Below are 57,671 nucleotides of genomic sequence, written 5' to 3'. Positions count from 1 at the left end.
AATCGATGAGGCCACTAGATCTATGTCGGAAGGCGGCTGTGCCGACGCTGGTTGCGCTCGGCCTCGGTTTGGCGGTTGTTCCGGTGGCGTACGCGGAGCCCGACCAGCCCGACCCCACGGAGCAGCCGGCTGTCGCACCCGGTCCGGCTGTGGTGTCCGCGCCCGCCGCGATCTCGGATAGTGCCACGCCGGCGGCCGTCGAGGCCTGCGCGAAGTTCGCGACCGCGCTCGACTATGCGTCCACGAACTACTCCGACTTCGCCAACAACCTGGCGGGCATGGAGGGCAACTACGGCGACGTCTACGTGGCGTCGAGTAATGGCACCGGCCGGACCGCATTGCGTGAGGCGGCCTCTTTTGCAAATGAGGCCGCCAGTACCCCAGATCTGGACCCGTCGATCGCCGATCCGATGCGCTCGTGGGCGATGAACGCGAACAAGTTGATGATTCTCATGGGGGTCCGGGCCCCGGTCGATGGTGTGAACGGAAAGGCCAACGACCTCAATACCGATGCCGAGAACGCCCAGATGGCCTGCGCACGGGCGGGTACGCACGCCTAGGTGCAGACTGGATGGCTCTAGTCTTGTCCCATGTTCACCGGAATTGTTGAGGAGCTCGGCGAGATTCTGGGCAGGGAAGATCTGGGTGACGCTGCCCGTCTCACCGTGCTCGGCCCGTTGGTTGTCGAGGATGCGAAACATGGCGATTCGATCGCCGTCAACGGCGTCTGCCTGACGGTGGTCGAGGTGCGCCCGGGCGGAGTGTTCACCACCGACGTGATGGGCGAGACACTGTCGCGGTCGAGCCTGGACAAGATCGTGACCGGTACCAAGGTCAATCTGGAGCGGGCCGCCGCGATCAACAGCCGGCTCGGCGGGCACATCGTGCAGGGACATGTCGACGGCACCGGGAATGTGTTGTCGCGCACACCGTCCGAGAACTGGGAGGTTGTGCGCGTCGCGCTACCCGAGTCGGTGGCCAAATATGTCGTCGAAAAGGGCTCGATCACGGTCGACGGGGTCTCCTTGACGGTATCGGGGCTGGGCCGAGACTGGTTCGAGGTGTCGCTGATCCCCACGACGCTGGGACTAACGACGCTTGGATCCGCGCCGGTAGGTGCGACGGTCAATCTCGAGGTGGATGTCATCGCCAAGTACGTCGAACGCCTGCTTCAGCACCGATGAGTCCCGTCCCTAGGTCCGCTGAGTGAACAGCGCCGGAATCAATTGATTCGCGGTGGTTCATACTTGAAGTGCCCACACGCCCCTAACGAGAGTGGTCCCCAATGACCAGGTTGGACAGCATCGAACGCGCTGTCGCCGATATCGCCGCCGGTAAGGCCATCGTCGTCGTCGACGATGAGGATCGGGAAAACGAAGGCGATCTGATTTTCGCCGCGGAAATGGCCACCCCAGAGCTGGTGGCGTTCATGGTGAGGTACACGTCGGGATACCTCTGTGTGCCGCTGGCCGGGGAGGACTGCGATCGCCTTGGGCTGCTGCCCCAGTACGCCGTCAACCAGGACAAACACGGCACTGCATATACGGTCACCGTAGACGCGAAAAACGGTATCGGAACCGGGATCTCAGCGTCGGATCGTGCGGCGACCATGCGGCTGCTGGCCGATGGGACAAGTGCTCCGGATGACTTCACCAAGCCCGGCCACGTGGTGCCGTTGCGCGCCAAGGAAGGTGGGGTGCTGCGACGCCCCGGCCACACCGAGGCCTCGGTCGACCTGGCCACACTGGCGGGCCTGAGGCCCGCCGCGGTGATCTGCGAGATCGTCAGCCAAAAGGACGAAGGCGCCATGGCGCAGACCGAGGAGTTGCGGGTCTTCGCCGACGAACACAACCTCGCCTTGGTATCGATCGCGGATCTGATCGAGTGGCGGCGCAAGCATGAGAAGCATGTGGAGCGGATTGCCGAGGCGCGCATCCCCACTCAGCACGGTGAGTTCCGTGCAGTGGGTTACACCAGCATCTATGACGAGGTGGAGCACGTCGCGCTGGTGCTGGGGGATATCTCCGGCCCCGACGACGACGGCAACGATGTGTTGGTGCGGGTGCACTCCGAGTGTCTGACCGGCGACGTATTCGGTTCGCGCCGTTGTGATTGCGGTCCGCAGCTCGATGCGGCGATGGAGCTGGTGGCCAAGGAGGGGCGCGGCATCGTGCTGTACATGCGCGGTCACGAGGGACGCGGCATCGGACTCATGCACAAGCTGCAGGCCTATCAGCTGCAGGATGCGGGCGAGGACACCGTGGACGCCAACCTGAAACTCGGGCTGCCCGCCGATGCACGCGACTACGGTTTGGGTGCACAGATTTTGGTCGACCTGGGTGTGAAGTCCATGCGATTGTTGACTAACAATCCCGCCAAGCGCGTGGGGCTGGACGGCTACGGGCTGCACATCATCGAGCGGGTGCCCCTCCCGGTGCGCGCCAACTCTGAGAACATCCGCTACCTGCGCACCAAGCGGGATCGGATGGGGCACGACTTGTCGCATTTGGATGTCGATCTCGACGATCACCCCGAGGCTGACGGCGCGTGAGCGGCGGTGGAATCCCGTCACTGAAGGTTGGTGACGCGTCGGGTATCAGTCTGGCGATCGTGGCCAGCACCTGGCATGACCAGATCTGCACTGCACTGCTTGAGGGCGCCACCCGCGTCGCCACCGATGCGGGCATAGATCGCCCGACGGTGGTTCGGGTGCTGGGCGCCATCGAGATTCCCGTGGTGGCGCAGGCCTTGGCGCGCACCCACGACGCCGTCGTGGCGCTCGGAGTGGTAATCCAAGGGGAGACACCGCATTTCACCTACGTCTGCGATGCGGTGACCACCGGTCTGACGCGCGTCTCGCTCGATACCAGCACCCCGGTGGCCAACGGTGTGCTCACCGTGAACAACGAGCAGCAGGCTCTCGACCGTGCAGGACTGCCCGAGTCATCCGAGGACAAGGGGGCGCAGGCCGCTGCCGCCGCCCTGGACACCGCGCTGACGCTGCGTCGACTCCGTCAACCCTGGACCTGACGCGTGGCCGAATCGCCGCAGGACCGCGAATGGGAACTCGTTCTCAAGCCGCATCTGTCCCCGTACTTTGTGTACGCGGCCGCCTTCGTCATCGCCGCCGCGCATGTGGCGGTGGGCGTGCTGCTGAAGATTTCGCCTAACAGTGGAGTGATCTTCAAGACCTCGGATCAGGTCGGCATTGCACTGGTGGGCTTCGTCATCGCGGGTGTGGTCCTGATGTTCGCCCGCCCGCGGGTACGTGCCGGTGCGGCGGGCATAGAGGTGCGCAATGTACTGGGCCCCAAGCTCATTGCCTGGCCCGAGGTGGTCGGGGTCTCCTTTCCGGCCGGTGCGCAATGGGCGCGCCTCGACCTCGATGACTACGAGTACGAGCCGTTGATGGCGATCCAGGCGATCGATAAGCAGCGGGCCGTCGACGCGATGGATGCGCTGCGGGCAGTGCTGGCCAAGTACAAGGATCAGTCACCGGCATAGTCAGCGCTTCGCGCTACTGGTCAGACCTTCACGTCCGCGATGTGCAGCCTTGATGCAACCTTTCCGGCGATAACGTGCCGCCACCAACGACGTAACCCGCGGGCCGCCGGCACGGCGGTTCCTCCGGGGTGCCGTCAACGAGGCGAAACTCAAGGAGAACCGGTGCCCGCGCAAACCTCTATTCATCATGCCGACACGACCTCTCATGGCCCTGCGCACTATCTGCCGGCACCACAGTTCGCCGCTCAGGCCAATGCGACCGAGGAGCTTTATCGCCAAGCGGCCACCGACAGGATGGCATTCTGGGCCGGACAAGCCGAAAGGCTGTCCTGGCACACGACATTCACCGAGGTGCTCGACTGGTCCGATGCGCCGTTCGCGCGCTGGTTCGGCGGTGGCACCCTGAACGTGGCCTACAACTGTGTCGATCGGCACGTCGAGGCCGGCCACGGCGGCCGGGTGGCCATTCACTGGGTGGGTGAGCCCGACGGGGACACGCGTGCCATCACATATGCCGAGCTGAAGGACGAGGTATCTCGGGCGGCCAATGCCCTCACCGAACTGGGAGCCGTTGCGGGCGACCGTGTGGTGATCTACATGCCGATGATCCCGGAAGCGATCATTGCGATGCTGGCGTGCGCGCGGCTCGGTGTGATGCACTCCGTCGTCTTCGCGGGGTTTAGCGCGTCTGCGCTCCGCGCCCGGATCGCCGATGCGGGGGCCAGGATCGTCATCACGGCAGATGGTCAGTACCGGCGGGGGAAGGCCGCGCCGCTCAAGGATGCCGTCGATGAAGCGATCGCCGAGCGGCCGGGCATCGAGCATGTTCTGGTTGTTCGACGCACAGGAATCGATGTGACCTGGGACGGCGCGCGCGACGTGTGGTGGCACGAGACCGTCGATAAGGCTTCCGTCGAACACCGCCCGGAAGCCTTCGACGCCGAGCAGCCGCTGTTCCTGCTGTACACCTCGGGCACGACGGGAACCCCGAAAGGCATCGTGCACAGCGGCGGCGGATATCTGACGCAGGCGTCCTTCACATACCGGGCCATCTTCGATATCAAGCCGGATACCGATATCTATTGGTGCACAGCAGATATCGGATGGATCACGGGTCACACCTATATCGTCTACGGCCCGCTGGCCAACGGCGCAACCCAGGTGGTGTACGAGGGGACCCCCGCCTGGCCCGACGAGCGTCGGCACTTTCAGATCATCGAGAAATACGGTGTGACAATCTATTACACCGCCCCGACGCTGATTCGCACCTTCATGAAGTGGGGACGCGAGGTCCCGGATGCGCACGATCTTTCGAGCCTGCGACTACTCGGTTCGGTGGGGGAACCTATCAATCCGGAGGCGTGGCGTTGGTATCGGACGGTGCTGGGTAGCGACGTCACACCGGTGGTGGACACCTGGTGGCAGACCGAGACCGGCGCGGCGATGATCTCGCCGCTTCCCGGTGTCACCTCGTGCAAACCCGGCTCGGCGATGCGGCCGCTGCCGGGCATCTCGGCGATCATCGTCGATGACGACGGGAACAGGCTGCCCACTGATTCCGGGGAGGCCGAACAGAGCACCGGATATCTGGTTCTTGACCAGCCGTGGCCGGCGATGGCACGGGGCATCTGGGGCGACCAGGACCGGTTCGTACAGACCTATTGGTCACGGTTCCAGGAGCAGGGCTGGTACTTCGCCGGCGATGGCGCCCGATATGGCAGTGATGGTGAGATCTGGGTACTGGGTCGCATCGACGATGTCATGAACGTGTCCGGTCATAGGATTTCGACGGCGGAGGTCGAGTCCGCATTGGTGGGCCATGCCGGGGTCGCCGAGGCGGCCGTCGTGGGGATCCACGACGATCAGGCAGGTCAGGCCATCTGTGCGTTCGTCATCCTGAATTCCCGGCACGAGGGGATACCGCGGGATGAGGTAATCGGTGAACTGCGCGCCGAGGTGGCACGTGAGATATCGCCGATCGCCCGGCCACGGGACCTGTACGTGGTCTCCGAACTACCGAAGACCCGCAGCGGCAAGATCATGCGCAGATTGCTGCGGGACATCGCCGAGGGCCGCGATCCCGGTGATACAACGGCGTTGGTCGACCCGGCGGTATTCGATACGATCCGAGCGCAGGCGTGCCCGCCGTGACCCGTCTATCTCACGCACTTTCCATTCCTGGCGCCGATGTCCACGTATCGTGTCGATATCGACCGTGCCTGCGAAGATGGCCAGGGCAGAGAGCTTGGAGACCGTGGCGAATACGAGAACTGCAGCGCGCCGCGGCGCTGTTCGCGCATCGTTGGCGTCTGTACGTGACGCGCACGACCTCTTCGTGGCGGGCCGGGTAGACGGTTCGTATCTCGAGTCGGTACCTCTGCCGCGTCTTGTCACCGAAAGCTGGCAGCGGAGCCTGGACACCGGGGTCGACCCCGACCGCGGCCCTGCTGAGGCGGCCGTTGCGATGCGCCTGACCGAACTGCGCAGTAGCCATCCGCTCGCCGGCGCACTGCCCGTCATCCGCCGCCTGCTCGTGGACCACGCCACCGACTCGGGTGCGCTGGTCGGCGTCACCGCCGCCGACGGTGCACTGCTCTGGGTGGAGGGTGATTCCGGGGCAGGGCGCAAGGCGGCCACGATGAACTTCGTGCCCGGTGCCGACTGGAGCGAGCGGGCAGTGGGCACCAACGCCCCGGGTACGGCGCTCGCGCTGGATCGTGAGGTACAGATCCGTGGTAGCGAGCACTTCTGCAGGCTGGTCCGGCCGTGGTCGTGCACCGCGGTTCCGATCCATGACCCGCTGACCGGCGCACCCCTGGGAAGTATCGACCTCACGGGAGGTGCTGCAGTTGCGTCGGCCCAGACCCTGGCATTGGTGCGCGCAACTGCGGTTGCCGTCGAGCATTTCATCGCCCTGCACTACCCGCGGCCGGGCCACGCCGACAGTGATACCGCCCCCCGGCTGACCTTGCTCGGTGCCGACCGTCCGGTTCTGCACACCGCCGACGGCCAGCACGCGCACCGGCTCTCCGGTCGCCACGCCGAGATACTGGCTCTGCTGCTACGCCACCCCGAGGGGCTGAGTGCCGACCACCTGGCGATGCTGCTCGACGAGAACGATCTGGACGTCGTCACCATCCGCGCGGAGATGTCGCGATTGCGCCGCATCGTGGGGGACGAGTTGATCGTGTCCCGCCCCTACCGGCTACTCGAACATGTCGGAAGCGATATGGATGATGTCTTCGCCGCCCTGCGCGCCGGCGATATCGCCGCGGCGATGGGCTGCTATTCGGGCCAGTTGTTACCGCGTTCCGCTGCGCCCGCCATTGGGCGACTGCGCCTGGAGTTGAGTACGAGCCTTCGGGGTGCCGTGCTCGCCGACGGCGACCTGCATTTATTGCGTCGGTGGCTCGACCTGCCGGAGGCGCGCGATGATCGCGCGGGGTGGCAGGCGCTGCACGATCACCACGGTGCGAGCGCCCTGATCCGGTCAGAAGCGCGCGGCCACCTCATCGCGCTGGATTCCGATCTCGCCTAGGCGACGCGGGTACCGCACCAAAAGTTGCAACCGTGCTGCAACGGGCCAAAACCTACCTTCAGTGATTACCGACACATTTGTTGTCTTGAAGGTAGGAGACCGCCGTGACCGTTTATGCCCGCCCGGGTGCGCAGGGATCGCTGATGACGTTCGCGTCCCGCTACGAGAATTTCATTGGCGGGCAATGGGTTCCCCCGGCCGAGGGGCGATACTTCGAGAACCGCACCCCGGTGACAGGGGAGGTGTTCTGCGAGATACCGCGCTCCGGTGAAGCCGATGTCGAGAAGGCACTCGATGCCGCGCACGCCGCGGCGGCGGGCTGGGCCAAGACCTCTCCGGCCGATCGGGCGCTCATCCTGAACCGGATCGCCGACCGGATGCAGTCGAATCTGGAGTCCATCGCCGTGGCCGAGTCGTGGGACAACGGCAAGCCCATTCGCGAAACCCTCAACGCTGACATCCCGCTGGCCGTCGATCATTTCCGGTACTTCGCCGGTGTTCTTCGGGCGCAAGAGGGTTCACTGTCACAAATCGACGAGGATACCGTCGCCTACCATTTCCACGAGCCCCTCGGTGTGGTTGGGCAGATCATCCCGTGGAACTTCCCGCTGTTGATGGCGAGCTGGAAACTCGCCCCGGCCATCGCCGCCGGCAACACGGTGGTGCTCAAGCCCGCCGAACAAACCCCGGCGTCGATCCTCTACCTGTTCTCGCTCATTGGCGATCTGTTGCCGCCGGGGGTGGTGAACATCGTCAACGGGTTCGGGGTGGAAGCCGGTAAGCCGTTGGCCTCCAGCAGCCGGATCGCCAAAATCGCATTCACCGGCGAAACCTCCACGGGCCGGTTGATTATGCAGTACGCCAGCCAGAACCTGATTCCGGTCACCCTGGAGCTCGGTGGCAAGAGCCCCAACCTCTTCTTCTCCGATGTGATGGCCGCCGGTGACGATTTCCAGGACAAGGCCCTGGAAGGGTTCACGATGTTCGCGTTCAATCAGGGCGAAGTCTGTACCTGCCCGTCGCGCAGCGTGATTCAGGCCGATATCTTCGACGAGTTCCTGGAGTTGGCCGCCATCCGCACCAAGGCCATCCGTCAGGGTGATCCGCTGGACACCGAGACCATGATGGGAGCGCAGGCCTCCCATGAGCAGCTCGAGAAGATTCTTTCCTATATCGAGATCGGCAAATCCGAAGGGGCGCGGCTGGTTACAGGTGGCGAGCGCGCCGAACTCGGCGGCGACCTGTCGGGCGGCTACTACGTCTCACCGACGGTCTTCGCCGGGACCAACTCGATGCGGATTTTCCAGGAGGAGATCTTCGGGCCGGTGCTCGCAGTCACCTCGTTCGCCGACTACGACGAGGCCATCGCCATCGCCAACGACACCCCATACGGGCTGGGTGCGGGAGTGTGGAGCCGCAACGGCAATATCGCCTACCGCGCCGGGCGCGACATCAAGGCGGGTCGTGTATGGACCAACTGCTACCACCAATACCCCGCGCACGCAGCGTTCGGCGGCTACAAGCGCTCCGGCATCGGTCGCGAGAACCACAAGATGATGCTGGACCACTACCAGCAGACCAAGAACCTGTTGGTGTCCTACAGCTCCAAGGCTCAGGGATTCTTCTGATCATCGCCATCGGCGGTATCGCCGGAAAGTGACGTCACCCCACTGAATTGAACTGCAGAGAAGCAAGGAATCGATATGGCGACCGCTAAGCACGGACCCGTTGAGGAGCACCTCGAGAGCGCTGACTATCTGCGCAAGCGTCAACTCAGATCGGGGAGCGCGGGCTGGCTGCTGCTTGCCGGCCTCGGGGTGAGTTATGTGGTGTCCGGCGACTATTCGGGCTGGAACTTCGGTCTCGGTCAGGGCGGTTTCGGCGGGCTGGCGATTGCCACCGTGGTAATCGCCGGCATGTACCTGGCCTTGGTGCTGGGTATGGCGGAGCTGTCTTCGGCACTGCCGACCGCGGGCGGCGGGTACACCTTCGCGCGCCGCGCGCTTGGCCCTTGGGGTGGATTCGCGACGGGCACGGCAATTCTCATCGAGTACTCGATCGCCCCTGCGGCCATCGCCACCTTCATCGGCGCGTACGTTCAGTCGCTGGGGCTCTTCGGTATCACCAACGGGTGGTGGGTCTATCTGGTCGCCTATGCCCTGTTCATCGGGATCCATCTGTCCGGTGTGGGTGAGGCGCTGAAGGTGATGTTCGCCATCACCGCGATTGCCTTGGTGGGCCTGCTGATCTTCGCGGTCGCCGCCGCCGGGCATTTCGACATTCACAACCTGACCAATATCGCGGTAGACGAAGGTGCCGCCGGGGCCTCTAGCATCCTGCCGCACGGATACCTGGGCATCTGGGCCGCAATCCCATTCGCCATCTGGTTCTTCCTCGCTGTCGAGGGCGTTCCGTTGGCGGCCGAGGAGACGGCGAACCCGGAACGCAATGTGCCGCGCGGGATCATCGCGGCGATCGGCGTGTTGCTGGTGACCTGTGCGTTGGCACTGATTCTGACCACCGGGGCCGGTGGTGCGGAACAGATGTCGGATTCGGGTAATCCGCTTGTCGAGGCGCTCGGTCACGGCACCGCGGCGAAGTTGGTCAACTACATCGGATTGGCCGGGCTCATCGCGAGCTTCTTCTCGATCATCTACGCGTACTCACGGCAGCTGTTCGCGCTCTCGCGCGCGGGCTATCTGCCGACGATTCTGTCGGTGACCAACTCCCGGAAGGCGCCGACGCTGGCCTTGATCGTCCCCGGCCTCATCGGGTTCGCGCTGTCACTGACCGGACACGGTGACCTGTTGTTGAACATGGCGGTATTCGGTGCTGCGGTGAGTTACGTGCTGATGATGGTCAGCCACATCGCGCTACGTGTGCGCGAACCGAACATGCCGAGGCCCTACCGCACCCCGGGCGGCATCGTGACCACGGGCTTCGCTCTGGTCGTGGCGGTGCTGGCCGTTGTCGCGACATTCCTGGTCAACCCGGTGGCCGCGGGTCTGTGCTTAGCCGTGTTCGCGGCATTCATGGTGTACTTCGCGCTCTACAGCCGGCATCGCCTGGTCGCGAACTCGCCCGACGAGGAGTTCGCGATGCTCGCGGAGGCGGAAAGCGAGCTCACGTGAAGTACCGGCAACAGGTAGCGGGGGAGAACTACGCGTTCGACGGACTGGTCGAGGTGATGGCCAAGGCGACGCCGTTGCGCTCGGGTGATCAACTTGCCGGTTGCGCGGCGGGATCCGATGCCGAACGAGCCGCTGCGGCTTGGGTTCTCGCGGACCTACCGCTCGATACCTTCCTCAACGAGACGGTGGTGCCCTACGAAACCGATGAGGTCACCAGACTAATCATCGACAGCCATGACCGCCTGGCCTACGGCGCCATCTCCCATCTGACCGTCGGCGGATTTCGGGACTGGTTGCTGGAGAACGCATCCCGGGATGACTGTGCCCAGCGGATCGCTGCCGTCTCCGCGGGAATCACCCCGGAGATGGCGGCGGCGGTCAGCAAGATCATGCGCAATCAAGACCTAGTCGCGGTCGGCGCCGCCATGGAGGTGAGCGCCGCCTTCCGCACCACTGTCGGAGGACGGGGCACGTTGGCTACCCGGCTGCAGCCGAATCACCCCACCGATGACCCGCGTGGTGTCGCGGCGGCCGTGCTCGACGGGCTGCTGCTGGGATGCGGCGACGCGGTGATCGGCATCAATCCGGCGACCGATTCACCGCACGCCACCTCGGATCTACTGCATCTGCTGGACTCCATCAGATCGCGCTACGACATCCCGACCCAGTCGTGCGTGCTGTCGCACATCACGACGACGATCGAGTTGATCGAACGGGGAGCGCCGGTGGATCTGACGTTTCAATCGATCGCCGGCACCGAGGGCGCCAATTCTGCTTTCGGAGTGAATATCGCGCTGCTGCGTGAGGGCCGCGATGCCACCCGGGCCCTGCGCCGGGGGACCGTCGGCGACAACGTGATGTATCTGGAAACCGGTCAGGGGTCGGCGTTGAGTTCCCGAGCGCATGTGGGCACCGGCGGTAAGCCGGTCGATCAGCAGACTCTGGAGGCGCGCGCCTACGCGGTGGCCCGCGACCTGGAGCCGTTTCTGGTGAACACCGTCGTCGGATTCATCGGACCGGAGTACCTCTACGACGGTAAGCAGATCATTCGCGCCGGACTGGAGGATCACTTCTGCGGCAAGCTGCTTGGCCTGCCGATGGGCGTTGACGTCTGCTACACCAACCACGCCGAGGCCGACCAGAACGATATGGACACACTGCTGATCCTGCTCGCGGCCGCCGGCGTCGCGTTCGTGATCACCGTTCCCGGCGCCGACGATGTCATGCTCGGGTATCAGAGCCTGTCGTTTCACGATGTTCTGCAGGCGCGCCGCACGCTGGGCCTGCGCCCAGCGCCCGAGTTCGAGCAGTGGCTGCAGGCCATCGGAATGATCGATGATGGCGGTCGTCTCACACCATTCGATGTGGCGAGCTCACCGTTGCGCGCATTGACCACCTCGGGTGCCCCGTGACGACAGGTGATGTTGCCCGCCAAAAGTTTTGGAGTGAACTGCGCCTGAACACCCAGGCCCGCATCGGTTTGGACCGGGCGGGCAATGCGCTGCATACCAGGGACGTGCTGGACTTGGCTGCGGCTCATGCGGCCGCCCGTGATGCCGTGCACGTGCCCTTGGACGCGGACCGTCTCGCCGTCGAGGTCGCCGGTATCGGGCTGGGAAGACCCGCGGTGGTCACTAGTCAGGCGGGTTCTCGTGAAGAGTATTTACGCAGGCCGGATCTCGGGAGGTTGCCCTCCGACTTGTCCGCGGTGCCGCGCGATGGATCGGATATCGGATTCGTGCTCGCGGACGGCCTGTCTCCCACAGCCCTTATGCGCCATGGTGTCTCACTGGTCCGTGAGCTTGTCCGGCAGTTCGCCGACTCCTACACCCTGGCGGCGCCGGTGATCGCCACGCAGGCCCGGGTGGCGCTGGGCGACCATATCGCAGCGCAAGGGCGGTACCGCACACTGATCGTCATCATCGGTGAGCGGCCCGGGCTCAGTGTCGTCGACAGTCTCGGCATCTATCTCACGCATCTGCCCCGACCGGGTTGTACCGACGCCGACCGCAATTGCATCTCCAACATCCACCCGCCCGACGGGCTGAGTTACCGGGAGGCCGCACACATCGCGGTGGGACTGGTTAGTGGCGCACGGCGCCTGGGCCGCTCCGGTGTGTCCCTCAAGGACACCTCGCGTGCCGGCGCGATAGACGGTTCCGGCCCGAGCGAGCTGGGCTGACTTCCGCGCTAGCCCGTATCGCCCATGACAAGGCCTTCACGGCGCGGATCAGCGCCGCCGATCCATCCCTGCCCCCGCCGTACCAGCGCGGACAGACCGCTGGACTGATCGGCCAGGTCGACGGTGTGGCCGCGTTTACGCAACCCTTGAACCAGTGGATCATTGGCTCCGTTGTCGCGGGCATCGACGTCGGGATGCTCACCACCGACGTTGGTCTTGGGGGAGTTGTTGGCCCCGAAGTCCACCGTCGACACCGCCTGCTGCGGGTCCAGCCCCCAATCCAGGATGCCAACAAGGGTTTTCACCACAAACTGGATGATTACCGCGCCACCCGGTGACCCGACCGCGAGCAGCAGTGCGCCGCGCTTACCGGACTCCGCGCGTTCGAAGACCAGGGTGGGGGCCATGGAGCTACGTGGCCGTTTGCCCGGTTGCAGCCGATTGGCAACCGGAAGTCCGTCCTTACCCACCGGCTCGGCGGAGAAGTCGGTGAGCTGGTTGTTGAGGATGAAGCCGTCCACCATGTGGAAGGAGCCGAACGCGGATTCGACGGTGGTGGTGAGCGATGCCGCGTTGCCGCGTGCGTCCACGACAGTGACCTGGCTGGTGCCGTGCTCGGGGGTGGAGACCGCATCCGATCTGGGGATGTTGAATTCGCCGGGCTTGGCGGTGCCCATCGTCTTCTCACCGGAGATCAACTTGGCCCGTCCGGCGAGGTACGTCGGATTGAGCAGTGCTTCCGGTGAATTGCCAGGTAGTGCAACAAAATCGGTGTCGGCGACGTACTTGTCGCGGTCCGCGTAGGCCAGCCGTTCGGCCTCGGCTATGTAGTGCACACCGTTTACCGTCGGCCTGCCGCCGTCGAGGTCGATATCGGCGGGCCGGTAGGAGGTCATCGGAAAGTTCTGCAGGATGCCCAGGGTGGCGGCGACGGCGATCCCGCCCGACGATGGTGCTGGCATCCCACAGATCTCGTGGTCGCGATAGGTGGTGCACAACGGGTCGCGCTTCGTGGCGGTATACGCGGACAGGTCGGCGGCCGTCATCAGGCTCGGGGTGCGTCCAGCCGACGTGTCTCCCGCAGCAGCGACGATGTCCTCGGCGATCGCCCCCTTGTAGAAGCCGTCGGGTCCGTCGCTGGCAATGGCGCCCAGGGTCTTCGCGTACGCGGGGTTGGTGAGCTTGGTCCCGGCTGGTTTGGCGGATCCATCAGAATTGAGGAAGTACGTGCCAGCTTCCTGGTCAGCGGAAAGGCTGGCGGCTGAATCCGCAATCGCGGCGGCAAGCCGCGGACTGATTTCGAAGCCTTCATCGGCCAACTGGACTGCCGGAGTGAACAAGTCACGCCATCGCGCGGTGCCGTGCTCGGCATGCGCGTCGTGGAGCATGCGAAGGATTCCGGGCACGCCGATCGAACGGCCCGATGACCGCGCGTCGGGCAGGGGGTGTGTTCTGTTGGCATCGTCGATCCAGCGCAAGTAATTCTCGGTGGCCGCGGCGGGGGCAATCTCGCGACCGTCGTAGGCCTCGACCGTGCCTGTGCCGGCGTCGTAATACACGAGGAAGCCGCCGCCGCCGATCCCGGAGGATTGCGGTTCGACCAGTCCGAGGACGGCCTGCGCGGCGACGAGGGCATCCGCGGCCGAGCCGCCGTTGCGCAGCACCCGGCAGGCGGCCTGAGTGGCCAGCGGGTTGGCGGTTGCGACGCCATAACTTGCGGTGCGCACGGCCGCCATTCCTGTGCGATAGCCGGTGGCCACCTCGGGATTAGTGGAGATATTGCGCTCAGTGGTGGTGCCGGCGACAGCGCTTTTCGTCACCGGAGTGCCGTTGGAGACGATGCTGCACGGTTCTGACCCGGCGCCGTGGCGTGCCGCGTGATCGGTTGAGCAGCCTGCGGCGGCAAGAAGAACGATCGAGGCTAGGGCTAGCGGCAAGGCCAATGGTCTCGTCGGAGTCCTCACAGTTCCATGACGTTAGCGCCTACCGCGTTGTGTCCACCGGATGGTAGGAGAATCCGATCTCCACGGGCGTGTTGGCGAGTTCCGGACTGCGGCCGGAGAGCTCCACCTCGCCACTGGGGTCGATCTGGACGGTCAAGGGAATCGTGGTGCCGTTGGCGTTGGTCACGGTGGGCGATGCGAACATTCCGACCAGCAGCGACGGCTGATTGGGTCCGGCGCCATCGGATTCGATGAGCAGGGTGGTGTCGTGGCGCACCCAATGCGTGCCCGCGGGCAGTCCGAGGTGCAAGTCGTACACGAACGATTCGGACGGGTTCTTCTTTACGATCGTGAAGTATTCGCCGCCGTCCACCAGTGGCGTGACGGTGACGTCGGTGTCCGCTGATCCGTAGGTGGCCTCGCCGTCAGGCCCCCACGCCGCGGGCATCAGAGCAGTGTCATTGGGTAGCTGGATCGTGAGCAGCTCCCCGGGTTTCCCGGTCCGGACGCGAACGCCCTCGTGCGGGAAGACCGGAAGTATCGCTGTGCGAGTGGCGGTTTCAGAGTCTGGTGACGGCGTTGGGGCGTCGGGGTCGGCAGCGGCGATTGCGGGGGACACCACGATCGTGCTCATCGAAACCAGGGCGGCTGCTAAGGAGTTAACGCTGAATCTCATCAATTCGTCCTATCTGTCAGCACGCGAGCGTGACGTGAGCGACCTTGGTGGAGACGGGAACCGAGGTTGGCCTGTTGCGCATATCGCGCGCACTGGCCACGTTGGAGACTGGCGACTGCTGATTAACCGACTGCACGGTGCAGTTGTCCGGATGTCCAGACCCGACCCTCGTCACGGTCACGCGGTAACCGCTGGCCCGCAAGCTGTTGATCACGGCGTCGGCATCATTCGACGGCCTGGCCAAGGCGTGTATCGCGGTGGTGAGGGAGAGACATGCCGCCGCGGCGAGCAGTGCCGGAACCAACCATGCAGGTAATCTACGCACCGTTATCGCTCCTTCGCCTCGTCGTTGAGGTACCCCCTGAGGGTAGCGGATCATGGTCTTAGGGGCGATCCCAGCTATGCCACGTCGTCCAGTCCGACAACGGTACGGACGCCTCGGCACCCCGATCATTCGGAAGCTTTTTGCCGCCAATTCCAATCACATTGTCGCCGGCAATGATTCGCACGTGATCCACATGTTGTGCCGTGCTCGATGATTCGGGCGTGGCGCGGTTGATGCGGATGGAGTTCCCGTCGGGATTGTGCGGGTCCACCCAACGGACGCCCACGCCGCTGTCGACAACGCTCGGTGCGCCCCAGTCCTGCGGAACTTTCTGTCGCGCTTGTGCGAGGGTGCCGACGAGGAAGACCTTGCTGATCTGCAGCCGCGTTCGTTCCGTTTCCAGTCGCTCGCGCTCCTGTTTCAGTTGTGCGAGTTGATCGACGATCCCCTGCCCTTGGCCTCGCGCCCGATCGTTTTCGGTGGCGATCTGTTGCCCTTCGGCGCGGAGCTGATCGCGCTCGTCGTTGAGGGCTTGGGCTTCGGCCAGCCATTCGGCACACGGTGAATCGGACGTGCTTCGGCATGCCGGCTGATTCGCGTTGTGTTCCCTTACGCGACGGCTGTGGTCGGCAACCCGTTTGTTGTGTTCGACCATCTGGTTCTCCAGGTCCGCCAGCTGGGAGTTTATCTGGCGAAGCTCCCTGGCCAGCTGGCCCTGCTGGTCGTCGTTCGAAACGATCTGGGAGACCAGCGCATCGAGGTCACCGTCCAGATCCGCGTGCGCGGATCCGGCCGATACGAACAGCGCGAAAAGTGGAAATGTCAGCGCCAGGATCGTCCGAAGCCATCGTGTAGCCACCCCATACCTCCCCGGTTGTTTCAAGGCGGACAGCGTATCGAGTTTTACAGTCAGACCACCCGACTAGCCTGGATGCGTGCCCGACCCCTCGACTTATCGACCGGCTCCCGGCTCGATACCCGTCGAGCCCGGTGTCTATCGATTCCGCGATCCGCACGGACGGGTCATCTACGTCGGCAAAGCCAAGAGCCTTCGTAGCCGGCTCACCTCATACTTCGCTGATGTCGCGAGCCTGCACCCGCGCACGCGCCAGATGGTCACCACCGCGGGCAGTGTCGAGTGGACTGTGGTGGGCACCGAGGTCGAAGCCCTGCAACTGGAATACAACTGGATCAAGGAGTTCGATCCGCGTTTCAATGTCCGCTACCGCGACGACAAGTCGTATCCGGTGCTGGCCGTCACTCTCAACGAGGAGTACCCGCGCCTGTTCGTGTACCGCGGCCCCCGCCGCAAGGGAGTGCGCTACTTCGGACCGTATTCCCATGCATGGGCCATCCGGGAAACCCTGGATCTGCTCACCCGGGTATTCCCGGCGCGCACCTGTTCCAACGGGGTGTTTAAGCGGCACAAGCAAATTGACCGGCCATGTCTGCTGGGTTACATCGAGAAGTGTTCGGCGCCTTGTATTGGGCGGGTGAGCGCCGAAGAGCACCGCGAGATCGTGCTTGATTTCTGCGACTTCCTGGCGGGCAAGACCGACAAGCTGGCGCGCGACATGGAACGTGAAATGAACCACGCTGCCAAGAAACTCGATTTCGAGCGGGCCGCACGACTGCGGGACAACATCTCGGCACTGCAGCGTGCGCTGGAACGCCAGACCGTGGTGTTCGGCGATGGCACCGACGCTGACGTGGTGGCCTTCGCCGATGAAGAGCTGGAAGCGGCCGTGCAGGTGTTCCATGTGCGTGGCGGTCGGGTGCGCGGTCAACGTGGCTGGATCGTTGAAAAGACAGGTGACCCAGGCGATTCAGATCTTGAGGGGCTGGTGGAGCAGTTCCTCACTCAGTTCTACGGCGACCAGGCCGACCTTGTCCATGTTGCCGATACCGAGATGGACACGGATCTTGCTCCTGTCCCGCGTGAGGTTCTGGTGCCGGCGCTGCCGCGTGACGCGGAGGGAATGAGCTCGTGGCTGACCGGTCTGCGGGGTTCACGGGTTAGCTTGCGCGTCCCGCAGCGCGGCGACAAGAAGGCGCTCGCGGAAACGGTTGAGCGCAACGCCAAGGAAGCCCTGACTCAGCACAAGCTGAAACGGGCCGGCGATCTCACCACGAGATCTGCTGCGCTACAGGAACTTCAGGATGCACTCGGTCTGGAGCAGGCACCGCTGCGCATCGAGTGCATTGATATCAGCCATGTGCAGGGCACGGATGTGGTGGCCTCGCTGGTCGTCTTCGAGGACGGCCTGTCCCGCCGGTCCGACTACCGCCACTACAGCATTAAAGAAGCAGCGGGCGGTGGTCGCTCCGATGACGTCGCCTCCATCGCGGAGGTCACCCGACGCCGATTCGCCCGGCATGTGCAGGATCAGCAGGGCCTGAAGGACGCCGCTACTGAATCAGATATCGCCGGCGTTGCGGCTCCTGCGTTTAATGTCGCCGGCGTGGCGGCTCCGGAAGGGCGCTCGCGTAAGTTCGCCTATCCGCCAAACCTTTTCGTGGTCGATGGTGGCGCCCCGCAGGCTAACGCCGCCGCCGCGGAGCTGAGCGAGCTGGGGGTCACCGATGTCGCCGTGATTGGCCTGGCGAAGCGGCTCGAAGAGGTGTGGGTGCCGGGCGAGCCTGATCCGGTGATCCTGCCCCGAACCAGTGAGGCGCTGTACCTGCTACAGCGGGTCCGCGACGAGGCACACAGGTTCGCGATCACCTTCCACCGCAGCAAGCGGTCCCGGCGGATGACGGCCTCGGTGCTCGACGGCATACCGGGGTTGGGGGAGACCCGGCGGGCGGCCCTCGTTTCTCATTTCGGTTCGGTGGCACAGCTCAAGAAGGCCAGCGTCGAGGAGATCACGGCGGTGCCGGGGATTGGCTCGGCCACCGCGCTTGCGGTCCGTGAGGCACTCGTCGGCCCCGGCAAGTCGGACGCGGTTTCTGGTGCTACTTCTCATGCAACCGACGCACCACAGCCCGTCATGGTCGAAAATGGAGTCGATGACACTCCATCCGCCTAGTGAGACCGCGAACGCCGAAATCGACGTCGTCCTGGTCACGGGCCTATCGGGCGCGGGACGCGGCACCACAGCCAAGGTGCTCGAGGACCTCGGTTGGTACGTCGCGGACAACCTGCCGCCCGAACTGATCACCCGCATGGTTGATCTGGGTCTGGCGGCCGGTTCACGGATCACCCAATTGGCGGTGGTGATGGATGTGCGGTCCCGAGGCTTCACCGGTGACCTGGAGTCGGTGCGTGCCGACTTGGCTACCCGGGGGATCAGTCCGCGCGTGCTGTTCCTGGAGGCATCAGACGAAAGTCTGGTGCGCCGCTATGAGCAGAACCGGCGCAGCCACCCCCTGCAGGGTGGGCAGACACTCGCCGAGGGCATCGCCGCTGAACGCGCCCTGCTCTCACCCATCCGGGCCTCGGCCGATCTGGTTATCGACACCTCGTCGCTACCGGTGCCCGCGTTGCGCGCCGCCATCGAGCGTGCCTTCAGTACCGAGACGGTGGCGCTGCTCAGCGTCACCGTCGAATCCTTCGGATTCAAGTATGGGCTGCCGATGGACGCCGACATGGTCGTCGACGTCCGATTCTTGCCCAACCCGCATTGGGTGGACGAGCTGCGACCGCATACCGGGCAGCATCCGGCGGTCAGTCAGTACGTATTGGGCCAACCCGGCGCGGACGAGTTCTTGGGCACCTACCATCGGCTGCTGAACCTCGTGATCGACGGCTACCGACGAGAGGGAAAGCGCTACATGACAATTGCGGTGGGTTGCACGGGCGGTAAGCACCGCAGCGTCGCCGTCTCAGAGGCGCTGACGAGGCTCCTCATTTCCGATGAAGATCTGGCGGTGCGCGTACTGCACCGGGATCTGGGGCGCGAGTGAATTCCGGCATCGATCAGGTCTTCACGCGACGGGAACCCAGCATCGTTGCCCTCGGTGGCGGGCATGGGCTGTACGCGACGCTCTCGGCGGCGCGACGGCTCACCCACGACATCACCGCCGTGGTGACAGTCTCCGACGACGGCGGGTCATCCGGACGGATCCGCTCGGAGCTCGGCATCGTGCCACCCGGCGATCTGCGCATGGCATTGGCCGCACTCACCTCCGACAGTCCGCGTGGACGCATGTGGGCGACCGCCATTCAGCACCGGCTCGGTGGCAGTGGCGGGTTGGCGGGGCACCCGATTGGCAACTTGATCTTGGCCGGGCTTACCGACATGCTCGCCGATCCGGTCACCGCACTCGACGAGATGGGACGCATGCTCGGCATCACCGGGCGCGTGCTGCCCATGTGCCCGATCCCGTTGCAGATCGAGGCCGATGTCTCCGGTCTGGAGTCCGACCCGCGCATGAGCCGGGTGATCCGCGGCCAGGTGGCATTGGCGACCACGCCCGGCAAGGTTCGGCGAGTGCGGCTGCACCCGGGTGATCCGCCCGCCACCCGGCAGGCCGTGGAGGCCATCATGGCTGCTGACCTGGTAGTTCTCGGACCTGGATCGTGGTTCACCAGCGTCATCCCGCACGTGTTGGTGCCCGACCTTTTTGCGGCGTTGCAGCAGACCCGGGCCCGCAAGGCCCTCATCCTGAATCTTGTCTCGGAGCCGGGGGAGACAGCGGGCTTTTCCGCCGAGCGTCATTTGCACGTACTCTCGCAGCACGCTCCCGAATTCGCCGTGCACGACATCGTCGTCGAATCCGCGACGGCGGATGACACCGAGCGTGACCACTTGACCAGGGCGGCCGCCTTGTTCAATGCGCAAGTTCAGTTCGCTGACGTTGCGCGTCCTGGTACACATTTACATGACCCTGCGAAATTGGCGGCGGTCTTGGATCGAGTACTAGTAGGTGGCGCGGCCTTGGAGACAGGAACGCCCGCGAGCACAGACGCCGAATCCACGGTGCGCCTGGCAACGGGGGGCGGGCACACACAGCAGGAAACCCAGAGAGGGGACGCCACGTGGCGATGACCGCCGAGGTCAAGGACGAACTGAGCCGCCTGGTGGTGACTCAGGTCAGCAGCCGTCGCGCTGAAGTCGCGGCTCTGCTGCGGTTCGCCGGCGGACTACACATCGTCAGCGGCCGGGTTGTCGTCGAGGCGGAGGTCGACCAGGGCAGCATCGCGCGGCGCCTGCGCAAGGACATCTTCGATCTGTACGGCTATAGCGCCGTGGTGCACGTGCTGTCGGCGGGCGGTATCCGCAAGACAACCCGGTATGTGGTGCGCGTGGCGAAAGACGGTGAGGCGCTCGCCCGACAGACCGGCCTGCTCGACTTGCGGGGTCGGCCGGTGCGTGGGCTGCCCGCACAGGTGGTCGGTGGAAACATCGCCGATGCCGAGGCCGCGTGGCGGGGTGCCTTCCTGGCGCACGGTTCGTTGACCGAGCCCGGACGTTCCTCGGCCCTCGAAGTCAGCTGCCCGGGTCCGGAAGCCGCGCTGGCACTGGTGGGTGCGGCCCGACGTCTCGGTGTGAGCGCCAAGGCGCGGGAGGTGCGCGGGAGCGACCGGGTCGTGGTGCGCGACGGCGAGGCCATCGGTGCGCTGCTCACCCGGATGGGCGCCCAGGACACCAGGCTGACCTGGGAAGAGCGCCGGATGCGCCGTGAGGTGAGGGCGACCGCCAACCGGCTCGCCAACTTCGACGACGCGAACCTGCGTAGGTCTGCCCGCGCCGCGGTCGCGGCCGCCGCCAGGGTGGAGCGGGCGTTGGAAATCCTCGGCGACACGGTGCCCGACCATCTCTCGGCGGCCGGAAGGCTGCGCGTGGAACACCGTCAAGCATCCCTAGAGGAGCTGGGCCGTCTCGCCGATCCGGTCATGACCAAAGACGCTGTCGCGGGCCGGATCCGGCGACTGTTGTCGATGGCCGACCGCAAGGCCAAGACCGAGGGCATCCCCGACACCGAATCCGCCGTCACTCCGGAACTACTCGAAGAGGCTTGAGTGCCCTGAGCGGCTAAAACCGTTGGCGAATTGTCGGAGTGCTTTCGTACTCTGAGGAAGTGGACAGCGCCAAGCAATTGAAAAGCGAAGGCGTCCTTGGGGAAAACTCCGAGGAATCTTCGGGCGAGGACCTACACCATCAGGACTCCCGCCTGCCGCGGGCGCTGCGTCCGCTCCGGCACCGCGACTACCGGCTGCTGACCCTGGGCTTGGCCGTCACCTTGCTGGGCAACGGTATGTGGACCGTCGCGCTGGTCTGGCAGGTCATTCGGATGGGCCTCGGTCCGGCGCAGGTGGCCGTCGTCGGCACCACGTTCAGCGTGGGTCTGCTGGCCAGCGTGTTGCCTGCCGGTGTCGCCGCAGACCGACTGCCCAAGCTGTGGGTAATGCGCAGCTCGCTCGTACTGCAGACCGCGTTGATGCTCACCACCGCCACGCTTGCCTTGACCGGTGTGGCCCAGATCTGGCATCTGGCGCTCACCTCGCTGCTGTTCGGCATCGCCGAGGGTTTCTACATCCCGGCCTATACCGCGCTGCTGCCCAGCCTGCTGCCCGCCGATGAATTGTTGGCTGCCAATGGAATTGAAGGTGTACTGCGGCCCGTGATGCAGCTCGCGGCCGGGCCCGCGGTCAGTGCGGCGATCGTCAGTGTGTGGTCGCCGGGCGGAGCGTTCCTGTTGGAGGGCACTCTCGTCGCTGCCGGTCTGTGCTGCCTGCTGTGCATCCGGCACACTCACGAGCCCGCCGTCGCAGAGGATGTCCAGCCGCATCCGCTGCGACGGGCCCTGGTCGATCTGGGGGACGGATTCCGGTACATGGTGCGCACCACCTGGTTCTTCGCCACCTTGCTCTTCGCGATCGGCTACGTGCTGGTGGTCGTCGGCCCCATCGAAATCCTGCTGCCATTCGTCATCCGCGACCACGGCGGTGACCCGGGCACACATGCCACGGTGCTGGCGCTGTTCGGAATCGCCGGTGCAGTCGGCTCGTTCATCGTGTCTTCCCTGCCACTGGCCCGCCGGTACCTGACGGTGATGATCCTGATGTGGGGCGCCGGGTCACTACCTCTGGTGCTCATCGGGTTCACCGGACACGTCTGGATGATTGCCCTCGCGATGATCATCGTGGGCGGCACCATGCAGGCGGCCAACGTCATCTGGGGCACCCTGATGCAACGCCGAGTGCCCGCGGAGATGCTTGGGCGCGCGGCCAGCATGGACTTCTTTGTGTCTCTTGTCGGTCTGCCCGCTTCCTTCGCGCTGGTAGTCCCGGTGGCGCACGTCATCGGCAATACCACCGTGTTCGTCATTGCCGGAGTAGCGCCTCTGGTACTGGCGGTCATCGCCCATCTGGTCGCCCGACTGGGCCGGGACGAAATGGCTCACCCCCTGGGCTAATGTGAGTGCCGATAGCGGGAACTCATACACACATCTTTCGAGGCGAGGGAGCACTACGTGACTGTCCGGGTAGGCGTAAACGGGTTTGGCCGGATCGGCCGGAACTTCTTTCGGGCACTGGACGCGCAGAAGGCTCAAGGGATCAACACCGACATCGAAATTGTCGCGGTCAACGACCTGACCGATAACGCCACCCTGGCTCACCTGCTGAAGTTCGACTCGATCCTGGGCCGGCTGCCCTATGACGTCAGCCTGGAGGGCGATGACACCATCGTCGTCGGCGACCACAAGATCAAGGCCCTCGAGGTCCGCGAAGGTCCGGCGGCGCTGCCGTGGGGTGACCTGGGTGTCGACGTTGTCGTCGAATCGACTGGCATCTTCACCAAGCGTGACAAGGCGCAGGGCCACCTGGACGCCGGCGCCAAGAAGGTCATCATCTCCGCGCCCGCCAGCGACGAGGACATCACCATCGTGCTGGGCGTCAACGACGACAAGTACGACGGCAGTCAGAACATCATCTCCAACGCCTCGTGCACCACGAACTGCCTCGGACCGCTGGCCAAGGTACTCAACGACGAGTTCGGCATCGTCAAGGGCCTGATGACCACCATCCACGCCTACACCCAGGACCAGAACCTGCAGGACGGCCCGCACAGCGACCTGCGTCGTGCCCGCGCCGCCGCCCTGAACATCGTTCCCACCTCGACCGGTGCCGCCAAGGCGATCGGCCTGGTGCTGCCCGAGCTCAAGGGCAAGCTCGACGGCTACGCCCTGCGCGTGCCGATCCCAACCGGCTCGGCCACGGATCTGACTGTGGAACTCGCCAAGGCTGCCAGTGCCGACGAGATCAACGCCGCCATGAAGGCCGCGGCGGAGGGGAAGCTCAAGGGCATCCTGAAGTACTACGACGCCCCGATCGTCTCCTCGGACATCGTGACCGACCCGCACAGCTCGATCTTCGACGCCGGGCTTACCAAGGTGATCGACAACCAGGCCAAGGTGGTCTCCTGGTACGACAACGAGTGGGGTTACTCGAACCGCCTCGTCGACCTGGTCGGCCTGGTCGGCAAGTCGCTCTAGCCGGATGGCCATCAAATCGCTGAATGACCTGCTGGCCGAGGGAGTTTCGGGCAAGGGCGTGCTGGTCCGTTCGGACCTGAACGTCCCGCTCGAATATCAGGACGACAACATCGCCCGAATTTCTGACCCGGGTCGCATTGTGGCCTCGGTCCCGACCATCCGCGCGCTCGCGGGTGCTGGGGCCAGGGTTATCGTCACCGCGCACCTGGGCCGCCCGGACGGCAAGCCGGATCCCAAGCTGTCGCTGGCCCCGGTCGGTGTGGTCCTCGGCGAGCTGCTGGGTCGGCACGTGCAGGTGGCCGGTGATGTCGTCGGGACCGATGCGCTAGCACGTGCCGAGGGTCTGACCGACGGTGACGTCCTGCTGTTGGAGAACATCCGGTTCGACCCGCGTGAAACCAGCAAGGACGACGCGCAGCGGCTGGCGCTTGCCCAGGAGCTGGCTGAATTAGTTTCTGGCCCAACGGGTACCGGCGGTGCATTCGTCTCCGATGGATTCGGGGTGGTGCACCGCAAGCAGGCCTCCGTCTATGACGTGGCGACCCTGCTGCCGCATTACGCCGGCGGACTGGTCGCGGCCGAGGTTGAAGTGCTCAAGCGACTGTCCGAATCCACCGAGCGTCCGTATGCGGTGGTCCTCGGTGGGTCGAAGGTGTCCGACAAGCTGGCGGTCATCGAATCGCTGGCCACCAAGGCCGACAGCCTGGTGATCGGCGGCGGCATGTGCTTCACCTTCCTGGCCGCGCAGGGCCTGCCGGTGGGCAAGTCTCTCGTGCAGCCGGAGCAGATCGAGACGTGCCGCGAACTCCTGGATAAGTACGCCGACGTGATCCATCTCCCGATGGACATCGTGGCGGCCGACGAATTCTCGGCCGATTCGCCGTCGGAAATCGTTGCCGCGGATGCCATTCCGGATGGCAAGATGGGCCTGGACATCGGACCGGAATCGGTCAAGCGGTTCACTGCGGTGTTGTCGAATGCCAAGACCATTTTTTGGAACGGCCCGATGGGTGTGTTCGAATTCCCGGCCTTCGCGGCGGGCACGCGAGGTGTGGCCGAGGCCATCATCGCGGCTACCGGGAAGGGCGCGTTCAGCGTCGTGGGCGGTGGCGATTCGGCCGCCGCGGTGCGTGCACTCGACCTGCCGGACGACGGCTTCTCGCACATCTCCACCGGTGGTGGCGCATCCCTGGAATACCTTGAGGGTAAGGCGCTTCCGGGTATCGACGTTCTCGACAGCTAGAGGAGCTCACCCATGGCGCGCAAGCCACTCATCGCCGGCAACTGGAAGATGAACCTCAATCATTTCGAGGCCATCGCCTTGGTGCAGAAGATTGCATTCTCGTTGCCGGACAAATACTTCGACAAGGTCGACGTGACGGTCATCCCGCCGTTCACCGACATCCGGAGCGTCCAGACCCTGGTCGACGGCGACAAACTGCGTCTCACCTATGGCGCGCAAGATATCTCGGTATACGACTCCGGCGCCTACACCGGCGAGATCAGTGGTGCGTTCCTAGCCAAGCTGGGCGTCACGTACGCCGTCGTCGGACACTCCGAGCGTCGTCAGTACCACAATGAGGACGATGCGTTAGTGGCCGCCAAGGCGGTCGCTGCGCTCAAGCACGGTCTGACGCCGATTGTCTGCATCGGTGAGGCTCTCGACATCCGCGAAGCGGGGGACCACGTCCAGTACAACGTGAACTCTTTGCGTGGGTCGCTGGCCGGGCTCAGTGCGGAACAGGTTGCGAAGGTTGTGATTGCCTACGAGCCGGTGTGGGCCATCGGCACCGGGAGGGTGGCAAGTGCCGCCGATGCGCAGGAAGTGTGTGCGGCGATCCGTGCCGAGCTGGCACAGATCGCGAGCGCCGACGTGGCCGCGTCGCTGCGCATCCTCTACGGCGGTTCTGCGAACGCCAAGAACGTCGGCGAGATCGTGGCGCAGGAGGATGTCGACGGAGCCCTGGTGGGCGGCGCATCTCTGGACGGCGAGCAGTTCGCCCAGATGTCTGCGATCGCCGCGGGCGGACCGCTGCTCTAGCTCAGTCCTGCGGAAGGTTCCGCAGGTGTGCGCCGCGCGCCATCACCCCGTCGAGGGTGGTGAGAAGCGCCGGTAGGTGCGCGGTGAAGTCCTTTCCTTCGGAATCTGTTTCGTACCAATCGATTCCGGGTGAGCCGTCGGCGGCGGTGTCGACGGTCTGCATGGCCTTGAGCCATTCCGCGACCTCTCCCAGCACCACGGCGTAGGGCGCTGCTCGGGTCAGCACGATCTCGCGCTCCTCGTCGGCGAGAGCATCGAGATTCAGCTCGCGCAGATAGCGCCGCAGTGCTGACACATGGGCCACCAGCAGCTGGCCGCGTGCGGTTCGTACCGGAAGCAGCATGCCCGCCAGGGCGCAGACGGCGCCCACGCCGGCCACCGAGACCCCGATCATGGCGCTGCCGATGCCTAGCGCCAGTACGGCGGTCATTACGAGACCGGCAAGCAGCACGCCGATCCCGTAGTAGGTCAGCGTCCCGAGGTGTTCGGGTGAGCGTCGGAACCACCTGTTGAGTAGGGCGTCGGCGTACATCGCCTCGGGGATGCTGCTCAGGTCCAGGCGTGAGCCGGGAGTTTGGAGTGCGGACAGGAACACCGATTCGGAGTCATCGGCGAGCAAGATGCCGAGAAATTGGGTCTCGTAGGCGGTCAAGAGGCCGTCGGCGGGAGCCCTGCGAGAGATCTGCCAATCGAGTTGCCCATCGGGGCCGGTGGTTTCGGCGATCCATAGGTATCCGCGGACCGCCAGATCGACGATCGTGGCGGTCATATCCACCGCGTCGACGCGCAGATCGATGACGGTGCCGACCTGTCCGGGGAGCACCCCGTCCGGTGCCGCGAATCGCGTTCCCGTCTCATCCCGTAAGAGCGGATCTGCGACCGTGACGGCGATGCCGGCGGCGCGAGCGTCCCGGCGGCGCGCGACGATAACCCAGCCCGCCAACGCGACAGCGATAACCCCGAAGCCTGCCAGCGCCGCGATCGACGGCCAGGTCAGGGCGAAGGGACCTTGCGGACCAGGGATGGCCGTGAACGTGGCGTTCGCTGGGACGGTGCCGGCCGGCAGCATGATGGTGAAGGTCGCGACCGTGTCCGGCGCCAGTTGATCCTGCTGAACGCGGACAACCCCGGTGTGGTCGATTTGCGCAGCAGTGCAACGTGTTTGAGCGCCTGGTGCGCCCAATGTGCATGCGGGCGAGTCGGGTTTTGTGGTTGGAGAGACGAAGGATGCCGTCACGTTCCGCAGTCCGGAACCCCAACCGGACGCGAAGGGCCACGTCACCTGCTGTCGATCACCGATGTCGACGACCGCGCCGCGCACGGCGTAGGCGACGGTGGCCGGACCGCGGGCGGTGACCGTCAATGACTTGCCGTCGGCGACCGCTTCCGTGTCGCCGGTACCGGCGACCTTGTCCACCTCGAAATGCTGAATCCGATTGCCCTCGACGGCGACGTCGAGTGCGAGATGCCGTTGCAGCACTTGGTCTTTGGCGGGGGTAATGGTCTCGGTGACATTCAGTGTGCCGTCATCGGCCAGGTTCATGGCAACGGCTACGGTGCCGACGGGATCATCCGCGTGCACCGGCGCCGCGGCCATCAACCATCCGGCACCAACCGTCAGGCACACCAACAGACGTAACGTCACCCCGCGAGTCATCTCTCCCACAGCGGTAACCCTAGGTCAGAGCAGATATGCTGGCCGACATTCGCACGACGTGCCGGGGGGTTCGACGCAATGCAGCCACAGCAGCCGTACGGTCAGCCCAGGCCCGTGCCGGGATGGAACGCCCCGTTGCCAGGCCCCGCGCCGATGCCGATGGCTCCTCCACGTGGATGGCGACCGCCCCCTGGACCCCCGCGCCCTGGGTATCCGGCGGCCCCGCTTCCGCCCGGATATCCGGTGCCCTCGGCACGCCCGGTGTATCCACCGCCGGCGGCTTACGGTTATCGACGTCCGCCACCTCTGTGGCCGAATGTCGCCCAGAGCGGTGGGGGCAACGGGACTGGAGCGATCATCGGTGCCGTGGCTTTCGGGCTCGTGGTGGTATCGATTGTCGGGGTATTGATCACCTGGGCCGTCACCGGCAGGGACTCGGCGCGGACCACCACGACGCGCGCGCAGACGACGTCCTACCGGTATCCACTAACGTCATCGAGCCGTACGGCCACGTCCAGTCCCACAACTTCCCGGACGACGTACACCACCACGACGGTGTGGACCCCACCTCCGCCGCCCAGATCAGAGCCCGTCCTCGAACTTGGCCAGCATCCGCTGTTCTGGGATAAGGACTCCGGATTTACCAACGCTCCGTGTAGCACCAGCTCGTGGCCGTACAACGTCGAGCAGGCAGACGTGTTCTATCGGGACCTGCGTACCTGCATGGATCCGGAGTGGCGCCGACTGCTGGAGGCCAAGAATCTGCCGTGGTCCTCACCGAACATTGTCGTAATCGGTGGAAACTGGACGGATTCCCCATGCGGGGGGTGGGACTTCTGGCCGAACGGTTCGGCCGGCTTCTACTGCCCGGGAAACCAAACGATCTACATGTCGATCGTGGCCCTGTCGCCCGGCAAGTACGGCAATCACGATGGCCCGTACGCGGCGGCCTTCGCCCACGAATACGCGCACCACGGACAAGAGCTCAGTGGAATCTGGTCCGCATACTGGAATGAGCGTCGGCGTGCGGGCGCGGACTCGCCGCAGGGGCTCGAATTCTCACGGCGTGCTGAGCTACAAGCGCAATGCTTCTCTGGAATGTTCCTCGGATCTCGGCGCGGGGGCACGATCACCGAGGACGAATACCAGCGCGCCGGGGCCGACCAATACCGCGGCGACGGCGGGGGTGGGAAGCGCGACCACGGCACTTACCAGCACGGTTACAACTGGTGGTGGCACGGCGCGGTGAAGAACCGCAACTGGGAATGCAACACCTGGCTGGCGGACAGCTCGGAAGTGAGTTGACATGGGGTTTCCCCATGGCCCGGTTCCGATGCGACCAGTGGCGCCGTTGCCTCCGCCGGCATCGCTTCCGACCGCCGCACCGAGTCGGCTGCGGGCGTCGCAACGGAAAGTGGCGATTGTCGGTGGATTTGCGCTGGTGATCGCGATATTGCTGGTTGCGATCTTCTTGATGCTGGACGCCTTGGACTATCGGTCCGTCGATTCGGGGGTGGCGAGTCCGTCGCGGATGACGGCGACTTCGACGCGCACGTCGTCCGTGACGACGACCACGCCGACCTGGCAGCTGACCTTTCCCGAGGTGACGATTTGGCCGTCGACGACTTCGGAATCACCGTCGTCCACGCCGCCCACGTCCACGATCCCGTCGGCGCCCGTTCCCGTCTACAGACTGGGCGATCACCCGATTTTCGGGATCTACGGTGCGCTCTTCGATGGCAACGAGGCGTGTCAGCTGGATTCATGGCCTTCCGATGCCGATCGGGGCAGGCGCTTCTACGAGAGCGCGCGGGTATGCCTCGATCGCGGGTGGGGTGGCTTCCTACGGTTCGCCAAGTCCCCGTGGTCGTCCCCGGGGATCTTTGTGATTGGGGGTCGGAGTGTGGATACCCCGTGCGGCTACAAAGACATGGACGCTCCGGATTCCAATTGGGCGGCGTTCTACTGCGCCGCCAACAGCACCATCTACATGTCGATTCCCGGTGTACCGCCTGGGCAGTACGGCAACCATCCCGGTATCTACCTCGCAGTATTCGCTCATGAGTATGCCCATCATGTGCAATCGAGCATCGGAATCATGCGTGCGGCGTGGAACGCCCGGCGTGAGGCAGGTACCGACTCGCCGCAGGGACTTGAATTCTCCCGGCGGCTGGAGCTGCAGGCGCAGTGCCTGTCGGGAGCCTTCGTGGGTTCGCAATTCGATCACCTCGGGGAAGACGAATATGCATTGGCGCAGGAGGATCAGTATCGCGGCGACGGGCAACAGTCACGGCGCGACCACGGCACCAATCAGCACGCCTACCGATGGTGGGCCGATGGCGCGTTCGCCAATTCCAACCGCCTGTGCAACACGTGGCTGGCGCCCGCCGAGCGGGTGAGCTAACGGGACCGTCGCGCGGGCGGTGAGAGTCGTGCCGGTAGGCTAGACCTCATGGAATTGGCGTTGCAGATCGTCCTGATCGTCACGAGCCTGTTGATGATCCTGCTGGTGCTGCTGCACCGTGCGAAGGGCGGCGGGCTGTCTACCCTGTTCGGTGGCGGCGTGCAGTCCAGCCTCTCCGGTTCTACCGTGGTGGAGAAGAACCTCGACCGGCTCACGTATTTCGTCACCGCCATTTGGGTGATCTCGATCGTCGGCGTTGGCCTGGAGATCAAGCTCGGCGGATAGCGCCCTCGCTTTGCGGCAGCGGACTACCACACAGGTAGTCCGCTGTTTTTGTTTCTGCATGACGTATTCTCGCAGGTAGTTGCCACTTATTCGATTTGCGAAGAAATTTCTTCAAAATTCATGGAACCGATTGGCGTCCTCAACCCATCCATCTCTATGTATGGCACGAAAGTCGACTAATGCCAGCAGCGGTCGGTGGACCGGGGACGCGGAGGGGACGTTCCCGTTTCACCGGCCGTGAACCTCGGAAAGGAGCCCCTCGTCATGTCGGAGTGCCGTGGTGACCCCCGCCAATGGATTCGTGAATACCAGGACCGCCTGGAAGTTCTTGGGCAGCGTGCCCAGTATGTGCAGCAGACCGTGGGGCTGGTTCGTGGCCACGCGAAGGACGATGTGGGTGTGGCGGTGACCGTCGGGTCGGGCGGTCGCATCGAGGCACTAGACCTGGATGAGACGACGTTGTCGATGGATGCGCGGGATCTTTCCGCGATTATCACCCGGACCATCGCCGCCGCACAGGTCAATGCGGCCAGCCAGGTCCACAGCACGCTGCATGACCTCACCGGCGATGGGCCGGCCATGGACTACGTCAAGGGCTACCTGGACGGAGGGCACCTTGGGGATGGTGAGCATCTGGGACCGACGTCATGAGTCCGGACACCACTGGGGGCTTCCGGTTTGACCGCGATGTGGTGCTCCATGAGGCGGCGAATCTGGAGAACCTGGGGGGATCGGTACGAGTCCTGCTCGACCACCACGGCGAGGGGCTCGGCGAACAGGATCTGGGCGCGGTGTCTTCGGACTTCGTGAGGTCGGTGCGGGGGAGTCTCGACCTGCTCACGGACGCGGTCCGGTCCCTTGGCGATGTCATGGTGGAGACGGGCCAGCGCCTACACGACCAGGCCCGGCACATTGCCGAAGCCGAGGACCAGACGGTGGTCGCCATGACGAAGATTGGTGAAGGGCTCGGTGGACACCCTTGATGCCGAGCTGAGACCGCTCACTCGCCTCCACGACGCCGGATTGGGCTTCGTAGTCGAGCACGTGCAGTTCCTCGAAGAACCACTCGATGCGCTCCGGGGCAATCCAGGCGCAGCCTCCACCGAGGCGACCTTCTGGCGATACTGCGTCGCCGACGTCACCAATGTGCAGCAAGAGCTGTCGGCGGTGCTGGGTGCTCTCGGTGATGGTCACAGTGGCGCGGCGGCAACGGGATTCGGCGACGCATCAGATCTCATCGACGACGCGCTCCACGAGCTGCGCCTCGCCGCATCAAACATCAACCAGCGCATCAACGTGGTGACCGATCTAGTCACCCACACCCGAAGCATGCTCGGGCAATGGGTCGAAGGCTACGTCGACGACATCATTACCGAGTTCACCGCGGCGCGGGCAGCCTCGCCGATTACCCAGGGTGGCAGTGTGGCGACCACCATTGCCTCCGCGGTGGCCGATGCTTCAGAGCTCGGAAACAAGATGGGGCGCACCTTATCTCAGCTGCTGGACCGTCTGGATGAGCATGCGATGGCTATTCGGGAGGGCGTGGCCGAATTCGCGGCGAATGTGGAGCGCTTGCGCTCTCCGGCTCCGGGGCCGGGCACCGCCGTCGGTCAGGTGTCCGTGGCGGCTGCCAGTGCGCCGTCCCCGGCGCCCGCCGTGCAGCCCGAGCACGGCCTGGTGGTGGACCCCGATGCCCTGTTCGCTATCGGCCAAGGCATCGACGACTAGTTCAGCTGGCTTGCCGCTGCCTCGTCGAGCAGCCACACCGTGCGCTCGAATCCCTTGGCTCCTGCCGCCGGGACATCGACGGGATCGGCACCACCGATGGCAGCCGCTACCGCCTCCGCTTTGGCCTCACCGGAGACAACCAGCCATACCTCGCGGGAACGTTGAATCGCAGGCAACGTCAACGTGATCCGCTGTGGCGGCGGCTTGGGGGAGTCCGGGACCGCCACCACCAGTCGCTGCGTTTCCCTGACCGCGTCGGTATGGGGGAACAGTGAGTTGATGTGGCCCTCGCCGCCCATGCCGAGCAAGTGGACGTCGAATTCGGGACAGTCCCGGCCGGGCTCGGCATTGGCAGCCAGCAGCTGCTCGTAGGCGAGGGCCGCCGCGTCCAGATCTGTCCCGTATTCGCTCTCGCTATTGGGCATCGCGTGCATGTTGCGCAGCGGGAAGTCCACATGCTCCAGCAGCGCCTCCCAGGCCTGCCAGGCGTTGCGCTCCGGATCGGTTTTCGGGACGTACCGGTCATCACCCCAGAACACGTGCACGTTGGCCCAGTCTAGGTCGCTGGCGACGTCGCGCAGATGTTTGAGCAGTCCAATTCCGGTACCACCGCCGGTGAGCACGATCATCGCCTTACCGCGTTCGGTGAGGGCGGCGGCGATCGTGAGCGCCAGCCGGTCACCCGCTGCGGCAACCAAAGCATCGGTGTCAGAATGCTTTTCGATGATCGTTTCGCTCATAGGTATTGGACCCTTCCGATTCCCTCGAGTGCTGTGCGGTAGATCTCGTCGGGGTCGAGGCGGCGCAGGTCCTCGGCCAGGCAGTCGCGTGTTTCCCTGCGTGGCAGCGGAAGTGACGCGGACGGACGTCCGGTCCGGGCTAACGTCGCGATGGCGCCCGTCTGCGGGCGGCTCAGCGTGACGATTTCGCTGTCGCGGTGGAGCTCCACCTTGAGTTCACCGACCACCCGGGTGACGGGGCCGTCGATGCGCGAGGCGAGCCATCCTGCGGTGACGTCCAGCGCGGGCTCGGTGGCCAGCCCGGACACCACTGCCGAGTTGATGCCCTCATATGGAGGCTGATCCAACGCGGACGCAAGCAGCGCTCGCCAGTAGGTAATACGGCTCCACGACAGATCGGTGTCTCCGGGCGTGTATCCGGCGAGCCGATTCTTGATGGCATGCATCGGGTCTGGGGCGGTCGTCGCGTCGGTGATACGTCGGATGGCAAGGCGTCCCAGCGGATCTTTCGCGGGTACCGCGGGCGCCTGGTTGGGCCACCAGGCCACCACGGGAGTGTCGGGCAGCAGGAACGGGATCACCACACTGTGCTCGTGTGCGGCGAGCGGACCACGCAACCGCAGCACCACCACTTCGCCCGCGCCCGCATCACCGCCGACCCGAATTTGTGCGCTGAGCCCTGATTCTGCCGCCAGCGGATTGCGCTCCAACACGATCACCCGGCACGGATGTTCGTGGCTGGCGCCGTTGGCTGCCTCGATGACCTCTTCGAAGTCATCACCGGCATCGGCGATGACCACCAAGGTCAACACGCGCGCCATGGTGACGGCGCCGCCGGATTCGCGCAGCTCAACCAGTTTCTTGTTGACATCGTTGGTGGTGGTGTCGGGAAGATCGACGATCATAGCTGAGCCTCTCGGGCGAAGACCGTGTTCATGGCCGCCTCCAATCGCGACCCGTGCGGGCCATCATGTCGAACGCGGACTGCGGGCCCCAGGTTCCGGACTCGTACGTGTCGGGTTTGCCCCCCGACGCCCAGAAATCGAGTGCCGGATCGAGGATCCGCCAAGATAGTTCGACCTCGGCGTTCACTGGGAACAGCGACGGCTCGCCCAACAACACGTCCAGGATCAACCGCTCGTACGCCTCGGGCGATTCCTCGGTGAACGCCTGCTCATACGAGAAGTCCATGTTGACGTCCCGCACCTCCATGGCGTTGCCAGGAACCTTCGACCCGAAGCGCAGCGTGACGCCCTCATCGGGCTGCACCCGAATGACGAGCGCGTTGGCGCCGAGTTCCTCGGTCATCGTGGAGTCGAAGGGCAAATGCGGTGCCCGCTTGAACACCAGGGCGATCTCGGTCACCCTGCGGCCGAGGCGTTTTCCAGTTCGCAGGTAGAACGGGACTCCCGCCCATCGGCGGCTGTCCACCTCCAGGGTGATGGCCGCGAAGGTCTCGGTGATCGAGTCCTTGGAGAAGCCTTCTTCCTCCAGTAGGCCCGGCACCTGTTCGCTGCCTTGCCAGCCGGGTCCGTACTGGCCGCGGGCGGTGGTTTCGCCGAGTGGTTCGATCAGCCGGGTCGCCGAGAGCACCTTGATCTTCTCGGCCTGCAGCTCGGCGGGGGAGAAGTTGATCGGCTCCTCCATCGCGGTGAATGCCAGCAGCTGCAGCAGATGGTTCTGGATCACATCGCGGGCTGCACCGATTCCGTCGTAATAGCCTGCGCGACCGCCCAATCCGATGTCCTCGGCCATGGTGATCTGCACATGGTCGACGTAGTGCGCATTCCAGATGGGATCGAACAGCTGGTTGGCGAAACGCAGCGCCAGGATGTTCTGCACCGTCTCCTTGCCGAGGTAGTGGTCGATGCGGAACACCGATTCCTCGGGGAATACCTGGTTCACTACGGCGTTGAGCTCACGGGCGCTCTCCAGGTCGTGGCCGAATGGCTTCTCGATCACGACTCGGCGCCATGCGCCATCGACCGGTTGCGCGAGACTGGATTTGGACAGCTGCTCGCACACCATGGGGAAGGCCTTCGGCGGTATCGACAGGTAGAACGCGTGATTACCGCCGGTGCTGCGCTCTTCGTCGAGTGTCTGCAATGTCTTCTTGAGCTGCTCGAAGGCGTCGTCGTCGTCGAAACTTCCTTGAACGAAACGGATTCCCTCGGCCAGCCGGTCCCACACATGCTGACGGAACGGAGTGCGTGAATGTGCCTTGACGGCCTCAAGCACGATCTGCCCGAAGTCTTCGTTGGCCCAGTCTCGTCGTGCGAAACCGACCAGGGCGAAGGTCGGCGGCAGCAATCCGCGGTTCGCCAGGTCGTAGATCGCCGGCATCAGCTTCTTGCGAGCCAGGTCGCCGGTGACACCGAAGATCACCAGCGAGCACGGTCCCGCGATGCGCGGCAAACGCTTGTCACGCTTGTCCCGCAAGGGGTTTAGTTCACGCGGCCCTTTCGTCGATGCTGCTGCGGATGAGCCGCTTGCGCGAAGACCGTCGTTCATGCTCAGCCCTTGGGGGAAGCCGCGTCGAGTTGCACCTGGGTGGCGTCGATGAGCTCGTTCCAGGCGACCTCGAACTTGTCGACGCCTTCGGTCTCGAGGACCTCGAACACGTCGTCCAGGTCGATTCCCGCCCGGCTCAGCTCGTGGAACACCGCGTGCGCGCCGTCGTACGTCCCGTGAATGGTGTTGCCGGTGACCATCCCGTGGTCAGCGACCGCCTCCAGCGTCTTCTCCGGCATCGTGTTTACGGTGTGCGGAGCCACCAGGTCCACCACGTACATGGTGTCGTCGTAGTCAGGGTTCTTGACACCCGTCGACGCCCACAGTGGCCGCTGCACGCGTGCGCCCGCCTCCTTGAGCGCGGCGAACCGGTGTCCGTGGTCGAAGACCTTCTCGTAGGCCTGGTAGGCCAGCCGGGCATTGGCCACTCCGGCCCGGCCACGCAGGGACAGCGCCTGACCGTTGCCGATATCTTCGAGGCGCTTGTCGATCTCGGTGTCCACGCGGGAGACGAAGAAGGATGCCACCGAGTGGATTTTGGACAGGTCTCGTCCGGCGTCCTTCGCGGCCTCCAGGCCGGCCAGGTAGGCGTCCATGACCTCCTTGTGGCGTTCCACCGAGAAGATCAGCGTCACGTTGACCGAGATACCCTCCGCGATCACCGCCGTGATCGCGGGCAGACCCGCCTTCGTGGCCGGAATCTTGATCAGCACGTTCGGACGGTCGACAATCTTCCACAGCTCGATCGCCTGCAGGATGGTCTTGTCGGTGTCATGGGCCAGGCGGGGATCCACCTCAATGGACACCCGGCCGTCGATGCCCTCGGACGCCTCGTACTGCGGAGCCAACACATCGCAGGCGGCGCGGACATCGTCTGTGGTGGCGGTGCGGATGGCCGAATCGACATCGGCACCGCGCTCGGCGAGCTCGGCGATTTGCGCGTCGTAGGCGTGTCCCTTGGACAGGGCGGCCTGGAAGATGGCCGGGTTGGTGGTGACCCCGACGATGCTCCGGGTGGCGATGAGCTCTGCCAGGTTGCCCGAGCTGAGTCGGTCCCGGGAGAGATCGTCGAGCCAGACGGCGACTCCGGCTGCGCTCAGTTCGGCGAGGTTTTCATTCTGATCTGACGTGCTCATGGGATTCATCCCTTCCTGATTCGGGGTTACTGAGCTGCTGCGATTGACCTTTCGGCGGCCGCACCCACTGCATCCGGGGTGAAACCGAACTCGCGGAACAACGTCTTGTCGTCCGCGGAGGCCCCGTAGTGCTCCAGCGAGACGATCTGGCCGGCGTCACCCACGAACTTGTACCAGCTTTGGGCGATTCCGGCCTCCACGACCACACGCGCGCGCACCGATGGCGGCAGCACGCTGTCGCGATATTCCTGAGGCTGAGACTCGAACCATTCCACACAGGGGAACGACACCACGGACGCCGAGATTCCCTTGGCGGCCAGAAGTTTCTTCGCCTCCACCGCCAGCTGCAGCTCCGAACCGGTGCCGATCAGGATCACGTCGGGCGTTCCCTCGGCACCGTCCAGCACGTAGGCGCCCTTGGCGACGCCTGCGCGGCTGGTGCCCTCCAGGATCGGCACGCCCTGTCGGGTGAGCGCCAAACCGATTGGGCCGGTGCTGGATTCGCGCTCCAAGACGGCTGCCCACGCGTATGCGGTCTCATTGGCGTCACCGGGGCGCACCACCGAGAGGTTGGGGATGGCGCGCAGCGCCGCCAGATGCTCCACCGGCTGGTGGGTGGGGCCGTCCTCGCCCAGGCCGATCGAGTCGTGTGTCCACACGTAGATCGGATCGATGTTCATCAGTGCGGCCAGGCGCACCGCGGGGCGCATGTAATCGGCGAACTGCATGAACGTGCCGCCGTACGCGCGGGTGAGTCCGTGCAACACGATGCCGGACAGGATCGAACCCATGGCGTGTTCGCGAACGCCGAAATGCAGTGTGCGGCCGTAGGGTTGAGCGTTCCAGTCGGCGGTCGCGATCGACCGCGGACCAAAGGAATCGGCGCCCTTGATGGTGGTGTTGTTGCTACCCGCCAGGTCGGCCGAGCCGCCCCACAGCTCGGGCAGCTTGGCGCCGAGTGCCGAGAGGGTGTCGCCCGATGCGGCGCGGGTGGCGACACCCTTGGAACCGGGCTCCCAGGACGGCAGCTCGGCATCCCAGCCCTCGGGGAGGGCGCGCGCCTGCAGACGGTCTAACAGCGCCTTGCGCTCGGGCTCGCGGGCCGCCCAGGCGTCAAATCCCTTGTCCCACTCGGTGTGTGCCTGCTTGCCGCGCTGCACGAGGCCGCGGGTGTGCTCGATGACCTCGGGGGTCACCTCGAACGACTTTTCGGGGTCGAAGCCCAGGATCTTCTTCGTGGCGGCCACCTCGTCGGCGCCGAGAGCGGAACCATGGACACCGCCGGTGTTCATCTTGGTGGGCGCCGGGTAGCCGATGATGGTGCGTAGCGCGATGAACGACGGACGATCGGTGACGGCCCTAGCGGCCTCGATTGCTTGTTCAATCCCCACGACGTTCTCGCCGCCGACAACGGTCTGCACGTGCCAGCCGTACGCCTCGTACCGCGCGGGAGTGTCTTCGGTGAGCGCGATCTTGGTGTCGTGCTCGATGGAGATCTCGTTGTCATCCCAGATGACGATGAGGTTCCCGAGCTGCTGGGTGCCGGCCAGGGAGGACGCTTCTGACGTGACGCCCTCTTCGATATCGCCATCGGAGGCGATCACATAGACGTAGTGGTCGAACGGGCTGGTGCCGGGAGCGGCGTCGGGGTCGAAGAGACCACGCTCGTAGCGCGAGGCCATTGCCATACCGACCGCGGAGGCCAAGCCCTGGCCCAGCGGCCCGGTGGTGATCTCCACACCCTTGGTGTGGTGGTACTCGGGGTGGCCGGGGGTCAGCGATCCCCAGGTACGCAGCGCCTCGATGTCGGACAGTTCCAGACCGAACCCGCCCAAGTACAACTGCAGGTACAGGGTCAGGCTGCTGTGGCCGCAGGACAGCACAAACCGGTCACGGCCGATCCAGGTGGTGTCACTGGGGTCATGGCGCAGCTGCCGCTGAAACAGCGTGTACGCCAACGGCGCCAGGCTCATCGCGGTGCCGGGATGGCCGTTGCCGACCTTCTGCACGGCATCGGCTGCCAGCACTCGGACGGTGTCCACCGCACGCGAGTCCAGGTCAGTCCAGTCACCGGGGTGATTGGCCCGGGTGAGGGTAGGGATATCGGTCGGGATCTCGTCGAGCGCGGTCACGGGCCCATCGTAGTGCGGGCGATGCCGCATCGCGCCCTCACCACCGAGTCGCGCTGGGCAGGCCACGTGACCGCCTGGTGGCGGACAACCTCCGTTCACTTCCGGGCCGACCTTGGTTGTCGGCATGCGACCGCGGCGGTCTACCATCGTGCGTAGTAGAGCGCTCAGTGCCGCGGGTCGGCTGGCTCACCGAAACCATTACCCAGGAGGATCAGCGCGGTGCGGATGCGAGAGACGCAGGGCGCGCGTGCGCATGCTCGCGCAGTACCGCCGTTTCTCCGAGTAATCCTCGCGTATGTCGCTCTGACCAAGCCGCGGGTCATCGAGTTGCTGCTGGTCACCACCATCCCCGCGATGCTGCTGGCAGACCGGGGATCTGTGCATCCGCTGCTCATCCTCAACACGCTGCTCGGCGGAGTCATGGCCGCGGCCAGCGCCAACACCTTGAACTGTGTTGCGGACGCCGATATCGACAAACTCATGAAGCGGACCGCCCGGCGACCGCTCGCGACGGCATCGGTGACCACGCGCAACGCCCTGATCTTCGGGGTGGTACTCGGCATCGGGGCGTTCGCCTGGTTGTGGTGGACCGCCAACCTGCTCTCCGGTGTGCTCGCCGTGGCCACCATCGCGTTCTACGTGTTCATCTACACGCTGGTGCTCAAGCGCCGTACTGCACAGAACGTCGTGTGGGGCGGCGCCGCCGGCTGCATGCCGGTGATGATCGGCTGGTCGGCGGTCACCAACACCATTGCATGGCCCGCGTTGGTGATGTTCGCGATCATCTTCTTCTGGACGCCGCCGCACACCTGGGCGCTGGCGATGCGCTACAAGGAGGACTACCGCGCGGCGGGCGTCCCGATGCTGCCCGTTATCGCCACCGAGGAAAAGGTCACCAAGCTGATCCTCGTCTACACCTGGCTGACGGTGCTGGCGACGCTGGCGCTGGGGTTGGCCGCGGGTGTCATCTATGCCGTGGTCGCGTTCCTGGCCGGGGCATGGTTCCTGGTGATGGCACACCAGTTGTACTCGGGTGTGCGCAAGGGGCAGCCGATCAAGCCGCTGCGGTTGTTCCTGCAGTCGAACAACTACCTTGCCGTGGTCTTTTGCGCGCTGGCCGTCGACTCCGTAGTTGGCTGGCCCACCTTGCTGGGCTACTAGCACCTTCCCTTTTTCGCGAGAGCGACGTTATGCACGCTAGATACGGCGTGCCTCGGTACGCAACGCCGCGCTCACCGATCTATGGAATCAGTACGACCGACCCCGTGGTCGTGCGTGCCTCCAGATCGCGGTGTGCCTGCGTGGCCCGATCCAGCGGGTAGCTCGCACCGACGATGATCTCCAGCGTTCCGCGGGACACCAGGTCTAGGACATCGCCGGCGCGCCAGGCGAATTCCTCGGGGGTCCGGATGAAATGCCCCATGGTGGGGCGGGTCAGCACCGCGGACTTGGCGGTGAGGCGCTGTGGATCAAAGGGCGGCACCTGGCCGCTGGCCGCGCCGTACAGGGCGATCAGGCCGCGGACGCGAACGGCCGCCAGGCTCGCCTCGAATGTCGACTTGCCGACACCGTCATAGGCAACCGCAACGCCCTCGCCCGCGGTCAATTCCTTGATGCGGGCCTCGAATTCACCCGGATCCTCCGGATCGGGATACGGCAGCACCTCGGCAGCGCCGGCAGCGCGAGAGAGTTTCTCCTTGGCTGCGCTGGACACCGTCGTGATGACCCGGACGCCGCGATGGGTCGCCCACTGAGTCAGCAGCAGGCCCATGCCGCCGGCACCGGCGTGCACCAGCACGGTGTCTCCGGCTGCGACGGGGTAGACGGAGGTGAGCAGGTAGTGCGCGGTGATGCCCTGCAGCAGGGTGCTCGCCGCGACCTCCGCGGACAATCCTTCCGGCACCTTGACGGTGAAATCTGCTGGCGCGGTCGTCGATTCGGCGTAACCCCAGGCTGCCACCGGGGTGGCGACGCGGTCGCCGGGGACGAGGCTCTCGACGCCTTCGCCGACCGCGCGCACCACCCCGGCGACCTCAGATCCCGGGATGTGGGGGAGCGGGGCGGCGTAGCTGCCGTTGCGCAGGTAGATATCGCGGAAGTTGACGCCGACGGCGTCCACATCGATGAGCACCTCACCGGGCGCGGGTGCCGGATCGGTCTTTTCGACGAGGGTGAGGACCTCGGGTCCTCCGGTCACGGGTACCTCGATGGCGCGCATGGGTCCAGTATCCAGGCCACGTACGCTCTGGGTATGACCGACGAAGCCCAGCCGGAGGCAGGCCAGCAAGCGAAGGTGTCTGTTCCGTCCACAGTGCATCGCGCGCTGACGTCTTTCGTGAAGGCGCACCGCATGCCCACCAAGGCGGTGTTGCAGCCCGTCGGGCAGGCGGGTGTCCGTATCACGCTCGTCGGGGCCGACGGCATCCTCGGTGATCAGGTGGTCGACGATCTCCCGACCGCGCATGCCGCCGTCGCGGCAGTAGAAGGCATCGAGCCGGTCGAGGAGTGGGACCGCGAATTGGTCAGCACCGCCAACCCGGCACCGGGTCACGTTAAGAAGATGGCCGGGTGGGTCGCCCGGACATAAGGCTGGGACGGCCGGAGATCTTCCATCCGCGCATCGTTCTGGCCGGTTGCCCACAGCTCGTCGCTGGCGATGGTGACGATGCCGAACTTGTTGCTGCTCTGCGTGTTCGGGACTTGCATGCCCGTTGGTTGTCCTGGGACGACCCCGAGGTGACACAGGCCGATCTGGTGATCCTGCGTGCCACCTGGGACTACCCTGAGCGGCTGGATGAATTTCTGACGTGGGCCGGATCGGTGCGTAATGTGCTGAACCCGTTGCCGGTGGTGCGTTGGAACACCGATAAGCGCTACATGAATGACCTTGCCGCGGCGGGTGTTCCCACCGTGCCGAGCACATTCTTCGCACCCGATGAGCCCATCGTGCTGCCCGATGGAGAACTGGTGATCAAGCCCGCGGTGGCTGGCGGATCCCGCGGGGCGGGGCGTTTCACCTGTCCGGAGGCTGCCCGCAATCACGCCGAGGCGTTGCAGGATGAGGGCCGTACCGTGCTGATCCAGCCTTACGATCCGCGGGTCGATCACCACGGCGAAACGGCGCTGGTTTTCCTCAATGGCGAACCGTCGCATGCCTTTACCAAGGGGGCGTTGTTGCCTCCGCCGGGCACCGCGGCCGAGGTCGATGAGTCGGGCTTGTTCCATTCCGAGCGACTGGCTCCGGTCAAGCCCTCCTCGGCGCTATGGAAATTCGGTGCCACCGCATTGGCCGCCGCAGCGACGAAGTGTGGTGTCGCGATGACGGATCTGTTGTACGCGCGGGTCGATGTGATCGGCGGCGTGGTGGACGACGATCCGAGGCTGTTGGAACTTGAGTTGGTCGAGCCGTCGCTAGGGTGGCGACAGCTGGACACCGAGGAGCGCGATCTCGCGCAACGAAAGTTTGTGATTGGTGTCGAGGATGCGTTGGAGCGGTTAGGCCTCGGCCCGCTTGGGCAGCGCGGTCGCGGCTAGCTCGGGGTAGTGAGCGCGCACCATAGCGCCGCGGTGGCTGCGGTACACGCGGCTGCGCCTGCGACGTGCACGGCGACAAGCACCGCGGGTACACCCGTGTAGTACTGCACGATTCCGACGAGGCCCTGTGCCAGGGTGAGTGCGAGAAGTACCGTCAGGCGCGCCCAAACGCGTCGAGTCACGCCGACCGCCGCGAGCCCGAATCCCAGGCCTAGGAGCAGTGCCAGGTAGGCGACGAGCAGCGTGCCGTGTAGATGGACCAGTGTGGTGATCTCGACCTGCAGGCGGGGCACTACGCGGGTGAGGCTCTTGTCGCCGGCATGGGGTCCGGCACCGGTGACCAGGGTCCCGGCCACCAGGATTGCGGCCAAGGTCACGCCGGTGAATGCGGTCAGCCGGCGCAGCGGCGCGGGAGGCGGGGGCACGGTAGGGAAATCTGAATGTACATCGGGCTCACCGATTTTCACGTAGAGCAGGGTCGCCAGCCACACCATGCCCATCGACACGAGCAGATGGATTGCGACCGTCCACCACAGCAGTCCGGTCAGCACGGTGATGCCACCGATGACCGCCTGCAGCACGGTCGAGGCCGGCATCAGCCAGGCGTAGACGAGGACCTCGCGGCGGCGACGTGCACGGGTCACGGCAATAACCGCCAACGCCGCGGTGAGAACCACCAGGAAGCTGATCATCCGGTTGCCGAACTCGACGGCCTGGTGGATGCGCGGCACTTCGGCGACGGCGACCGGGGTGAAGCTGCCGGGGAAGCATTGCGGCCAGGTGGGGCAGCCGAGGCCGGAGGCGGTGACACGCACGACCGCGCCGGTGACGGCGATGCCGCCCTGGGTCAGCACCACCGCCGCGGCAATGAGGCGCTGCGCCCTAAGGCTCGGCATTGGCAGTAGATCGACTACCCGCAAAAACGCCCGATATAGCACGCGATGAGTCTATGCCACCGCCAACTACACCTTGTAGTAATCGCAGCGGATCAGGTGTGCACGCAGGGTTTGGGCGCCTGGGTCGATTGGTTGACGCTTGCCCCCTTGACGTAAGGGATCCAGTAATGAATCCTACGCTGTGTATGAAATTCCTACATGTCGTAGCATTACTAGCGCAGAGGGAGCGGGCCTGTGAGTGTGATCCGGGAGTGGCTGTCACTACCGAAGGTTGAACCTGCTGAGGACTACGGCTTCTTCGGTCCCGAATCAGTGTCGTGGCGTGTGTGGAGCTACCCGACATCGCTGTCCATTGGATTTCAGCGTGCCGTGGTGATCGAGGAACTTGATCCCGGATTGATTGCGGCGGTGGACAAGACGCATGAAATCTATTCACGGCCCCGGACCCGCTACGACCGCACTCTGCGGTACTTCGCGATGGTTGCCTTCGACGACAGCCGATCGACGGCGAAGGCGGCCGATGTCCTGGTCAAGATTCATTCCAAGGCGATCGGCGTCGACCCGGTCACCGGAGAGAACTACGACGCGAACAACCCCGAATCGCAGTTGTGGATACACCTCACGGCGTGGCATTCGATTCTGCTCGCCTATGAGAAGTACGGACCAGGGCGGCTTTCCGACGAGGACGAAGTGCAGTTCTGGAGTGAATGCGCCCGCGCGGCGCAATTGCAGACCTGCGACCCCGGCGATATCCCCCGCACGCGCGAGGGGATAAGCCAGTACTTCGAAAAGATGCGACCGCAGCTCATCGGCTCTGATATCGCCCGGCAGGCGATGCGGCACTTGCTCAGCGCCGAGGTGATGCTGCCGCCGATGCCACTGCTGTTGCGGCCGTTCACCAAGGTAATCACCTGGTTTTTGCGCCGGGGCACATTGGCGACCATGCCTCAGTGGATGCGGGAGATGGCCGGGCTAAGCGTTGCCCCCCTGCTCGACGCGGCGATCGTGCCACCGATAAGTGCCGCATTCACGGCGATCAGCATGAGCAAGCGGCTGCAATTGATCCTGCTCCGGCTGATCTCACCCGCCACCGTGCCCATCGGCGCTCGCGTTCTGCTGTCGGTACCGCCGAAAAGCTCGATCACCATGACGCCCAGGGAGGCTCAGGAACTTTACGGCTATGAGATTCCGAGCCAGGCGCACCACGAACTCCGAGAAAGGCAGAGAGCCCGCGTGTTCGGAGCGGGACAGGCTCCCAGCGACGAGGGAATTAGAGAGTCCGAGCCGATCCTCGGCACCGTTGGATGATTCAGAAGGAACACACCATGATTAAGGACCTGCTCGACCGCCGCCTCAGCATCCGCCAGCTCGTCTATCTGGTGATCGTCGTTGGTGTGCCGTACTTGGTGATCGGGTTGATTTGGGCAATGACCCACCGTGGTCACCTTGAACAACTCACCGGATTGGACAAGCTCTTCTCTATGCTGGGAGAAATTGTCGCCTGGCCGGTGCTCATCATCGCCAACGTGTATCTGCAGTAGCCGGGCTCTCCGTAGGAGGACACCGTCACTGCGCCGCCAGCCTCGACCAATCCGCGCGCCCGGGCCGAACATCTCGGACCGGAGCGAAGGCGGGCGCAGGTGCTGGATACGGCCCTACAGATCACCGCTGAACAGGGCGTGGCGAATGTGACGATGGCAGCTATCGCCACGCTCATGGGCGTCACCCGACCCGTTGTGTATGCGTGCTACAACGGGCGAAGTGAGGTGCTGACTCAACTGCTGGAACGCGAGACGCGGCTGGCCCTCGCCAGCTTGCGTGCCATCCTTCCGCCACAGCGGACGGGCTCCGTTGAGCAGATGTTCGTCGACGGCTTCGGAGCTCTGCTCGGCGACGTTGCTGCGCGCCCTGCCTCGTGGCAGATCATTGCCGCAGCGCAGGCAGATCCCGTTCTCGCCGAGGCTATTACGCAAGGCCGGGAGCAGATCCGGGCGCAGATCGGTGAAGTCATGCAGCCCCTGCTGCAGCGGTGGCAGGTCCGCGATCTCGACGTTGTTCTGCCTCCATTGATCGACATACTTCTCTCGATCAGTGACGGGGCCATCCGCATGATGCTCAGACCCGAGCCGAAATGGGCCGCGGCGGACCTTGCCGAAATCGTCGGCAGGGCCGCATACCGGGCGCTACGGGCCAGTCCGCATTGAGAGCGAGTGATCCGCACGGTGGGCAAATCCGCTGGCTAGCCCAATCGGCGGCTGATCCGCGGTAGCGCGTAGTTCGAATATGTGTACTTGCCGGTGATCTTGCCCTGGTCGTCGAAGTGGAAGACGTCAAGTCCTTCCCAGCCGAACCGCGGAAACACCAGGGCCCCAATGCGCGTCGCTACCCCCAGTAGTCGTCCTCGCGACCGGCGAACGCTGATGTCGTGGCGGCAGGTCCATCGAATGGTGGCCTTGCGTGCGCCTACATCGACCATCCGGTCGTGCTCGTCGAACGTCATCGCCCCGTAGACACCGTTGAACTGCGGCTCGAACTCGCGACGAATCTCGGACGGGCCCACATGCCGCGATCCATTGCCCGGCAGGTACTCTGCGTCCTCGGCGAAATGTTGCATGACCATATCCAGGTCATTGGTGTTGAACGCCGCCACGAATCGATCCAGGGCTGCCTCGATGTCCATCACATCGTGACTGTACGGGGTTTTGCTAGTGCTGGTCGTGTGCGTCTCAGGTGAAGCGGAACCAGCGCAGCGCGCCGTAACCGGCGAGAGCGCCCCACACCGCGAGCACGGCGATGGCGAACCAGTCCACCGACAGCGCCATAGCTGCCGCCAGCGCTTCCGAGAGCGCGCCCGACGGGGACAAGCGCGCCAGCAGCACCACGGCGTGTGGGATCGCGTCGGTGGTGCGGCCGTCCTCGAGCGTCAACGCACCCAGCCCCGCGAAGATAAACCACAGCAGATTCGCCAGCGCCAGCACGATTTCGGCGCGCAGCGTGCCACCCAGGAATAGACCCATCGCCGCGAACGTCGCGGTGCCGAGCGCGATGATCACCGCGCCAAGTAACAGTCCCGCTGGATGCGGGCGCCAGCCCAGCGCACCACCGATCGCGCCGACGACTGCAGCCTGTAGTACCACCACGGTCACGACGGCCAGCGATTTGCCGGCAATGATGCCCCACACCGGTAATGCGGTGGCGCCCAAGCGTTTCAGCGCTCCATACCGTCGGTCGAAACCGACGGCGATGGCCTGCCCGGTGAAGGCAGTGGAAATAACCGCCAGGGCCATGATGGCGGGCACGAAGATATCCGTGCGTGAGCCCGGGAATTGCCCTAGCGGCAAGAGCGTCAGCCCGATGAGCAGGGTGATCGGGATGAACATGGTGAGCAGGAGCTGTTCGCCGTTGCGCAGCAGCAGCTTGAGCTCCAACCAGAATTGCGCGAAGAGCATGATGTGTACGGCGCTTGGTCGCGGGTCGGGAGTAAAGGTGCCCGGATCGAAGCGGGGAGTGGCGTCGTTCATCGGGGATCGACGCTCTTCGCGTGCGCTCATCGCAACTCCCTCCCGGTCAGCTCCAGGAACACGTCCTCAAGGCTGCGTTTCTCGACTCTGAGGTCGGTGGTCAGCACATCCATCCGGGCACACCAGGCGGTGACAGTGGCCAGCACCTGCGGATCGACGACGCCCTCGACGCGGTACTCGCCCGGCGTTGCCTCGGCCACCTGGTAGCCCTCCGGCAGCGCGGACGTGAGCAGCGTCAGGTCGAGCCGGGGCGGGGCGGAGAAGCGCAGCTGATTCTCGGCGCCGGTCTGCATCAACTCAGACGGCGTCCCGGCGGCGACCACGGCTCCGTGGTCGATGATCATGAGCTGGTCGGCCAGCTCTTCGGCTTCCTTCATGTGGTGGGTGGTCAGCACCACCGAGACGCCGTCTCGGCGCAGGCAATCAATGAGCTCCCACACCACCAGCCGGGCATGGGCGTCCATCCCTGCGGTTGGCTCGTCGAGGAACACCAGTTCGGGACGTCCCACCAGGGCGCACGCCAGCGACAGGCGCTGCTGCTGTCCGCCGGATAGCCGTCGGTAGGGAGTGCGGGCGGCATCCGTCAGGCCGAGAGTATCCAGAAGCCACTGCGGGTCAAGGGGATTAGCCGAGTAGGCGGCCACCAGGCCGAGCATCTCGCTGGCCCGGGCGGTCGGGTAGGCGCCGCCGCCTTGCAGCATGACGCCGATACGCGCGCGCACCGCCGAGTTCTTGGCGACCGGATCCATGCCCAGCACCTCGACGGTGCCCTCGTCGGGGTGCAGGAAGCCCTCGCATAGTTCGACGGTCGTGGTTTTCCCGGCGCCGTTGGGGCCTAGCAGTGCGAAGACCTGGGCCTGTTCGACCTCAAGGTCGAGGTTGTCCAGAGCTGTTGTCGTCCCGTATCGCTTCGTTACCGACCGCATCCGCACCGGGGGCGCTGTCTTGGTCGGTGGTTGTGTCACGGTCAGTCAGCGTAAGCGGCGCCTCATCGTGACCGTTAGGCAGCCGACGCCAGGGCAGATAGTCGTGCGTGATAGCGATGAGCAACAGCACGATGATCGCGCTGGCCACGGTTGCATCGATGATCTGGAACAAGGCGAACCTGTCGCCGTTGGCGGTGGGGCCGAAGATGCCTACCAGCAGGGTGATGCCGATCGCGGTGCCGCGGAATGCGGGGCGGGTGGCCCACGCGGCCAGCGGAATGATGGCCCACAGCAGATACCAGGGTTGCACCACCGGAAACAGCAGCACCGTGATGCCGAGGGCGACCCCGAGTCCGCCGACGGGATGGAGGCGCCCGCGCAGCACCGCGAATAGCAGCCAGGACACCGCTATGCCGATGATGCCGATGCCTATTCCGCGCGTCAGCGACAGGATCGCGGTGGTGTGATCGCCGAGGCCGAGCAGGATGCCCACCTGCCCGGTGCCCAGGGCGACCAGCGTCGGCGGCGACATCCAGCTGCGGACGGCGTTGGCGGTGCCGAGCGTGTACACCCAGCCGAATCCGAGGCCGCTGGCCCATCCGATGAGGACGGTGCAGGCGCCGGTGACGGTGCCCAGCAGCGCGCCAGCCTGGAAGAGGCCGCGAACCCCGCCGCCCCATCGGCGCGCCAATGCCATTCCGACGAAACCGAGCGCCAGCAGAGAAGGCAGCTTGACCTGTGATGATGCTGTAATCAGCACGGTGCCGGCGAGGAGATTGGCCAGCGGCGCCCAGGTGGCCCATTCGGCATGGGTACGTGGCCTCAGAGGATTCAATCTCGGCCGCACCCCGAGGAGTGATCGCGACGAATCCACGCCGCGCATAGCCAGTTCGGTGCCGGCCAGCATCAGCCCTAACATCAACGCTTCGTTGTGAATCCCGGCGATGAGGTGCATCAGCAGCAGTGGATTCGCGGCACCGAGCCACAGCGCGCTGACCTCGGCGACGCCGCAGCGCTGGGCCAGACGTGGTGTGGCCCAGATGATCAACAGCACACCGAGCAGTTCGACGAGCCGATGACACAGCGCCCCCGCGACGATGTCGTCGCCGGTGAGCCGGGAGATTCCCTTGCCGATCCATAGGAACAGCGGACCGTAGGGCGCGGGCGTTTCTCGCCACATGCTGGGCACCGACAGCGTGAACACGTGATCTAGGCCCAGGGCGACGGCCGGACCTTCGGTGTACGGGTCCTTGCCGAGCCGCGCGATCTGGCTTTGTGCCAGATATGAGTAGACGTCCTTGGAGTACATCGGCGGCGCGACCAGCAGCGGCAGGATCCACAGCAGCAGGGTGCGGTCCAGTTGTCCGCGAGACATTCTGCGTATCGGGCCGCGTTCACCGTTGGCGTACTTGTTACGCAGGCTGCCGATCGCGAAGCGGCCCAACATGAGCCACGCCAGCGTCATCATCACGGCGCCGGTGGTCGTCATGGTCAGTGACACCGTTTGGATGCGTGACGGCAGGTTGAGCAGCCGCACGCCGAAGATTGGATCCTGGATGACGGGTCGAGCGCCGGCGCCTAGGGCGCCAATGGCCATGAGTGCCGTTCCGGTGGCCCCGAACAGACGCGTTCGGTTCATCGCTGTCAGCTCGCGGTCGTTCAGCGGCGCTGACGAACGCTCGTCATCATGCAGATGCGACAGTGACGAACTCAGCCACTGACCACGTACCGACACGGCTGCAGCGTATCGGCCTACCGTGCCCGGCTCCGGGACCCCGGACGGGAAAGCCCGGAGTCCGGGTCAACATAGGTAACCCTTGCTAGACGTGGGATTCCGAATTGCGTCACACTGGTGTTGTGAAATTCGGCCAAGCATTCCAGGGGGCGTACGTTGCGTCGCCTGGGACTGCTGCGTCGCAGGTGCTGGATGCTGCTCCGGCCGTGTCACATGACGGCCAAACTCGTGCGGCCGTGGTCCGGCTGCTCATGGAGTCCGGGCCGATCACCGCAGGTGAGATCGGGGAACAGCTCGGGTTGTCGGCCGCTGGCGTGCGCCGTCATCTGGACGCGCTGATTGAAGCGGGTGACGCCGTCGCCAATCCCGCGGCCGCGTGGCAGCACAACGGTCGCGGGCGTCCGGCCAAGCGGTACCTGTTGACCGCCAGCGGGCGCGCCAAGCTCGGTCACGCCTATGACGACCTGGCCTCGGCCGCCATGCGCCAGTTGCGTGAGATCGGTGGTGACGACGCGGTTCGTACGTTCGCGCGGCGACGTATCGACTCGATCCTGACTGATGTCGTCGCCTGCGCACCTCATTCGGACGTCGAGTCCGCCGTGAATCAAGTGGCTGTCGCGCTGACCAAGGCCGGATACGCGGCCAGCATCCAGAAGGTGGGCGGCCCGACGCCGGCAGCGCAGGGCGTGCAGATATGCCAGCACCACTGTCCGGTATCTCACGTCGCCGCCGAGTTCCCTGAACTCTGCGAGGCGGAACAGCAGGCCTTCGCTGAAGTGTTAGGAACACATGTACAGCGGTTGGCCACCATCGCCAACGGCGACTGCGCTTGCACTACCCACGTACCCGCGCGGACGTCCCCCCTGCACAGCAGCCCTGACCCGGTGCCCAGCCCGCACCAGACGACAAACGAGCAAGAGAAGGAGTCACGATGACCCTCGAACGCGAGGTGCTGACCCAGGACGAAACGATCGCGTCCCTGGGAACCTACGGCTATGGCTGGTCCGACTCGGATGTCGCGGGCGCCAGCGCCCAGCGTGGCCTGTCGGAGGCGGTCGTACGCGACATCTCATCCAAGAAGAACGAGCCCGAGTGGATGCTCGATATCCGACTCAAGGCGCTGCGTACCTTCGACAAGAAGCCGATGCCGCACTGGGGATCGGATCTCGAGGGCATTGACTTCGACAACATCAAGTACTTTGTGCGGTCCAGCGAGAAGCAGGCCGCATCCTGGGACGACCTGCCCGCGGACATCAAGAACACCTACGACAGGCTCGGCATCCCCGAGGCGGAGAAGCAGCGCCTGGTGTCCGGCGTCGCCGCGCAGTACGAGTCCGAGGTCGTCTACCACTCGATCCGCGAAGACCTTGAGCAGCAAGGGGTTATCTTCCTGGACACCGACTCCGGCCTGCGCGAGCACCCGGAAATGTTCAAGAAGTACTTCGGCAGCGTCATCCCCGCCGGGGATAACAAGTTCTCTGCGCTCAACACCGCGGTGTGGTCCGGTGGATCGTTCATCTACGTGCCGCCGGGTGTGAAGGTTGATATCCCGCTGCAGGCCTACTTCCGCATCAACACCGAGAACATGGGCCAGTTCGAGCGGACGCTCATCATCGTCGATGAGGGTGCCTACGTGCACTACGTCGAGGGTTGTACCGCACCGATCTACAAGTCCGATTCGCTGCATTCGGCGGTGGTGGAGATCATCGTGAAGCCGGGTGGCCGTTGCCGCTACACGACGATCCAGAACTGGTCGAACAACGTCTACAACCTGGTCACCAAGCGCGCTCGCGCCGAGGCCGGCGCCACCATGGAGTGGGTCGACGGCAACATCGGGTCCAAGGTCACCATGAAGTACCCGGCCGTGTGGATGACCGGCGAGCACGCCAAGGGCGAGGTGCTTTCGGTGGCGTTCGCGGGCGAGGGACAGCACCAGGACACCGGTGCCAAGATGCTGCACCTGGCACCGAACACGTCGAGCAACATCGTGTCCAAGTCGGTGGCGCGTGGCGGTGGCCGCGCCTCCTACCGCGGTTTGGTTCAGGTCAACAAGGGTGCGTACGGTTCCCGCTCGACGGTGAAATGCGATGCGCTGCTTGTCGATACGATTAGCCGGAGCGACACCTACCCGTACGTGGACATTCGCGAGGACGACGTCACCATGGGGCACGAGGCGACGGTGTCGAAGGTCAGCGACGATCAGCTGTTCTACCTGATGAGCCGCGGTATGACCGAGGACGAGGCAATGGCCATGGTGGTGCGCGGATTCGTCGAGCCCATCGCTAAGGAATTGCCGATGGAGTACGCGCTGGAACTCAACCGGCTCATCGAGCTCCAAATGGAAGGTGCGGTCGGCTAGTTATGACGCAGTTGACTCAAGCTGTCGAGGGCGCCAACAAGGGCGAACTGTTCAGCTCTTACGAGGTTGCCGCATTCGAGGTGCCCGGCGGCCGTGACGAACTGTGGCGGTTCACCCCGCTGCGTCGCCTGCGTGGTCTGCACGACAGCACCGCGGTGTCCACGGCGGAAGCCACTGTGGGTGTCGTCGCTGCTGACGGTGTGACGGTGGAGACGGTGGATCGTACCGATCAGCGTCTCGGTCAGGGCGGTGTCCCATCGGACCGGGTTGCGGCACAGGCGTACTCGTCATTCCAGTCGGCCACCGTGATCTCCGTCGGCAAGCAGGCCGTGGTCGGTGACCCGATTGAGGTCTCCATTGTCGGCCCCGGCGAGGGAAAGGTGGCCTACGGGCATCTGCAGGTTCGCGCAGCTGAATTGTCCCAATCGATTGTCGTCATCGACTACCGCGGCAGCGGAACGTACGCCGAGAACATCGAATTCGTGCTTGAGGACGCGTCGCGGCTGACCGTCGTCGCGATCGCGGACTGGGCAGACGACGCGGCGCATGTCACCGCACACCACGCCAAGCTCGGCAAGGATGCGGTACTGCGCCATATCGCGGTCACCCTGGGTGGCGACCTGGTTCGTGTCACCGGCACCATCCGGTTCGAGGCGCCCGGCGGCGACGCCGAACTCCTCGGGCTCTACTACGCGGACGACGGCCAGTTCTTCGAGCACCGGCTGCTGGTCGACCACGCGCAGCCCAACTGCCGCTCGCACGTCACGTACAAGGGTGCGCTCCAGGGCGATCCGTCCTCGAATAAGCCCGATGCGCACACCGTCTGGATCGGCGATGTTCTCATCCGGGCCGAGGCCACCGGTACCGACACCTACGAGCTGAACCGCAACCTGATCCTTACCGACGGCGCTCGGGCAGATTCGGTGCCGAACCTGGAGATCGAGACCGGCGAGATCGCCGGGGCCGGTCACGCCAGTGCCACCGGGCGATTCGACGACGAGCAGCTGTTCTACCTGCGCTCGCGCGGTATCGCCGAGGAGGATGCACGCCGCCTTGTGGTGCGCGGTTTCTTCCAGGACATCATCGGCCGAATCGGGGTCGAGTCGGTGCGCGACCGCCTTACCGCGGCCATCGAACAAGAACTGCAAACGACCGCTCAATAACTCGCAGATAGAAAGCGCATCATGACCACTCTGGAAATCAAGGATCTACACGTCAGCATCTCGCCCACCGAGGGCGAGTCCATCGAGATCCTCAAGGGCGTCAACCTGACGGTGAACTCGGGGGAGACGCATGCCGTGATGGGTCCCAACGGATCCGGTAAGTCCACGCTGTCCTACGCCATCGCCGGACACCCCAAATACCAGGTGACCTCCGGGTCCATCACCCTCGACGGGCAGGACGTACTGGAGCTGTCCGTCGATGAGCGTGCGCGCGCCGGACTCTTCCTCGCCATGCAGTACCCCGTCGAGGTTCCGGGCGTGTCGATGTCGAACTTCCTCCGTACCGCCGCCACCGCAGTACGCGGCGAGGCCCCGAAGCTGCGGCACTGGGTCAAGGAAGTCAAGGAAGCCATGGGGGAGTTGGAGATCGACTCCGCCTTCGCCGAGCGCAGCGTCAACGAGGGCTTCTCCGGTGGCGAGAAGAAGCGCCACGAGATTCTGCAGCTGGGTTTGCTTAGGCCGAAGATCGCCATCCTGGACGAGACCGACTCCGGTCTGGATGTCGACGCGCTGCGCATCGTGTCCGAGGGTGTCAACCGGTACGCCGAGCGCGAGCATGGTGGCGTTCTACTCATCACCCACTACACCCGGATTCTGCGCTACATCCAGCCGCAGTTCGTGCACGTGTTCGTCGACGGGCGCATCGTCGAATCGGGCGGTCCCGCGCTGGCTGACGAGCTGGAGGAGAACGGCTACGTGCGCTTTACCCAGCAGGCGACCGCAGGAGCCTGACATGACGGCTACGGTGCCGCTTGACGTGACTCGGATCTCGGAGATCAGGGATGATTTTCCGATCCTGAGTCGGACGGTACGCGGCGGTAAACCGTTGGTGTACCTGGATTCCGGTGCTACGTCGCAACGGCCGGTCCAGGTTCTCGATGCCGAGCGCACTTTCCTCACCGAGCGCAACGCCGCGGTGCATCGCGGTGCGCACCAGCTCGCCGAGGAAGCCACCGATGCCTACGAGGATGCCCGCGCTGCGATCGCGCGCTTCGTCGGAGTGGACGACGGTGAGATCGTCTTCACCAAGAACGCCACCGAATCGCTGAACGTGGTGGCCTACACGCTCGGCGACAGCCGGTTTGACCACGCGGTGGGCCCGGGCGATGAGGTGGTCATCACCGAGCTTGAACACCACGCGAATCTGGTTCCGTGGCAAGAGCTCTGCCGCCGGACGGGTGCCACCCTGCGCTGGTACGGCGTGACGGATGACGGTCGGATCGACCTCGATTCCCTCGAGCTCACCGCTGCCGTCAAGGTCGTGGCCTTCACCCATCAATCCAATGTGACCGGTGCGGTGGCCCCCGTCGCCGAGCTGGTACGTCGCGCCAAAGCCGTTGGTGCCCTGGTGGTCCTGGACGCCTGCCAATCTGTCCCGCATATGCCGGTCAACTTCCGCGAGCTGGGCGTCGACTACGCCGCGTTCTCCGGGCACAAGATGCTCGGGCCGTCCGGAGTCGGTGTCCTCTATGGCCGCCGTGAGCTGCTGGAGGCCATGCCCCCGTTCCTTACCGGCGGCTCCATGATCGAGACCGTCACCATGGAGATCAGCACCTACGCGCCGCCGCCGCAGCGGTTCGAGGCGGGCGTGCCGATGACCTCGCAGGTAGTCGGGCTCGGTGCCGCCGTAGATTACTTGACTGCGATAGGCATGGAAGCCGTTGCTGCACACGAACATCAGCTAGTCGGTGCCGCGCTCCCCGCGCTGCAACAGATCGAGGGCGTCCGCATCATTGGCCCTACCGAGAACGTTGACCGCGGCGGCGCCGTCTCCTTTGTGGTGGACGGCATCCACGCGCACGATCTCGGCCAGGTGCTTGACGACGAAGGCGTCGCGATTCGGGTCGGACATCACTGCGCCTGGCCCCTGCACCGCCGTTTCGGTATCGCCGCGTCGGCGCGTGCATCCTTCGCCGTCTACAACACGCTGGACGAGGTCGATCGGCTGACAGCGGGAATCCGTCGCGCGCAGGAGTTTTTCCTCTGATGCGCATGGAACAGATGTACCAGGAAGTGATCCTGGACCACTACAAGCATCCGCATCACCGCGGGCTGCGTGAGCCGTTCGCGGCTGAGGTGCAGCACGTGAACCCGACGTGCGGTGATGAGGTGACGCTGCGAGTCGCCTTGGACGACAACCGCATTGCCGATGTGTCCTATGACGGTCAAGGTTGCTCCATCAGCCAGGCGGCCACCTCGGTACTGACCGATCAGGTGATCGGGCTGACGGTGGACGAGGCGCTCAAGACGGTGGCCGCGTTCAACGAGATGATCTCTTCACGCGGCACCATCGACGGCGATGAGGACGTCATCGGCGATGGCGTCGCCTTCGCCGGGGTTTCGCGGTATCCGGCCCGTGTCAAATGCGCGCTCCTAGGATGGATGGCATTCAAGGACGCTCTTGTTCAAGCAACGGAACATCTAGAGGTGAAGCGATGACTGAAGTTTCCGAAGACGTGAAGTTTCTCGAGGATCTCGAAGAGGCGATGCGCGATGTCGTGGACCCCGAACTCGGTATCAACGTCGTAGACCTGGGGCTCGTGTACGGGATCAATATCGAAGAGGGAGAGGCCGGCAAGGTCGCGCTCATCGATATGACGCTGACGTCGGCGGCATGTCCGCTCACCGATGTGATCGAGGATCAGTCGCGTAATGCGCTCGTCGGCACCGGTCTGGTCAAGGACATCAAGATCAACTGGGTATGGGTGCCACCGTGGGGCCCAGACAAGATCACCGATGACGGGCGCGAGCAGCTCCGCGCCCTCGGCTTCACCGTCTAGCCACTTGCGGGATAAACCGGGAGGGTGGGAATGCTCCGGTTACTGACCGCAATTGGGGGCGACAATGGCCCGGACGAACCCGGTGATGGCGGGAGCGATATCGGGCAACGTTTCGGGTCCACTGCGAGCCAGGTGCTGCACGATCAGTTCGATAACTGAGGCTACGACCGCGTTGGACAGCTCCAAACTCAAAGGTGGCAAACCAGGTTCATTGCTGGCGCGTAGCTGCTGTAAACCGGGCGTGACTGCGGCAACGAATTCGGCGATAGCCTCGTTGCGGCGCATGCGCACCCGCGGTCCGGCGCCGGTAGCTTCCAGGAAAAACATCCGGGCCGCGGACGGGGCCGCACCGATAACGGTAAGAAGTCGTTGGACGGCGCGCGGAAGGGTCTGCAACGTCAGGGCGGACAGATCGTCCCCGCCACCACGAGTGCCGGCCGCGGCGATCATCAGCAGCTGTGTGCAGCGGTATGTGTGCAGGAAAACCGCTTCCTTGCTGTCGTACAGGTCGTAGACGGTGCGTCGCGACACGCCCGCCCGGTCGGCGATCTGTGCCACCGTGGCTTCCGCGTAGCCCTGGTCTCCGAAGAGTTCGATTGCCGCGGCCAAGATTCGCGCAGACTGGGATCGGCGTACGTCCCCGCGACTGAGCTGATGGCGGTGTCGGGGGAGCGGCGCGACCGCCGCCCCGGCCAGTAGCTCGAAGGTGGCTCGCGCCAACGTCGCGTCATCGTCGGCGACAACGTCAGCGTCGTCGGCGGCTGTCATATGGGTCACCCTACCGGTCTTGAAATTAGAAACACATTGTGTATTCTGTATATTCAGACACGCAATGTGTCTCTTGTGCGTGAAGTAGCCAAAGAAAGGTCACGTCGTGACGAGTGTTGCCGATCAGCAGTTCCACCTTGAGCTGCCGACCGTGCGGCCCGATGAGGGCTTGTTCGGGCCCGGATCGGTCTCGTGGAGGGTGTGGTCGCACCCGGCCGCGATCCCGGGGGTGATGCGCTCATTCGTGCTGGACATGGTCTGTAGCGCGCACGGTGCAGCGGCGTTGGAGGAACATAGTCGCTATCGCGAAGATCCCCTCGGGCGGCTCAACCGCACCTTTTACTACTTCCTGACCGCGGTGTTCGCGGATACCGGCACGGTGGCCGCAGCCAATCTGCGGCTAGATCGGCTGCACGCCCGCATTGTCGGTAGTGAGCCCATGACCGGTGAGCAGTACAGCGCGATGGACCCGTACTTGCGGCTAGGGAACCACATGCTGTCGTGGCATTCGGTGTTCTATGCCTACCAGACCCTCGTCGGAGGTCTGACTGCTAGCGAGCAGGATCAATTTTTTGCTGAAGCGGCAATGGCTTTCGAGACCTTTGGGATCGACTATGACGACGTTCGCTCGGCGGCGGCGCGGCATGGCATCTCCGGAGATCTCATGCCGGACCACATTCCGTGCACTCGCGCCGAGTACCGCGAGCTATGGGCAGCTTCACGGCATTTGATCTGTGTCAACGAACAGACCCGCGGCGCCCTGGACGCCATCTTGCATCCGCGTGCCCTCGATCATGACCCCGTCAAGGCCGCGTTATTCGGGATGTATCCGGCACTTTCCCGGGCGGGGCTCGCGCTCATGCCGCGCCGGATTCGCCACATCAGCGGACTGGCCACCTCGCATCGCGGCGACGCGATCATGATCGCCTCTGCCCGGGCCATTGTCGCGCTGCTGCATCGCAGCGGCGCCTATGGACCTCTGCTTAAACGCCTGTGCCCCAATGGCTATCAGATCCAAACCGAAGCGCTCCGCGCCGCCAGATAATTGGCGACTTGACCCTCGGGCATCGAGGGGCCTGTCACGTGATGGCAGGGAAAAGGTGTTGTGATTCAGGTTAATTCACCATGACGGTTCACGTGTGGTGTTGAACGTTCGCTGCCATTCTGCGTCGGCTCCTTCGTAGATGCGTTTCGTTGGACTTAGTGGAACTTGTTCCCTGAAATAGATTGCACCAGAAAGTGATTAATTGATGAATGCCGGTTTCAGGCGGTCGCTGGCTCGGGCTGCCGCGGCGGTGATTGCGGCGGCTGTGGCTGCGTGTGATCCGCCGACGCTGGCGAGTTTGGATCTGCCGGCTCCGGGTATCGGTTCGGATGCGTACGGGTTGACTGCGCGGTTTGTTAATGCGTTGAATCTGCCGGATAGAGCGAAGGTGCGTGTGGCCGGCGCCGATGTCGGTGAGGTCGAATCCATTGAGGCGCAAGACTATGTGGCGGTGGTTAAGCTGCGGATACGTCGCGGTGTGCGGTTGTTGGCGGGCTCCACTGCCCAGT

At 64.7% G+C, this 57,671-nt stretch carries 56 protein-coding genes and 1 pseudogene; 40 read left to right on the top strand and 17 right to left on the bottom strand.

Annotated elements, in window-relative coordinates:
- The first annotated feature begins 5 nt into the window (after window positions 1-5).
- The 11 genes from FZI91_RS18335 to eutC all read left to right on the top strand — a co-directional run bounded on the left by FZI91_RS18335 (window position 6) and on the right by eutC (window position 12,355).
- The gene (locus FZI91_RS18335) at window positions 6-560 is read left to right on the top strand and encodes a hypothetical protein (protein WP_155940542.1); all 555 of its coding nucleotides are present in this window, start codon (window positions 6-8) and stop codon (window positions 558-560) included.
- Window positions 561-590: 30 nt separating this feature from the next.
- Window positions 591-1,184 carry a riboflavin synthase gene (locus FZI91_RS18330; RefSeq protein WP_155940541.1) on the top strand — a complete coding sequence of 198 codons (594 nt, stop codon included), beginning with the start codon at window positions 591-593 and terminating at the stop codon, window positions 1,182-1,184.
- Window positions 1,185-1,285: 101 nt separating this feature from the next.
- Window positions 1,286-2,551, top strand: coding sequence for a bifunctional 3,4-dihydroxy-2-butanone-4-phosphate synthase/GTP cyclohydrolase II (locus FZI91_RS18325; protein WP_155940540.1), 1,266 nt, complete (start codon window positions 1,286-1,288; stop codon window positions 2,549-2,551).
- The gene (gene ribH, locus FZI91_RS18320; RefSeq protein WP_162526283.1) at window positions 2,548-3,030 is read left to right on the top strand and encodes a 6,7-dimethyl-8-ribityllumazine synthase; all 483 of its coding nucleotides are present in this window, start codon (window positions 2,548-2,550) and stop codon (window positions 3,028-3,030) included. The genes FZI91_RS18325 and ribH overlap by 4 nt, the downstream gene beginning before the upstream one ends.
- A gap of 3 nt (window positions 3,031-3,033) precedes the next feature.
- Complete coding sequence (locus tag FZI91_RS18315; RefSeq protein ID WP_162526282.1) at window positions 3,034-3,504, top strand: PH domain-containing protein; 471 nt, start codon at window positions 3,034-3,036, stop codon at window positions 3,502-3,504.
- A 180-nt stretch (window positions 3,505-3,684) separates the two neighbouring features.
- Window positions 3,685-5,655 (top strand): acetate--CoA ligase, encoded by a 1,971-nt coding sequence (acs, locus tag FZI91_RS18310; protein ID WP_309224151.1) that lies wholly within the window; start codon window positions 3,685-3,687, stop codon window positions 5,653-5,655.
- 103 nt (window positions 5,656-5,758) lie between these two features.
- Window positions 5,759-7,042 (top strand): transcriptional regulator, encoded by a 1,284-nt coding sequence (locus FZI91_RS18305; protein ID WP_162526281.1) that lies wholly within the window; start codon window positions 5,759-5,761, stop codon window positions 7,040-7,042.
- Between the two features lie 104 nt (window positions 7,043-7,146).
- Entirely contained in the window at window positions 7,147-8,670 is a 1,524-nt protein-coding gene (locus tag FZI91_RS18300) for an aldehyde dehydrogenase family protein (protein ID WP_162526280.1), read from the top strand.
- 75 nt (window positions 8,671-8,745) lie between these two features.
- Window positions 8,746-10,173 carry an ethanolamine permease gene (eat, locus tag FZI91_RS18295; protein ID WP_155940538.1) on the top strand — a complete coding sequence of 476 codons (1,428 nt, stop codon included), beginning with the start codon at window positions 8,746-8,748 and terminating at the stop codon, window positions 10,171-10,173.
- Complete coding sequence (locus FZI91_RS18290) at window positions 10,170-11,585, top strand: ethanolamine ammonia-lyase subunit EutB (protein WP_162526279.1); 1,416 nt, start codon at window positions 10,170-10,172, stop codon at window positions 11,583-11,585. The genes eat and FZI91_RS18290 overlap by 4 nt, the downstream gene beginning before the upstream one ends.
- Entirely contained in the window at window positions 11,582-12,355 is a 774-nt protein-coding gene (eutC, locus tag FZI91_RS18285; protein ID WP_162526278.1) for an ethanolamine ammonia-lyase subunit EutC, read from the top strand. The genes FZI91_RS18290 and eutC overlap by 4 nt, the downstream gene beginning before the upstream one ends.
- An 8-nt stretch (window positions 12,356-12,363) precedes the next feature.
- Here eutC and FZI91_RS18280 read toward each other — a convergent pair whose 3' ends face one another.
- From FZI91_RS18280 to FZI91_RS18265, 4 genes are read right to left on the bottom strand one after another with little or no spacing between them, the layout of a single operon-like run.
- A complete protein-coding gene (locus FZI91_RS18280) occupies window positions 12,364-14,298 on the bottom strand; it encodes a gamma-glutamyltransferase family protein (protein ID WP_155940798.1) in 1,935 nt (644 codons plus the stop codon).
- A 40-nt stretch (window positions 14,299-14,338) separates the two neighbouring features.
- Window positions 14,339-14,974, bottom strand: coding sequence for a hypothetical protein (locus FZI91_RS18275; RefSeq protein ID WP_155940537.1), 636 nt, complete (start codon window positions 14,972-14,974; stop codon window positions 14,339-14,341).
- Between the two features lie 16 nt (window positions 14,975-14,990).
- Complete coding sequence (locus FZI91_RS18270) at window positions 14,991-15,299, bottom strand: hypothetical protein (protein ID WP_162526277.1); 309 nt, start codon at window positions 15,297-15,299, stop codon at window positions 14,991-14,993.
- A 58-nt stretch (window positions 15,300-15,357) separates the two neighbouring features.
- Entirely contained in the window at window positions 15,358-16,158 is an 801-nt protein-coding gene (locus tag FZI91_RS18265) for a hypothetical protein (RefSeq protein ID WP_155940535.1), read from the bottom strand.
- 76 nt (window positions 16,159-16,234) lie between these two features.
- On the opposite strand from FZI91_RS18265, the gene uvrC reads away from it, so the two are divergent.
- The 8 genes from uvrC (at window position 16,235) to tpiA (ending at window position 25,782) form a co-directional block, all read left to right on the top strand.
- Window positions 16,235-18,328, top strand: a complete 2,094-nt coding sequence (gene uvrC / locus FZI91_RS18260) for an excinuclease ABC subunit UvrC (protein ID WP_162526276.1) — start codon at window positions 16,235-16,237, stop codon at window positions 18,326-18,328.
- Complete coding sequence (gene rapZ, locus FZI91_RS18255; protein ID WP_155940534.1) at window positions 18,300-19,205, top strand: RNase adapter RapZ; 906 nt, start codon at window positions 18,300-18,302, stop codon at window positions 19,203-19,205. Before uvrC ends, rapZ begins: the two co-directional genes overlap by 29 nt.
- Complete coding sequence (gene yvcK, locus FZI91_RS18250; RefSeq protein ID WP_162526275.1) at window positions 19,202-20,290, top strand: uridine diphosphate-N-acetylglucosamine-binding protein YvcK; 1,089 nt, start codon at window positions 19,202-19,204, stop codon at window positions 20,288-20,290. The genes rapZ and yvcK overlap by 4 nt, the downstream gene beginning before the upstream one ends.
- Complete coding sequence (gene whiA / locus FZI91_RS18245) at window positions 20,287-21,264, top strand: DNA-binding protein WhiA (protein WP_155940797.1); 978 nt, start codon at window positions 20,287-20,289, stop codon at window positions 21,262-21,264. The genes yvcK and whiA overlap by 4 nt, the downstream gene beginning before the upstream one ends.
- A 164-nt stretch (window positions 21,265-21,428) precedes the next feature.
- Entirely contained in the window at window positions 21,429-22,661 is a 1,233-nt protein-coding gene (locus FZI91_RS18240) for an MFS transporter (protein WP_162526331.1), read from the top strand.
- A 57-nt stretch (window positions 22,662-22,718) separates the two neighbouring features.
- Entirely contained in the window at window positions 22,719-23,741 is a 1,023-nt protein-coding gene (gene gap, locus FZI91_RS18235; RefSeq protein WP_070939578.1) for a type I glyceraldehyde-3-phosphate dehydrogenase, read from the top strand.
- Window positions 23,742-23,745: 4 nt separating this feature from the next.
- On the top strand, window positions 23,746-24,984 hold the full coding sequence (locus tag FZI91_RS18230) for a phosphoglycerate kinase (RefSeq protein WP_155940533.1): 1,239 nt from the start codon (window positions 23,746-23,748) through the stop codon (window positions 24,982-24,984).
- Window positions 24,985-24,996: 12 nt separating this feature from the next.
- Window positions 24,997-25,782: a triose-phosphate isomerase gene (gene tpiA, locus FZI91_RS18225; RefSeq protein WP_155940532.1), complete on the top strand. Its 786-nt coding sequence runs from the start codon at window positions 24,997-24,999 to the stop codon at window positions 25,780-25,782.
- A 1-nt stretch (window position 25,783) separates the two neighbouring features.
- On the opposite strand, the gene FZI91_RS18220 is transcribed toward tpiA, so the two are convergent.
- Window positions 25,784-27,439, bottom strand: coding sequence for a DUF2207 domain-containing protein (locus FZI91_RS18220; RefSeq protein WP_155940795.1), 1,656 nt, complete (start codon window positions 27,437-27,439; stop codon window positions 25,784-25,786).
- Between the two features lie 78 nt (window positions 27,440-27,517).
- Here FZI91_RS18220 and FZI91_RS18215 point away from each other — a divergent pair, with 78 nt between their 5' ends.
- From FZI91_RS18215 to FZI91_RS18190, 6 genes are all read left to right on the top strand, one after another.
- The gene (locus FZI91_RS18215) at window positions 27,518-28,744 is read left to right on the top strand and encodes a neutral zinc metallopeptidase (RefSeq protein WP_155940531.1); all 1,227 of its coding nucleotides are present in this window, start codon (window positions 27,518-27,520) and stop codon (window positions 28,742-28,744) included.
- Window position 28,745: 1 nt separating this feature from the next.
- Window positions 28,746-29,843, top strand: coding sequence for a neutral zinc metallopeptidase (locus FZI91_RS18210; RefSeq protein WP_239001817.1), 1,098 nt, complete (start codon window positions 28,746-28,748; stop codon window positions 29,841-29,843).
- Between the two features lie 48 nt (window positions 29,844-29,891).
- A complete protein-coding gene (gene secG, locus FZI91_RS18205) occupies window positions 29,892-30,128 on the top strand; it encodes a preprotein translocase subunit SecG (RefSeq protein WP_155940530.1) in 237 nt (78 codons plus the stop codon).
- A 264-nt stretch (window positions 30,129-30,392) separates the two neighbouring features.
- Window positions 30,393-30,779, top strand: a complete 387-nt coding sequence (locus FZI91_RS18200; RefSeq protein WP_155940529.1) for a hypothetical protein — start codon at window positions 30,393-30,395, stop codon at window positions 30,777-30,779.
- Window positions 30,776-31,111, top strand: coding sequence for a hypothetical protein (locus FZI91_RS18195; protein ID WP_155940528.1), 336 nt, complete (start codon window positions 30,776-30,778; stop codon window positions 31,109-31,111). Before FZI91_RS18200 ends, FZI91_RS18195 begins: the two co-directional genes overlap by 4 nt.
- The gene (locus FZI91_RS18190) at window positions 31,098-31,856 is read left to right on the top strand and encodes a hypothetical protein (protein WP_162526273.1); all 759 of its coding nucleotides are present in this window, start codon (window positions 31,098-31,100) and stop codon (window positions 31,854-31,856) included. The genes FZI91_RS18195 and FZI91_RS18190 overlap by 14 nt, the downstream gene beginning before the upstream one ends.
- Here the strand turns inward: FZI91_RS18190 and pgl are convergent.
- Genes pgl through tkt form a run of 5 tightly spaced genes read right to left on the bottom strand, consistent with a single transcriptional unit; the run spans window position 31,853 to window position 38,405 of the window.
- Entirely contained in the window at window positions 31,853-32,596 is a 744-nt protein-coding gene (gene pgl, locus FZI91_RS18185) for a 6-phosphogluconolactonase (RefSeq protein WP_155940526.1), read from the bottom strand. The two genes, FZI91_RS18190 and pgl, sit on opposite strands and share 4 nt — an antisense overlap.
- Window positions 32,593-33,501 carry a glucose-6-phosphate dehydrogenase assembly protein OpcA gene (gene opcA, locus FZI91_RS18180; RefSeq protein ID WP_155940525.1) on the bottom strand — a complete coding sequence of 303 codons (909 nt, stop codon included), beginning with the start codon at window positions 33,499-33,501 and terminating at the stop codon, window positions 32,593-32,595. The genes pgl and opcA overlap by 4 nt, the downstream gene beginning before the upstream one ends.
- Window positions 33,502-33,529: 28 nt before the next feature.
- The gene (gene zwf / locus FZI91_RS18175) at window positions 33,530-35,107 is read right to left on the bottom strand and encodes a glucose-6-phosphate dehydrogenase (protein ID WP_239001816.1); all 1,578 of its coding nucleotides are present in this window, start codon (window positions 35,105-35,107) and stop codon (window positions 33,530-33,532) included.
- 2 nt (window positions 35,108-35,109) lie between these two features.
- On the bottom strand, window positions 35,110-36,243 hold the full coding sequence (tal, locus tag FZI91_RS18170; RefSeq protein ID WP_155940524.1) for a transaldolase: 1,134 nt from the start codon (window positions 36,241-36,243) through the stop codon (window positions 35,110-35,112).
- Window positions 36,244-36,269: 26 nt separating this feature from the next.
- A complete protein-coding gene (gene tkt / locus FZI91_RS18165; RefSeq protein ID WP_155940792.1) occupies window positions 36,270-38,405 on the bottom strand; it encodes a transketolase in 2,136 nt (711 codons plus the stop codon).
- 195 nt (window positions 38,406-38,600) lie between these two features.
- Here tkt and FZI91_RS18160 point away from each other — a divergent pair, with 195 nt between their 5' ends.
- Window positions 38,601-39,536 carry a heme o synthase gene (locus FZI91_RS18160; protein ID WP_155940791.1) on the top strand — a complete coding sequence of 312 codons (936 nt, stop codon included), beginning with the start codon at window positions 38,601-38,603 and terminating at the stop codon, window positions 39,534-39,536.
- A gap of 79 nt (window positions 39,537-39,615) precedes the next feature.
- On the opposite strand, the gene FZI91_RS18155 is transcribed toward FZI91_RS18160, so the two are convergent.
- Entirely contained in the window at window positions 39,616-40,593 is a 978-nt protein-coding gene (locus FZI91_RS18155) for a quinone oxidoreductase (protein WP_155940523.1), read from the bottom strand.
- Window positions 40,594-40,626: 33 nt separating this feature from the next.
- Between FZI91_RS18155 and FZI91_RS18150 the strand changes: the two genes are divergently transcribed.
- Together FZI91_RS18150 and FZI91_RS18145 are read left to right on the top strand one after the other, a co-directional pair.
- Window positions 40,627-40,962, top strand: coding sequence for a hypothetical protein (locus FZI91_RS18150; protein WP_155940522.1), 336 nt, complete (start codon window positions 40,627-40,629; stop codon window positions 40,960-40,962).
- Window positions 40,944-41,909: a RimK family alpha-L-glutamate ligase gene (locus FZI91_RS18145; protein WP_162526271.1), complete on the top strand. Its 966-nt coding sequence runs from the start codon at window positions 40,944-40,946 to the stop codon at window positions 41,907-41,909. Before FZI91_RS18150 ends, FZI91_RS18145 begins: the two co-directional genes overlap by 19 nt.
- Here the strand turns inward: FZI91_RS18145 and FZI91_RS18140 are convergent.
- Window positions 41,871-42,847: pseudogene (locus tag FZI91_RS18140) on the bottom strand (heme A synthase). The gene FZI91_RS18145 and the pseudogene FZI91_RS18140 sit on opposite strands and share 39 nt — an antisense overlap.
- Before the next feature lie 192 nt (window positions 42,848-43,039).
- Here FZI91_RS18140 and FZI91_RS18135 point away from each other — a divergent pair.
- The 3 genes from FZI91_RS18135 to FZI91_RS18125 all read left to right on the top strand — a co-directional run bounded on the left by FZI91_RS18135 (window position 43,040) and on the right by FZI91_RS18125 (window position 45,009).
- The gene (locus FZI91_RS18135) at window positions 43,040-44,113 is read left to right on the top strand and encodes an oxygenase MpaB family protein (RefSeq protein ID WP_162526270.1); all 1,074 of its coding nucleotides are present in this window, start codon (window positions 43,040-43,042) and stop codon (window positions 44,111-44,113) included.
- 17 nt (window positions 44,114-44,130) lie between these two features.
- Window positions 44,131-44,346, top strand: coding sequence for a hypothetical protein (locus FZI91_RS18130; RefSeq protein ID WP_155940521.1), 216 nt, complete (start codon window positions 44,131-44,133; stop codon window positions 44,344-44,346).
- A 99-nt stretch (window positions 44,347-44,445) separates the two neighbouring features.
- Window positions 44,446-45,009 carry a TetR/AcrR family transcriptional regulator gene (locus tag FZI91_RS18125; RefSeq protein ID WP_162526269.1) on the top strand — a complete coding sequence of 188 codons (564 nt, stop codon included), beginning with the start codon at window positions 44,446-44,448 and terminating at the stop codon, window positions 45,007-45,009.
- A 35-nt stretch (window positions 45,010-45,044) separates the two neighbouring features.
- Here FZI91_RS18125 and FZI91_RS18120 read toward each other — a convergent pair whose 3' ends face one another.
- The 4 genes from FZI91_RS18120 to mptB are packed head-to-tail and all read right to left on the bottom strand — an operon-like array spanning window position 45,045 to window position 48,987.
- Window positions 45,045-45,485, bottom strand: a complete 441-nt coding sequence (locus FZI91_RS18120) for a nuclear transport factor 2 family protein (protein WP_155940786.1) — start codon at window positions 45,483-45,485, stop codon at window positions 45,045-45,047.
- Between the two features lie 46 nt (window positions 45,486-45,531).
- On the bottom strand, window positions 45,532-46,326 hold the full coding sequence (locus FZI91_RS18115) for an ABC transporter permease (RefSeq protein ID WP_155940785.1): 795 nt from the start codon (window positions 46,324-46,326) through the stop codon (window positions 45,532-45,534).
- Window positions 46,327-46,352: 26 nt separating this feature from the next.
- Complete coding sequence (locus FZI91_RS18110; protein ID WP_155940783.1) at window positions 46,353-47,213, bottom strand: ABC transporter ATP-binding protein; 861 nt, start codon at window positions 47,211-47,213, stop codon at window positions 46,353-46,355.
- Entirely contained in the window at window positions 47,194-48,987 is a 1,794-nt protein-coding gene (gene mptB, locus FZI91_RS18105) for a polyprenol phosphomannose-dependent alpha 1,6 mannosyltransferase MptB (RefSeq protein ID WP_162526267.1), read from the bottom strand. The genes FZI91_RS18110 and mptB overlap by 20 nt, the downstream gene beginning before the upstream one ends.
- Window positions 48,988-49,172: 185 nt before the next feature.
- On the opposite strand from mptB, the gene FZI91_RS18100 reads away from it, so the two are divergent.
- From FZI91_RS18100 to FZI91_RS18070, 7 genes are read left to right on the top strand one after another with little or no spacing between them, the layout of a single operon-like run.
- Window positions 49,173-49,922 (top strand): transcriptional regulator, encoded by a 750-nt coding sequence (locus FZI91_RS18100; protein ID WP_309224150.1) that lies wholly within the window; start codon window positions 49,173-49,175, stop codon window positions 49,920-49,922.
- Window positions 49,919-51,346, top strand: coding sequence for a Fe-S cluster assembly protein SufB (gene sufB, locus FZI91_RS18095; protein WP_155940519.1), 1,428 nt, complete (start codon window positions 49,919-49,921; stop codon window positions 51,344-51,346). The genes FZI91_RS18100 and sufB overlap by 4 nt, the downstream gene beginning before the upstream one ends.
- A gap of 2 nt (window positions 51,347-51,348) precedes the next feature.
- Window positions 51,349-52,509, top strand: a complete 1,161-nt coding sequence (gene sufD / locus FZI91_RS18090) for a Fe-S cluster assembly protein SufD (RefSeq protein WP_155940518.1) — start codon at window positions 51,349-51,351, stop codon at window positions 52,507-52,509.
- A gap of 21 nt (window positions 52,510-52,530) precedes the next feature.
- Complete coding sequence (sufC, locus tag FZI91_RS18085; RefSeq protein ID WP_155940517.1) at window positions 52,531-53,301, top strand: Fe-S cluster assembly ATPase SufC; 771 nt, start codon at window positions 52,531-52,533, stop codon at window positions 53,299-53,301.
- A gap of 1 nt (window position 53,302) precedes the next feature.
- Entirely contained in the window at window positions 53,303-54,556 is a 1,254-nt protein-coding gene (locus FZI91_RS18080) for a cysteine desulfurase (RefSeq protein WP_155940516.1), read from the top strand.
- Complete coding sequence (gene sufU / locus FZI91_RS18075) at window positions 54,556-55,008, top strand: Fe-S cluster assembly sulfur transfer protein SufU (protein WP_155940515.1); 453 nt, start codon at window positions 54,556-54,558, stop codon at window positions 55,006-55,008. Before FZI91_RS18080 ends, sufU begins: the two co-directional genes overlap by 1 nt.
- Entirely contained in the window at window positions 55,005-55,349 is a 345-nt protein-coding gene (locus FZI91_RS18070; RefSeq protein ID WP_155940514.1) for a metal-sulfur cluster assembly factor, read from the top strand. The genes sufU and FZI91_RS18070 overlap by 4 nt, the downstream gene beginning before the upstream one ends.
- Before the next feature lie 39 nt (window positions 55,350-55,388).
- Here FZI91_RS18070 and FZI91_RS18065 read toward each other — a convergent pair whose 3' ends face one another.
- Window positions 55,389-56,117, bottom strand: a complete 729-nt coding sequence (locus FZI91_RS18065) for a TetR/AcrR family transcriptional regulator (RefSeq protein ID WP_155940513.1) — start codon at window positions 56,115-56,117, stop codon at window positions 55,389-55,391.
- 106 nt (window positions 56,118-56,223) lie between these two features.
- Here FZI91_RS18065 and FZI91_RS18060 point away from each other — a divergent pair, with 106 nt between their 5' ends.
- Both FZI91_RS18060 and FZI91_RS18055 read left to right on the top strand, forming a co-directional pair.
- Window positions 56,224-57,162 (top strand): oxygenase MpaB family protein, encoded by a 939-nt coding sequence (locus tag FZI91_RS18060; protein WP_155940512.1) that lies wholly within the window; start codon window positions 56,224-56,226, stop codon window positions 57,160-57,162.
- A 205-nt stretch (window positions 57,163-57,367) separates the two neighbouring features.
- Window positions 57,368-57,671, top strand: a 304-nt coding sequence (locus FZI91_RS18055) for an MlaD family protein (protein WP_155940511.1), incomplete at its 3' end; no start/stop codon positions are given.

Source organism: Mycobacteroides sp. CBMA 271 (genome assembly GCF_009729205.1).
Taxonomy (GTDB): domain Bacteria; phylum Actinomycetota; class Actinomycetes; order Mycobacteriales; family Mycobacteriaceae; genus Mycobacterium.
The sequence above is the reverse complement of the archived record's forward strand: the minus strand, read 5'-3'. Positions and strand labels throughout refer to the sequence as shown.

Bases quoted from the DNA above. Each gene is read 5' to 3' on its own strand.
- FZI91_RS18150 (WP_155940522.1), top strand. From the start codon at position 40,627: ATGACCGACGAAGCCCAGCCGGAGGCAGGCCAGCAAGCGAAGGTGTCT.
- tal (WP_155940524.1), bottom strand. From the start codon at position 36,243: ATGAGCACGTCAGATCAGAATGAAAACCTCGCCGAACTGAGCGCAGCC.
- tkt (WP_155940792.1), bottom strand. From the start codon at position 38,405: ATGCGGCATCGCCCGCACTACGATGGGCCCGTGACCGCGCTCGACGAG.
- pgl (WP_155940526.1), bottom strand. From the start codon at position 32,596: ATGAGCGAAACGATCATCGAAAAGCATTCTGACACCGATGCTTTGGTT.
- FZI91_RS18080 (WP_155940516.1), top strand. From the start codon at position 53,303: ATGACGGCTACGGTGCCGCTTGACGTGACTCGGATCTCGGAGATCAGG.
- FZI91_RS18220 (WP_155940795.1), bottom strand. From the start codon at position 27,439: ATGACTCGCGGGGTGACGTTACGTCTGTTGGTGTGCCTGACGGTTGGT.
- FZI91_RS18210 (WP_239001817.1), top strand. From the start codon at position 28,746: ATGGGGTTTCCCCATGGCCCGGTTCCGATGCGACCAGTGGCGCCGTTG.
- FZI91_RS18155 (WP_155940523.1), bottom strand. From the start codon at position 40,593: ATGCGCGCCATCGAGGTACCCGTGACCGGAGGACCCGAGGTCCTCACC.
- sufD (WP_155940518.1), top strand. From the start codon at position 51,349: ATGACGCAGTTGACTCAAGCTGTCGAGGGCGCCAACAAGGGCGAACTG.
- FZI91_RS18330 (WP_155940541.1), top strand. From the start codon at position 591: ATGTTCACCGGAATTGTTGAGGAGCTCGGCGAGATTCTGGGCAGGGAA.
- FZI91_RS18120 (WP_155940786.1), bottom strand. From the start codon at position 45,485: ATGGACATCGAGGCAGCCCTGGATCGATTCGTGGCGGCGTTCAACACC.
- opcA (WP_155940525.1), bottom strand. From the start codon at position 33,501: ATGATCGTCGATCTTCCCGACACCACCACCAACGATGTCAACAAGAAA.
- secG (WP_155940530.1), top strand. From the start codon at position 29,892: ATGGAATTGGCGTTGCAGATCGTCCTGATCGTCACGAGCCTGTTGATG.
- FZI91_RS18230 (WP_155940533.1), top strand. From the start codon at position 23,746: ATGGCCATCAAATCGCTGAATGACCTGCTGGCCGAGGGAGTTTCGGGC.
- whiA (WP_155940797.1), top strand. From the start codon at position 20,287: ATGACCGCCGAGGTCAAGGACGAACTGAGCCGCCTGGTGGTGACTCAG.
- FZI91_RS18115 (WP_155940785.1), bottom strand. From the start codon at position 46,326: ATGAACGACGCCACTCCCCGCTTCGATCCGGGCACCTTTACTCCCGAC.
- zwf (WP_239001816.1), bottom strand. From the start codon at position 35,107: ATGAACGACGGTCTTCGCGCAAGCGGCTCATCCGCAGCAGCATCGACG.
- FZI91_RS18160 (WP_155940791.1), top strand. From the start codon at position 38,601: ATGCGAGAGACGCAGGGCGCGCGTGCGCATGCTCGCGCAGTACCGCCG.
- FZI91_RS18130 (WP_155940521.1), top strand. From the start codon at position 44,131: ATGATTAAGGACCTGCTCGACCGCCGCCTCAGCATCCGCCAGCTCGTC.
- sufC (WP_155940517.1), top strand. From the start codon at position 52,531: ATGACCACTCTGGAAATCAAGGATCTACACGTCAGCATCTCGCCCACC.
- FZI91_RS18275 (WP_155940537.1), bottom strand. From the start codon at position 14,974: ATGAGATTCAGCGTTAACTCCTTAGCAGCCGCCCTGGTTTCGATGAGC.
- FZI91_RS18215 (WP_155940531.1), top strand. From the start codon at position 27,518: ATGCAGCCACAGCAGCCGTACGGTCAGCCCAGGCCCGTGCCGGGATGG.
- FZI91_RS18065 (WP_155940513.1), bottom strand. From the start codon at position 56,117: ATGACAGCCGCCGACGACGCTGACGTTGTCGCCGACGATGACGCGACG.
- tpiA (WP_155940532.1), top strand. From the start codon at position 24,997: ATGGCGCGCAAGCCACTCATCGCCGGCAACTGGAAGATGAACCTCAAT.
- FZI91_RS18195 (WP_155940528.1), top strand. From the start codon at position 30,776: ATGAGTCCGGACACCACTGGGGGCTTCCGGTTTGACCGCGATGTGGTG.
- FZI91_RS18200 (WP_155940529.1), top strand. From the start codon at position 30,393: ATGTCGGAGTGCCGTGGTGACCCCCGCCAATGGATTCGTGAATACCAG.
- eat (WP_155940538.1), top strand. From the start codon at position 8,746: ATGGCGACCGCTAAGCACGGACCCGTTGAGGAGCACCTCGAGAGCGCT.
- FZI91_RS18335 (WP_155940542.1), top strand. From the start codon at position 6: ATGAGGCCACTAGATCTATGTCGGAAGGCGGCTGTGCCGACGCTGGTT.
- sufU (WP_155940515.1), top strand. From the start codon at position 54,556: ATGCGCATGGAACAGATGTACCAGGAAGTGATCCTGGACCACTACAAG.
- FZI91_RS18070 (WP_155940514.1), top strand. From the start codon at position 55,005: ATGACTGAAGTTTCCGAAGACGTGAAGTTTCTCGAGGATCTCGAAGAG.
- FZI91_RS18325 (WP_155940540.1), top strand. From the start codon at position 1,286: ATGACCAGGTTGGACAGCATCGAACGCGCTGTCGCCGATATCGCCGCC.
- sufB (WP_155940519.1), top strand. From the start codon at position 49,919: ATGACCCTCGAACGCGAGGTGCTGACCCAGGACGAAACGATCGCGTCC.
- rapZ (WP_155940534.1), top strand. From the start codon at position 18,300: ATGGAGTCGATGACACTCCATCCGCCTAGTGAGACCGCGAACGCCGAA.